A 57,671-nucleotide genomic window follows, 5' to 3' on the forward strand; every position below is an offset into this window, starting at 1 on the left:
ACCGGACCGCCGAAGTCGAAGTTGCCCTGGTAGCGGTCGAAGCTGCCGGCCTGGAACTGCACCTCGCCGAACGGCACGAAAACGGGACGCTTGCTCGTGATATCGAGGATACCGCCCGGCGAGCCAAGGCCGTACAGGCCCGAGGCCGGGCCACGCAGGATGGTTACCGCTTCGGCGCCATAAGGTTCACTCTTCGGATAGGCGAAGCCGCTGCCGATCACCCGTAGACCATCACGGTAGATGCCTTGATTCGTCAGAACATCGAAGCCGCGGATGAAGATCTGGTCGAAGCGCGGGTCGAAGCCGGACCGGGCGGAGATAGCGCCGGGAACGTAGTTGATTGCGTCGGTGAAAGTCTGGACGTTCCTGTCGTTGAGCTGTTCGCGGGTGACCACCGAAACCGACTGTGGGGCCTCGATCAGGGGCGTGTTGGTCTTCGTCGCGGCCGTAGAAACGCGAGCGGTATAGCCGGTGACCCCGGAGGGCCCGCCGCCACCTCCACTGGTGGCAGCCGTGCCACCATCGCCTGCGCTGAGATTGAGTCCGCCCGGACTAGGGACTGGATAGGAGTTGCCTGGCGCAGCTGCCACAACCGATAGTTCATTGAGTTGAACGGCTTCCTGTGCCGCCACTGGACTGGCGAGAGCGGTGGAAGCGAGGAGGATAGGGAGGAGCGAGAAGCGATTGGACATGAATCACGCAGGCACGCGCCATAAGCGGCGCAGTACCGACGTCATCGACGTTCACAACTAAGCGATCAAGCCAGAAAAGTGCTAAAAATCACACATTTACAGCAGTTCAAATCTGAAGTTTTTCTAATCAAGGGATTGCGGGACAGGGTGTGTTCTCCCGAGAGCGCATTATCGTTAGGGATCGAGCTGGGAATGACCCTCATCACGCAGGCAGCATTGCTCGATGCTTGGAGAAAAGGATACATTCGCTACTCCCGGTTTGAGCATCGAGCTACTGCATAGACGCGAACGAACGCACCACGTGCTAGCTCGCTAACGCGCTGATATGGCTTGGAAAACCAAGTTAGTCTGTGCACGTTTTGTCGGCGTCAGAGCACTAGGTACAGTTTGTGACATCAGGCAGGGGCAGCTGAGGGACCGCCTAATGGCTGCTTTTAGGAGAGGCGGATGGCTGCTCACGCGTCCGGGTTGGGTCGGAAGCAGCGTGTCAGCTTCGCTGCTCCAACTGCTCAAAATCGTTGGAGCTTTCGCCAACAGTGACGCATAGTCCGCAACCATGGGAGCCGACCTTCTCGACCGCCTTCTCGTCACGCTCGCGGTCCGGCTGCGCTCGTTCTCCATCTGCACCATACAGCGCGGATGGCGCTTGGGTTTCAGCCCGTTCGAGGCGATCACCGTCCACTACGTGCTGCGCGGGACCGGAAGCCTTCGGGTCGGGCAGGGACCCTGGCGGTGCTTCGCGCCGCACACCATCATCGTCGTGCCGGCCCGGCATTCGCACAGCCTCGGCGCCGCCGAGGACTGCGTCGGCGAGGTCCGCGCCGAGGATCACTGCGTCCTCCACGGTGACGGCCTCATCTCCTTTACGGCCGGCGACGGCAGCCCTGATGCGCTTTTCGTATGTGGCCAGATCGCCGACACCCACACCGGCGCGATGGGTCTGTTCGAGCTGTTCCGGGCCCCGATGGTTGAGACTTTCCCCGCGGATCCGGTCCTGCGCTATGCCTTCGACCTCATGCTTTCAGAGGTAACGAGCCCCGATCTCGCGACACAGGCGATGACGGAGGTGCTGATGAAGCAGTGCCTTATCATCCTCCTGCGCAGGCACCTTGCGGCGAGCGACTTCACGTCCCCCATCCTAGCAGCCCTGCAGAACCCAAAGCTCGCCCGCGCCGTCCTGGCGGTTCTCGAACAGCCGGGTGCGCCATACTCCGTCGACGGCTTAGCGGCCCTCGCCGGCATGGGCCGGACCAGCTTCGCGGAAGTGTTCGCTGCGACCTTTGGGCAAGGTCCGATGGAGTTCGTCCAGAGGGTCCGCCTGCGGATCGCCTCCCGTCTCCTCAGCGGCACCGACCTGCCGGTGAAAGTCATCGCCGCCACCGTCGGCTACGCGAGCCGGAGTGCGTTCAGCAAGGCGTTCGAGATCGAGTTCGGGACAGCGCCGAGCCAGTTCCGCCTGGTCGGTGGAATGGACGAAGGCGAGCCGGAGCGCATCGAGGGCGAGCCTCCGGACACCGAGCCGACCTGATCTCGTCAAGACGCCGATTGGCCTCCCCTCGGTGCTCCATCGTTCGGATCGCGTGCGCGAGCGTTCGACCGGACCGAGCCCTTGGAACCGTGGAGGTCGGGTGGCCTTGGCCATGTTCAATGGGTGAGGACGAAAGGCGACCGGTCCCCGGTTGTTCCAGCGCTCCCGCCCCGAGGAACGATCATGGTCGATGCGAGCGCCTTCTATCTTCGCTACAGCCCCGACGTCGAAACCGTCGCCGACGACGAGGCAGAGACGGCGCAGGGCCTGATGGAGACGATGCGCTCGGTCAGCGAGAAGACTTTGGCGGACGGCGGCCACGCGATCCGCAGCGTCCACGCCAAGAGCCACGGGTTCCTTGAGGGCGAGCTTGAGGTGGCCTCGGACCTTCCGCCCATGTTGGCCCAGGGCCTGTTCTCCAATCCCGCGACCTATCCCGTCATCATGCGCCTCTCGACCATTCCGGGCGACATTCTAGACGACAGCGTCTCGACGCCCCGCGGCCTCGCCGTGAAGATCATCGGCGTCGAGGGCGAGCGGCTGGAGGGTTCCGAAGGGGACGTTACCCAGGACCTCGTGCTGGTCAACGGACCCGCCTTCGGCGCGCCGACGCCGAAGGCATTCCTCGCCACCCTAAAGCTGCTCGCGGCTACGACCGACAAGGCGGAGGGCTTCAAAAAGGTCGTCTCGGGCGCGATGCGCGGCGTCCAGGAGATCATCGTCTCGACCACCGGTATGCCCAACGCCACCGTCGCGACGATGGGCGGCCAGCCCGAGACCCACATCCTCGGAGAGACCTTCTACAGCCAGGTGCCCGTTCGCTTCGGCGACTACGTCGCCAAGCTGTCCGTGGTACCGGTCGCGCCCGAACTGACGGCTTTGACCGACAAGCCCCTGGCGGAGGACGGAGGTCCCAACGCCATCCGGGAAGCCGTGATCGAGTTCTTCCGGGCGAATGGCGGGCTTTGGGAGGTCAGGGCGCAGCTCTGCACCAGCCTCGACACGATGCCTGTCGAGAACGCCGCGACGGTCTGGCCCGAGACCGAGAGCCTCTACCAGACCGTGGCGCGGATCCGGGTGAAGCCGCAGACGGCTTGGAGCGAGGCCCGGTCGAGCGCGGTCGACGACGGCCTGTCGTTCAGCCCCTGGCACGGGCTCGCCGCTCATCGCCCCCTCGGTGGCATCATGCGCTCGCGCAAGCAGGCCTACGAGATGGGCAAGCGCTTCCGTGCCGAGCGGAACGGTCACACCATCGCGGAGCCACGTGGGGCGATCAACCTACCGTAGAGTGCAATGGGATGTACGGCCTTGGTGCTTCGTACGGAAGCGGGTAGCTAATCGCCCGCTTCCGGGTATTTCGTCGAGGAACCCAAACGACTGGGTTGGGTCGGAAGCGGGAAGGCCGTTTTGGGTGGTTTCTGCTGGTCCGCTTTCGAGGGGAAAATCGAGAACTGGACGTTCTCTCGAACCACAACGATCAACGGCTCTGCGTCAAAGCCAGTCGTCCAACCCACCGGAGCATGATCTTCGACGGAGACATCCTTCAGCGACGTTCGTTTCGGTCCAGAGTGCGCAGTGGCAGGAACCGGTCGCTTTCAAAAGCATCCGGCGCGTGACACTGACGTCACATGAGCAGCTTGCACAAACTGATTGGGACGGTCGCCCGCCGACGCTCCTCGCCGGTCACCAACTACGGCATCACGCTGTTGTTCGTCGGCGCAATGACGTTCGTCCGGTTCCTGGCTCCAGCCTATGTCGCACCGTTTCTGCTGTACATCCCGGTCCTCCTGGTCGTGAGCTTGGCTTTCGGCTGGCGTACGGGGGCGCTAGCATTGTCGTTGTCCACCCTGATCGCCGCATGGTTTTACATGCGGGACGGGATGCTCAACGGCGTCGACGTCGCCCTGCTGTGTCAGTACGTAACGGTCGGCACGACCATGGTGTGGATCTGCCACGCCCTGCGCCGGTCTGTCGTGCAAAATGAAGCCACGCTGGAGCGGCTCAACGCTGCAAACCACATCCTTGTCGACAGAGAGGCGGCGTTGACAAGCGCCAATGCCGCGGCGGAAGCCGCCAAGGAAGCGGCTGAGTTGGCCAACACAGCCAAGAGCGATTTCTTGGCCAATATGAGCCATGAACTCCGCACCCCGCTTTCCGCCATCATCGGCTACAGCGAGATGATGGGGGAAGAAATTACGGACGGTTGCGAAGCGTCGGACCTCGTAGCTGATATTGGCAAGGTCGAGCGCAACGCCCGTCACCTGCTTGGACTCATCAACGACGTGCTGGACCTATCCAAGGTCGAGAGCGGCAAAATGGAGGTCTACACCGAAGATTTCGCGGTAGAGGATATGCTGCGTGACGTGGCAGGGTCCGTCGCAACGCTGGTCGGCAAGAAGGGCAACACCCTGGAGCTGCAGCTCGCGCCCGGGCTGGACTGGATGCATTCCGACTTAACCAAAACGCGACAAGTGCTTTTCAATTTTCTGAGCAACGCGGCCAAGTTCACGGAAAGTGGGACGATTACCCTTGCCGCTTCGCGCACGACCGACGCCTCTGCTGTCAACCAGCTTTCGTTCTCTGTTACGGATACTGGGATCGGGATGACGGCCGAGCAGGTATCCCGCCTGTTCCGCCGTTTCGAACAGGCTGATGCGTCCACGACGCGCAACTTCGGCGGGACCGGGCTCGGATTGTCGCTCACACGTGCCTTCGCCGACCTGCTCGCGGGGACCATCACGGTGTCCAGCGTCCCCGGCCAGGGCAGCACCTTCACGTTCACCGTGCCGGCGACCTTCGTTCCGCCCGTCGACGGGCAAGCCTCGCCCGATCCCGACATCATCGCCGACAACGAGGTGGGAGGCGATGTCATTCTAGTCATCGACGACGATATGGACCAACTCGCGCTCACGACGCGGTTCCTTCATCGCGAGGGTTTCCGGGTCCAGACGGCCACGAACGGCAGGAGCGGGCTCGACCTCGCCCGGAGGCTGCGGCCGCGGGCCATCCTGCTGGACGTGATGATGCCGGGGGTGGACGGATGGTCGGTGCTGAGCCAGATCAAAGCGGATGAGATGCTAGCTCCGATCCCGGTCGTCATGGTGACGTCCGTGGACCAGCGCAATCTCGCGGCCTCGCTCGGCGCCGCGGACTACATGCTGAAGCCGGTCGACTGGTCTCGGTTCGGTAAGATCGTGAACCAGTTCAGACTGGCGGAGACGGACCGACGCGGCACCGTGCTCCTGGTCGAAGACGAGGCCATGACCCGCATGGCGATGCGCTCGACCCTGGAGGAGGACGGCTGGTCAGTCGTGGAAGCCTCGAACGGCGAGGAAGGCTTGCAGCACGCTGTAGATGCGAAGCCGGACGTCGTGATCGTGGACCTGAACATGCCCATTATGGACGGCTTCGGCTTCTTGGAGGGTGTTCGAACCGTACCAGGCTGCGCGGACATCCCGGTGATTGTCCTGACGGGCCGAGAATTCTCGGCGGACGACCGGAGCAAGCTTCGCGGCGCGAGCCAAATCCTCAACCGCGGCGACCTTGCGTCGGCGAGTCTGGCTGAAAGGCTGAGGGGTCTTACCGCCTGAGATGGAGAGAACGGAACAGAAGCCCTGGCGTCGAACCTCTTTGATGTCTGCTTCGAGACACCAGGTCTGGGCGCCCGCACGACCGAGTTGGGTCGGGGGCAGAACGTCCGCTTCCGCGCAAAGCTCATTGCCCGCCCCCCAGCCCGTTGTAGACCTCCGGGGGCGAGCATCAGATTCAACTACGAGAACAGGGATTGCGCCTCCATGAGGTGATCCGGATGCATGGCCTGCTCCAGATCAAAGCCAGGGTATTGCTCGACGATCGCCCGGAGCAGCTGCGCCACATCCTCGTTCAGGAAGATCGTTTGCGCAGCCAGCTTGGCCGTGCTGCGTTTGGCGTTCTTGAGATCATCCACGCTGGCATCGGGAAAACCGATCGTGACGAGCCAGTGAGCGATCTCGCCGTACGTGCTGCGATGGCCTGTGGCGGGGTCAACCAGGCTCAGCCCCCACTCCCCTCGAACCAGTGCCCGCAGGAATTGCCGGTAGAGGTGTCCCAGAGGCCCGTCGCCGCGCAAACCCACCCCAGCCGCCCGCACGGGCGCCGCCATGGTGTGATAGGCCTGCCAGGCCAGAAAATCGGGCAGCATCTTCAGCAGCCTGCCCGGCACGTAACCCTGGTCCTCGGGCCTACCCTGACCGCGACTCCACGACTTGAAGCGAACGATCGCCTCTCGTGCCTCAGCTACATTGCGCCAGGGGACACTATCGAAGGCCAAGTGCAACCTGCCCTGTACGGCGCGCTCAACCGGCTTGATCGGCCGTCGCTTGAAATCATATTCTAGGTTGAGCCGAGTGTTTTTCGTCACAGTGATGAGATCACTCTCAGTGTGCCACTGCTCCTGCAGCGAGATCAGCGAGGTTTGAATGTGCAGCTGTCCGGGTTGCCGATCAAGGAAAAGCTTTCGAATGTAATCGTTATGCTGGTCCTGGGGCGCAGCGGGTTTCACGCCGGCCTTTGCCAGTACCGGCTTAAGTTTTCCAGGAAGAAACTCGCCTGTAAATTGCCCCCGAGTCCTCATAGAAATTACTTGACCCACGATGTGCTTCTCTACGAGAAGATCCCTGGGTCCCAGCGGGCTACCATCGTCATTCGGGAACAAGCGTTCTCTAATATCATAAAATATCTGGCAAAGAACGCCGTTAAGATGCAGTTCCTCGTGACTGGCATCGGTTAAAAATCCATCCGTAGTAGCGCTAACAACGGTCCGGTTCTCGGGCACGCCAGCCAGGATCTCCCCCAGCAGGGCTCGCACGAAGCCGCTCGCAAAGGCTGCAAACCATGGCGATGTGATCGCTGAGGGCGGCATCGTATCCATACGACCCAAGCGTGGATTGAAAGCTCGTTTGAGGTGAACACCTTGGGCAGTTTTCCCGTACAAGCTGTTGCCGATCTCCTTCCACAGGAGTTCGAGAGGTGAACCCTTACCTGCTTCACGTCGTCGCGTTTGAATCCGGCGCGTAAAGCTTTCGAAAATCGGGATGTTCGATGCCCAGGGGATGATCACCCCTAGAAGAATTTCAAGCTGCGCACCCTGATTCATGGCAGCAGCGATTTCCGGTGCTGTGCAGACGCTCACGCCCTCAAGCGGAAACAGCAGACCGCTGTCGGTTCGAACCGGCAAGCTTGGATGACGAGTACCAGGCGGAAATACGAAGCGGACCTGAGCGACCCCCATGACGTCCGGTTCATATTCCACAACACGTTGCGACATTTAGAGCGCCTAACAAAACCATCGTTCGATGAAGCGCCAGACGATGAGGGCGGCAGCCAGCGTCGAGAAGGCGAGATGGATGTCGGCTCGCCGCTCGTAGCGGATGGCGAGGCGACGGAACTGGGCGAACCACGCCAGGGTCCGCTCGACGACCCACCTGCGACGTCCCAGCCGCTGGCTGCTCTCGATCCCGCGCCGGGCGATGCGGGGCTGGATGCGGCGGCGGGTCAGCGCCTGACGGCAGCGGCGGTGGTCGTAGGCCTTGTCGGCGTGCAGCTTCGAGGGCCGCTCGCGCGGCGGTCCCCAGCATGAGCGGATCGGCGGGACGGCATCCACGACCGCCTCCAGCATTCGGCTGTCATGGACGTTCGCCCCCGTCAGCTTCAGGGCGAGGGGGATGCCCTTCGCATCGGTGACGATGTGGCGTTTCGTGCCCGGCTTGCCACGATCGGTTGGGTTCGGGCCCGTCGCCGGGCCCCCCTTTTGGCGGCGATCGAGGCGCTGTCGAGGGAAGCTCGACTGAAGTCGATGCCGTTCTGGCGACCGAGCCGGTTGAGAAGCGCATGCTGCAGACGGTCCCACACTCCGGCCTTCTGCCAATCCCGCAAGCGCCGCCAGCAGGTCATCCCCGAACCGCAGCCCATCTCCCGGGGCAGCAACTCCCAGGGCGTGCCCGAGCGCAGCACGAACAGGATCCCCGTCAGTGCCGCGCGGTCGGAGGTTCGAGGCCGACCGCCCTTCGGCTTGGCCCGTTCAGGCGGCAGCAGCGGTGCGATCTCGGCCCACAGGCCATCGGGAAGGAGCGGTCTCGCCATCTCCACCCAACGCGCCAAACCCGGTTTTGTTAGAGACTCTTAGGCGTTGGCATAGTCCAGCGGCTTCAACAGACACATCGCAGTAGTATAAGCGCCGGGAAGATCGAGATCGTAGAAGACACCAGTTTCAGTTGGTCCAAACGTGTAAGCCTCATTCCGACCACCGTGATAACCCAACGCCGCAAGCTCATCGAAGACCTGACGAGAGAAAATGGATTGCCGCTCGATCCTGGTACGGAGTTTTCCAGTGACGGCACTATAGACGGTCTGCTGGACAGTCTCGAAACTGAAGGCGTCTTCAAGCGTAAGACCGGTTCGCTGAATTTCCTGTCGGGCAATAGCGACGGCAAAACCTGCTAGGGAAGAAGGAAAACGTTTGAGCCCCATCTCTTCGGCTAGATTCTGAAGCTTGAGTCCATATTCCAGAGCGATACGAGCGTCTTGAAGCGCGTAATCTTCGAACTTCTCGCGGTTAGACGTGAGAAATAAGTCCATGCGGTCGATGCGATAACCATCAGGCAACTCAACCTTTTCTAAATCGACTAGTTTGCCTGCGGTGTCCAAGCTCCCTCGACCGGGTGTGAGAAGCACGGTGTCAACGAAGCGTACGGACACGCGTCGAGGAGTACGCCCTCGACCGCCGGCCCACAGGCTCATGGAGTTTCGACGGCCTTCACCACTCTTTCCCTTGGAAGGCTCGGCGTCTTCCGGCGTTAGGTCGAGATCATAGCGCACCGAAGCCGCCGTGTAGGTTCGCCCGATGCCATCGAACTCGCGCTTGCGAGGCCAGAAATTGTCGAACGCAGTGATGTCCGCGCGTAGAAAATGACAGAATACCGTGACTTGATCAGGCCAGTCCGGAAGCACGCCTTCTTTGATGGCCTTTCGAATGCCAAGTTCGAGAAGGCGCTCCAGAGTTATTCTATGCCGTCGCGTCTTGCCGCGGGTATAGCGAATCAGCTCGACCCTCCGGCCCCGAAAATCCAGCGCCAGCTGGTAGCTGAGGATCTGGTTGTAGGGCTTGCCCGTGACGGCATCGACCCGCGTGACCCATTCTGCATCAATCCCACAGGCGATGTGAATGGGCGGTGCGATGAAGGGTTTTGATGAAGCTCGGAGGCGCGACTTGAGCGATGAACGGCGACCACCTGGTGTACCGCCGCTTGTGTCCCCATCGGAAGTTTTACACCGAGCATTTTGCTTATTGATTTCAGTCATTTGACGGACCCGGAACACAAATTCCAAAGACACCGCGACAAAAAAGAAGGGGCCCATTTCGGGCCCCTTCCATAGTGCTGCGTTTTTAGTCGAGATCAGCGATGGCCCATGCTGGAACAACGACGGGTCGCCCAACGCTGTACTGAGATACAGCGCGATTGAGCTCCACTAGCACAAGCTCAGGCTTGTCAGCGTATTCCTCTCCGATCTCGGAAGGATCGATCACCGCGACAAGGCGATTGTCACCGTGGCCACTTACGTAGACCAGGCCATCTTGCCCTAGCTTCGTAGAGGCGATGGCAGACACCCTGAAGCCTGGCCCCTTGCCATTATTCACGGCCATAAACGGATCGATTCTAGTATTTCTAATCGTCATGTTTGGTCCTTGCCAAAGCATCGGTTACGAAAACCGACGGGCAACAGACGAGATGAATTGCACAACGCACTAAAGCGTCTAAGCAGTCCGCCTCGTGCAAATGCACGTCGGGCGCATTCGGGCTTTGACTGCAAGGAACATCGACTTGGGCTTAGACACAGCTTCGCCCCCGCCGATGCGCCGAAGCACATCAAATCGAAAACTATGCAGGACTAGGGTCCTGCTATAGATCATCGATTGCGGAGGCTCTACGACGGCACCTTACCCAAGTTGAACTTGAATAAATGCCCTCGATGCTGAGACACTGCTAACCCAAATGCACGCAAAGCCTAGGGCGAGCCCGAGGTGGGAGTCAACCCATCATTTAAATAAATTTGACCTCATGTACCTTAAGCTGCTTGTTTAGCGCAGCTCAAGCGCAGTCTTTATACAGACCATGCAGAATCAATAACTTAGGTCTGCTCGCGCTCAGATCATAATCCTTGTGTCGGGGGTTCAAATCCCTCCCTCGCTACCAACAATTCCTAAGCCCCGCCAAGCACTTAGCGGGGCTTTTTGTTTGCCTTGCTCTCTGCGGGTTTCGGTTTTAAATCCTAGAGCAGCGCTAGCGCATTCCAAATATTGTCGTGCGGGCGTAACGGTTTGCTGGGGGCTCTGGGAACACCCTAGCGCACTTCTAGCGCAGTCAGCCGCACCGCAGTAACCAGACAGGGCCGCATCTTGAGCACCCCTGGCAACGACCGAGCCGAGCGCTACCAGCTGTTTCAGCGCGCGGGCAGCACCCGATGGCAGGTGCGCTTCAGCATCCGGGGCCAGGGCCAGTTCAAGCGATCCCTCGACACGGACGACCTCCAGGAGGCAGAGCGCCGAGCTGACGCCATCTGGTACGAGGCCACCTACCGCGCCAAGCAGGGGCTCACGGCCAAGGCACACACGTTCGAAAGCGTGGCCGAGGCGTACATCGCCCAGATCCTGCGCGAGGTTGAGCGGGATGAACGGCGTGCCGATCAGGGCAAGAGCGAGCCCGCCGTGATTCGCCGGTACTTCGTGGGTTTCTTCGGTGCGAAGCCCGTGGATGCGATGAGCGAAGCGGATATGGAGCGCTACGCGGAGTGGCGGCGCACCTACTGGACCGAGGGGCCGGGCAAACTCATCACGCACATCGAGTACGAGCGTGACGGCCATCGCCTGCGCCGACCAGTACGGCGATCCGCGCCCTCCCTGAGTCGCCAGCGCGGTGAGACCGTGGTGCTGCGCGCACTGCTGCGCTGGGCCTCGCGCCAGGGTTATCTCAAGACCCCGCCGGAGATCACGATCAAAGCCCGACGCTCGCCTGACAACCGGCGGCCCAGCTTCGAGCCCCATGAGTTCGCCCGGCTGGAGGCGGTCAGTCTCAGCCGCCTGGTGGACCCCATCATGGATGGCACGGGTGTCGAGGTCCGAGCCAGCGACCGGCGCAGTTGGCGCATCAAACGGCTGGACGACCACACCCGGCGCGATCGCACCGTGCTGCATGCGTACGTGATGATCGGCGCGTTCTCAGGCCTGCGCCCCACAGAGATGTACAACCTCACTTGGGGCGACGTGCTGGGCTACCGCGCCGGCAGGGGCAAGAGCGCGGATCATCGGGACATCCGGCTGCAGGCACGGGGCAAGGGCAAGAGCGGCAAGGCCATTCCGCAGAAGGCGGCGATCCCGTGGTTTGACACCCTGTGGATGTTGTTTCAGCGCAGCATGGGTCGAGAGCCGGAAGACACGGACCCAGTGTTCGCGAGCGAGACGGGCAAACGAATCACCTCGGTCGCCAATGGCTTCACCGAGCTAGTGAAGGCAGCCGGTCTCGAGCGGGACCACAGGGGCATCAAGCGCACGCCCTACTCGCTGCGCCACTTCTACATCAGTGAGCAGCTGGCCAACGGCGCTGAAGTGCTCGACGTGGCCCGGAATTGCCGAACCTCGCTCGCCATGATCGACAAGCACTACGGTCAGGTGCGGCTGGAGCGTGTGGTGGACCGGCTGCGCCCAGAGTGGACACGTGCCTGAAGCGGGTCCGCAGTTGACCCTCAGCGGACCCTTGGAACGTCCGCTTGCAGGCTGTTGAGGTAGAGGCCAACGTCTGGGTCGGGTGGTTTTCAGCCTGTCCGCTTTCAAGCGATGGATGCGCCCAAACGGACGTTACGATCACGTGTAATCACGGTCATCATCTATTACTACTCAGATGCGAATAAGTTAGAAATACCAGCCTACTAAAATTTGGTATTTCCCCATTGAGATCTGTATTTGATCGAGTGATTGGGTCGCAACTGCGCCGCTTCCCAGGCCAGTGCTTGCTTGATGAAGGCGCGCAGGGCGAACACGGCAAGGAACATCAGGATCGCGTCCCAACTGCGCAACTCAATCGTTTTGAGCAAGGTCGCGGCCGTCTTAAACCCGAGGCCTGCTACGATGCCATCGGCCACGAACAGGCGTGCGCTCACGATACTGTGCCGGGTTCCGCGCCCGAGCGCGAGGTGCCAAAGGCCGCGCGTGCAGCCCGCAACGACGAGGAGACCACCGCCGAACTCGATCAGAGTAGCGAGGCTCAAGATCCAGGGATCAAGGCTGCTCACGGCGCCGTACCTTGATCCGATGTAGCTCTGGGCTCACCAGCCATAGCGCTTTGCGCTTCTGCTTTGTCGATCTCCTTTTGCAGGAAATAGTTCAGTAGCGTGCGGATCGCCGCGATGGCCGCAAGCTGGCCGATCTCCGACCAGGTCGGCGCCACGGCCGTGCGCAGGATGTCGGCACCGAGTTCGAACTCCAACGCTACGGCGAGCCAGCGTCCGAGCCTCAGGCGTACCTCTTCCTTGGCAGCCTGCGGATCAGAATGCCGCCCAATGCCCGGCAGGAACAGGAGCAGGGCGCCTATGGTCGCCTCAACGGTGGCGAGACCGATAATCAGCGCGGCAGCCGCCTCCGTGCCGGTAGCGAGCCAGAGCGTCAGTGCTTTGATGTACACTTCCAAGCGCTCCGCTCCTGATCAAGGTCCGGGTGCCAACGCGATGGCGAAGAGGCCTGCGATGCCGATCGCGTAGAGGATGAGGACGGCGAGCGAGTCGATGCCCATGCCCAACACGCGCCGCTGCGGGCGAAAGATCAGCCCGGCGATGTAGGCGCAGGTGAGGAGCACACCGAGGCCAGCGAGGTAGACATCGGTATCTTGCGCCTGCGGCAGCGCGGGGCGACCGGAGATCACCGTCGCTACGAGGAAGAGCACCGGCAGGAAGGCGTTGCCGCCAAAGATGTCGCTGATCGCGAGTTTGTCGTCGCCGAGCCGCATTGAAGCGAGGCCGGTCGAGAGTTCCGGCAGCGATGTTGCTGCCGCCAGCACGGTCGCGCCGAACAGGACGCCGCTCATCCCGATCCGGTCAGCGATGGCATCGCCACTGATCTCAAGGGCCACGCCACAGACCAGAGTGGCCAGGGCTGCGAGCATAAAGAGGGTTGCCGCGCGCACCGTCGTGACGCCCTTAACCCCAGCCTCCTGCGACTTACGTGTCCGGCTGTGGCCCTGCGGCCGGCTCTGCGCTTCCGCTGCCGAGTTGCCAGCGTGCCAGGGCAGGTCGCTGCGCGACCGCCCGATCAACCAGATGCCGAGCATCCAAACGAGTGCAATCGCGAGACCGCCCGGCGCCACATGCGCCACGATCAGGCTCTCGGGTAGGCGGCTGGCCATGATGGCCAGGATCAGCACTGCCACGACCAGGGTGCCTTCGAGCGCCAGCGAGAGGCTTGCGGCTCGGTAGGTCAGGGGTCGTCGGCCTCGCCCGCTGAACGCGTCGAGGGCCACGAGCACCAACGTTTGCACGCCGATGCCGCCGAGTAGGTTGCCGATAGCGATGCTTAGATTGCCGCGCCAGGCAGCACTTACCGTAATGGCGATCTCGGGCAGGTTGGTGGCGATGGCGAGCAGGATCAGTCCGCCAAGCGCCTCTCCGAGCCCAAGGCGGGTGGCGAGCACGTCTGTGGTGTCGAAGAGTTTGATGCCGGCATACCAGATGATGCTCGCCGCACCCGCAAAGAACGCAAGCAGCATCGGCAGCGACCAGGAAGAAAGCATCGTGGCGTCCTTGGTGTGGGTCACTCCGAGTCGCCCTTCAGGCCGCTCGTGTGCCTCGTGTCGTCACGACCCGGACGGGTTCGGCGCTGCGTCCAAAATTGCCTAATGCTGTCCGGTGGCTTTGGCCCGCTCATGCCGGGTGAGCCACGCATCAAACAGCATGTGCGGCAGGGTCAAGGCCGCGAGAAGCTGGAGCGTGACGCAGACCAGACGTACCGTTGGCTCACCGGGCGTAACGAACCAGAGTGCTGCCCCAATCAACACCGTGAGGATTGTAGTCGGCAGCGCCCTCCACCATGCGGAAGCTGGGCCTCGCACCCGGGGCGCGCGCGTGGGATGATCAATGAGCGCGGACGTGTGCGCTGGGGCATGCACCACGACAAAGTAGAGAGCGAAAGCTACGAGGGGCGGCAGCATGGCGAAGCCGATGCCCGCGGCGAAAGGGACGATCAGGGAGCGCACCTGCCCGAGGAAAAGAGTACGAGCCGCCCAAGCGATCACAATTGGCAGCCATAGCAGGCCCGCCCAAACCAACCAGTGCGGTGGGGTATTGAACAGCACGCCTGAGATGGCCGTCAGCACCTCAGCCGTAGCGGCGGGTTGCAAGAGGACCGGCAGGGCCACCGGCAGTCCCCCCAAGGCTAGAGCCGGTAGGCCGCCGCTGCCGGTCTCCTCGGTTCCGAAGTGCCATACGGACAGCAGCAGGAAGCCGCTCAGGGTGGCCTCAGGAGCGAGCCGCCACCCTACGAGCACGACGGCAACCAGGGCAAGATAGGGAACGGCAAACAGCGGGAACCACGCCCAACCCACGCGATGCTGCAGCAAGGTGCGGCCGATCTCGACGTCGAGCGCACCGTGCGGCACGCCGAGCACGATGATCAGGGCGACCGCGCAGACCCATTGCTTCTGCCACGGGAACGTAAGGCTCATGGCGAGAACGGGTAGTGCAAACAGCAGCGGTGCTACGGCGACGGGCGGAAGGAGACGCATCGTTCCGCCCATCGACGGCATCAAGCGGTTCTACGCATGGCGACGGCGTCTGGGCGATCCTCTGCCAGATCCCGCTCCGTGGCCTTGGTGTCCGACATCACCGACATGTAGCCGTAGATCACCTTGGCGATGACATCGAGGATCGCGATAACCAGCACGCTGACGGCATCGCTGACGATGTTGAGGCCGTCAGGCGCGACTGCGAGGATGACCGGGTAGACCAACCAAACGACGGACAAGATCGTGGCGTTGCGCTTGTAGGTTGCCTGCACGTCATCGCGCTCGAGGGCGTTGGCCTCCATCTGGGGCTTCCAGATCGCGTAGTACACGCCGAGGAAGGCGACGCAGGAGACGATGAACCACGTCCACTTGGTCCAGCCCAGCTCCGAGGCACCGAAGGCGAAGGCCGTGACGATCATCATCACGTCGGCCAGCACCGCGCCGACAATCGCGCCATGGCGCTTGGGCAGATGCCGCATGGCGGTGAAGCCCAGCGAGACGAGTAATAGGGGCGTCGTGAAGGTCCAATCGATGTAGCGGGCGAAGTAGAACACCCGCATCGAGGTGTTCGCCCCTGCAGCGACGGCTTCGTTGGTGGGCAGCATCACCAAGCCTTGGCCAGTTGCCATAGCGAGGTAGGAGCAGGCTGCAATGATCGGGACGATGCCGTGAAGAACGGTGTGGAGCCCCTCGGACGACGTACGGCGCTTGCCGGTCGCAAGGATGAGCAGACCACCAGCCAGCATAATCAAGGCGGTGGCCCATAGAATGGGATTTGAACTCATATCGCCCTCGCAGCGTGCGGCGTGTGCCGCACCATGCGCCGGGATTTATCCTACGACGAAGATAAAGATAGCCGGGTCTAATAAATAAAAACGATCGGGCGCGGAACTTGATCAATTAGCATAAAAGATCAAAATATTCCCGCAAAACCAATCAAAAGATAATACGGCCATAACGATTTATGATTTCATACCGATTGTTTGTTGTTCCCGTATCTGACCGCGCGCTCAAGCTCGAATGCCTGCCTAGCTTCATCACCTAATGAGGCGCCGACCGCTGCGAGCAATCTCACGCTGGGCTCCGCCTCGCGCGCGCCCTCTCGCGCGGTGGGGTTGCTCTCTGGTCAATTTTGGTCGAACAACACCGTCTGGCTCAACGTCCGCTCTCGGGCATCGCGTTGGGGATCTGGAACGACAGGGTCGGGTCGGATCCGGAACGTCCGCTTCCGGGTAGGCGGCCTAATTATGTTGTTCGTGCAGATCCAAGGCGGCAGCCACGATTTGCATCAGAAAAAGCGCAGTCCAAGATTAAAGTATCTCCACAGCCGCTCGCATCATCTCGTCGTTGACATCGATGTATCTTTGTGTGGTGGAGAGATGCCGATGCCCAGCGAGCATCATGATTGCCTTGGGTGAGATCCCAGCATGAGCCAACCGCGTGATGAACCAACGGCGACCACTGTGGCTCGAGCCACCATCCAGGCCGGCCTGATCGTACCAACCCCGCATCAGCTGACACAGCGTGTTCGCGCTGAAGGCCGTGCGCTTCTGAGTGACCAGCACGGGGAGCCTCAGGTCAGGAGCGACGGACAGGCTGGCACGGAACTGCTCGATCTCGCGACGCAGGCGCGCGTTCATGAACACCACACGCGCGTGACCACCTTTCGTCGCAGCCGCGCTCAGTCGGAGCTGCTCACGTACCCTCCCTTCGCCGTCGAGGAGATCGATCCATTGGAGCGACGCGATTTCGCCGACGCGTAGGCCCGCCAGGTAGCTGATCATCAGCACAGCTCGGTTCCGAGCGCCATGTCTCCCCTGTCCTACCACTGCTACCAGCCGCTTGAACTCCGCTTCCGTGGGCACGCACGCCTGCTTCATCAGAACCTCACACTTTGCGCTGTTTGCAGCAAAAGATGATGTTTCCAGACGCGCTTGAGGGCGAGTGCTTTGTGGATCTCAGCTAAATCAACGACTTAGCGCAGAACATCACAAAATGTAGCTTTTATGATGTTCAAGATTGAAGCTCGCGGTCGGTGATTTGCTCGCCCTCGGACTCGCGCGGCTGCACGCTCCTAGCCTCACACGCGAGGATGCCCATGCTGCCCCTGATCGACGCTGCAACGCGCGAGCTGCTCCTGACCAATGGACAAGATCGAGAGCGCGACCACTATCCGGTGCTCAAGCTGTTTAATCCCACGGGCCCGGCCACCTGGCTGATCTGCGCGATGGACCCCAATGGGGACACCCTGTACGGGCTGTGCGACCTCGGCTTCGGCGAGCCCGAGCTGGGTTACGTGAGCTTGGAGGAGCTCAAGGAGGTCAGTGCTGGCCTCGTGATCGGGCTGGAACGCGATCTCTCCTTCCGGGCCACGCTCCCCATCTCAGCCTACGTACGGGCGGCGCGAGCCGCGGGTCGGATCGTGGAGCTTGGCCGACCAACAACCAACATCTCGGGCAACCGACGTTGAACCCACCGAAGCGCGGTCGGTAGACGAGACGTTCGCCGCGTTCGGCGGTGCGTGGACCATGTCACGCCCTCAGAAGAACAAGCGGATTCTGGACGGCTCCGTATGCCTGGCCAATCCGGACCCTGTCATTCCAATTGCCTGACATGGTGCTCAGAAGCGGACGTTGAGCTTGACCGCTCTGGATGACTGAGATTGGCCGAAAGCGGCATAGCTGCTTCGGGGGAATTATGCGGAGAAGCTGACCTGGGCACGTCCAGACTGGTCTGTCCCCCCGGTCGTGCCGTCGCCAATCGCAGCCCTCGCCGTCCGTGTGAGGCCGCCGCCTCAGGACGCCGCGAGGAGACCCGCGAGGATGGCCGATCCGACAGTTATCCAGGTCACGTAGTCGCCAATCAAGCCGCTGTGAACTTGCTCTAGAAGCCGGGTCGGTCCCGATTGCGTGACGCGGATCGGCCTCGAAAGCCAGCGTGGCAGTCTATGGCGGCCGAGTGCGTAGGCCGCCAGCACAAGTGCCAGGGTAAGGCTGAGCCAGGGCAGCCAGCTGGGGCCAGCCCCCAAACTACCGCCCTGGTGCATGAAGGCCGGTGCCGCTTTGGTGGCGAGGCGCGCGACCCCAGCCTCCGGTGTGGCGATGTTCAGGACTAGCAGGATCAGACAGGGCGCCAACATCAGCCAGAGCGGGCGGTTGGCCTTCTCTCGCTCGGCCTCGCTCGGCGCCTGCGCTTCATCACCGGGATCCTGCCCAAGTCCGAGAAAGATCCGGCCGGCGGCGCGCAGGACCGCTGCACCGGTGAGCCCCGCCCCGACGACGGTCGCCGCGACTGCGAAGGGGTGGCCGCCGTCAAGGAGGGCGCCCTGGAGCACGCGGGTGCCTTGGTCGAGGAGGCCGAGTGGCAGGCCGCACAGCAGAAGGCCGCCGAGTGCCATCGCGATGCCGGCGGGCCCGATCCCTCGGCCGAGGCCGCGCAGGGCGATCTCGTCGATCCCGGCGCGAGTGGCGAGCAGGATGCCCGCCACCATGAACAGCGCGCCCTTCACCAGCCCGTGGCCGACGAGGTAGAGAAGCAGGCCGCCGGTGCCGCCCTGCGACAGCGCCCCGATGCCGAGCAGCATGATGCCGGCATGGCTGATCGTCGAGAAGGCGAGCAGGCGCTTCAGGTGGCGCTGGAGCACAGCCATCAAGCCGCCCACCAGCGCGGTCGCGCTGCCGGCGCCGATCATGAACAGCGAGACCGCCCCGCGGACCTGATCGGAGCCGGTGAACACCACCGCGGTCAGCTTGGCAAGCCCGAACAGCCCGAGCGAGACCATGGCGCCGGAGAAGATCACCGAGACCGGGCTCGGGGCCACCGCGTGGGCGTCCGCGAGCCAGAACTGAAACGGGACCACGGCGGCCTTGATCATCAGCGCGGTGGCGATCAGGCAGAAGGCGCCGGCAGTCACCGGATCGCGCCCTGCATGGGCGACCGCGCGGGCCAGTTCCTCGAAGTCGAGCGTGCCGGCACGGGCGTAGATCAGGCCGATGCCGCCGAGCATCAGGAAGCCCGCGAGGCTGTTGGTGACGGTGAAGTTCAGGGCGCCGGCCAGCGCCGATTCGTCGAGATGATAGGCGGTCAGCGCGAAGGCCGCGACGCTCATCACCTCGAACCACACGAACAGATTGAACAGGTCGCGGGTGAAGACGAATCCGACCATGGCCGCCAGGAACAGCAGCATCAGGATCTGAAAGTGGCCGTGGGTCTCCTCAAAGAAGCCCCAGGCGAAAACGAAGCTCGCGGCATACAGCGTCCCAATGAACGCCGCGACCCAGCCGCTCGCGGCATCGACCGAGAAGCCGATCCCGAGCGCCATGCCCGCCCGCGGCGTCCAGCCGCCGAACCAGTAGACCAGCGGCGCGTCCGCCGCCCGCACGGCGATCAGGCCGCAGAGGGCTGCGACCGCGAGCGCCGTCAGGCTCGCGAGGATGTCGGGCCAACGGCCGGGCAGGAGGTGAGCGGTCGCGAGCAGGGCCGCGCACATCGCCAGCGGCAGCGCCACCGGAAGGGGCGGCAGCACCGCGCTCGGGATCCAGCCGAGCGAGAACCAATCCGGCATCAGAGCTGCGCCTCCGCGCCGGGTTCCTGCTGCGCGCCGACGCGTCCGCCGCCGGCATTCTTCCGCATCGGTCGGAGCCGCTCCGGGTCGAGTGTGCCGCTACGCTTGTACACCTGCAGCGTCAGGACCAGCAGCAGAGCGGTCAACGTCGCGCCGACGACGATGTCGGTGAGCACGAGCGCCTGCATCACCGGGTCGACGGCGGGTGTGCCGGGCGGGTGGTCGTAGAAGATCGGAGCGATGGCGTCCCAGCGGTAGCCGATGCCGAGAAGCAGTACGTAGGTGGCCGATTGGCAGACCGAGAGGCAGCCGATCAGATGGATGTAGTTCCGGCTGGTGCTGATCCCGAACAGGCCGATGCCGAACAGCCATGCGGCAACCGCGTAGGGGAGCCAGCTCACGCGTCTTCTCCCTTCGGATCGTCCGATTGGTCGGGTTCCCGGGTCTCCTCCATGAATTCGAGGAAGAGCTGGGTGAAGCCACCCGTGACGGCCGCCGCCACGCCGAGATTTTCCACCAGCATCAGGCCGCCGGAAAAGAGGTCGCGAAACGTCCCCAACGGCAGCACGTTCTCCATGAATGCGCCCCCGACCAGCATCGGTGCGAGACCGCAGAGCACGAAGAGCAGCGCGCCACCGCCTTCCATGGCGTCGAGCCACCGGCTGCGGACGCTGTCGCGCCATCCGGAATAGCCTTCGCCGAGGTAGATCAGCAGGGTCGCCGATGCGAGGATCACGCCGCCCTGGAAGCCGCCGCCGGGGGTCACGGTGGCGTGTAGAACCACATAGAGCCCGAACAGGGCGGTGATCGGCCCAGCGATGCGGCAGGCCAGGACGACCACCTCGGCGCGGGGCAGAACCGGCCTGCCGGGGAGCCGAGCCGCGCGATCGGTGATCGCCTCGCCGCGGCTGCCGCGCAAGAGCACGACAGTTCCGGTGATGGCGGCCAGCAGCATGAACTCCTCACCCAGCGTGTCGAGCCCGCGGATGTCGAAGTTGATGGCGCTCACCATGTTGGCGACGTGGCGCTCGGCCGGCGCGATCGCGTTGATCCGCGCACCATAGGCAGCGATGTCGGCGCCGAAATCCGGCATCGCTCGGATCGCCGAGACGGCGCAAGGCACGAGGACGAGGCCGGCGACCCCGACACGGCCGACCTGTTCACCGAGATCTCGCGGGCGGTCGACAAGCAGCTGTGGTTCCTGGAGGCTCACGTGCAGGAGCCGACCGGCAACATGCGGGATGGGGATAAGGCGAGCTGAGCAGTTCCGTCTGTCGTCACTCAGCTCCGCGAAGCGGTTTCTAGACTGATCCGCGGAGCTAAGTTGATGTTAACGCCGATCGCACCTACGCGCCGTGCGGTGACCCTGACATGCCGAGGCGAGCGGCGATCACCCATTGGAAGAGGTGTGACAGGACGGGATGATGCCTCCATCTCGACCAGTCAGCGGCAAGCTTGACCTGTCAGCCACCTGGGCATTGCTGTTGAAAAACGCGATCAATCGCTATCGGGCGCCCGCGCCGGTCAGCTACCCGGATCTGGCGTTCCGGCTACTCATAGCCACCACCATGCAGTAGCCCCTTAATTGGCTCGGACTAAAATACCAGTTAGGTCAATCACGCCGGAGAACACCACGTCGAACGGCGACAGAGGTATCTCGCCGAATGCCACCAGCGTCCCATCAACATCGCGCGCTAGGGTCAGTGCATAACTGAGGTCGCTAACGCCTGGGTTACAACTCCGGCGATGTCGGTGTTGTCCTCGACCACCAGCACGCATACAGCTGTTTGACAACGACCTGATCTGATATCTAATCGTTCAGCATTGCGGCATAAGACGGGGCGAGGCATAGCGTTTAATGTAATAGATAAATTCCATGGCTTCTATTTGGAAAAACTGATGGATGTTATTTATAAAATATTATTTGCAAAAATTTTACATCAAACAATTGATCATCGCTTGACCGTCTGATGGGCTCGCTGCACTAAAGATAACACGGATTTATTAAAATACGGGTATCCGCGCATGTGTTTCTCTCCAGAAGTCGATTTTATCGCGAGCGGCGTAATCGGACTCTTCGGTGTAGCTACACTCGCGCACGTCCGGCAAGCTCGAGCCGTCTTGTTTGCAGCGACGCCGATTTTCTTCGCCCTACATCAATTTACGGAGGGATTCATCTGGCTTGGCCTTGAAGGCGAGATCCGGCAGGAGGCTCAGGGGCACCTCGTCTTCCTGTACATGCTCTATGCGCAAGGCATCCTGCCGCTCCTGATGCCGCTGGCGGTCCTGCTGATGGAGCCGCCCGGATGGCGCCGGTGGCTGATCGGGGCGCTCACATTGGTCGGGGCGGGTCTCACAGCTTTCGTGTTCAGAGGTCTCATCAGTTACCCGAGTACGGCCTGTATCGAGCAGCACTCGATCCACTACGATAATCCAGGCACGGCCCTCACCGGAGTGGCGGTGATTTATGTCTTGGCGACTTGCGGCGCGTTGATCTTGTCAAGCCACCGGGTGGTGCGCTGGTTTGGCTGGCTCAATTTTTTTGGCGTGGTCGCGACCGTCATCGTAAAGGGCTATGCGTTCACGTCGGTCTGGTGCCTCTACGCTGCCATCATGAGCACGATCATCTTCTGGCAGTTCCGCGCCCGTCGCATCAATATCCGCGAGCCTAACAATCCCCTTCGTGCGGCTGCCACAGCTTGAGCGTCCGTCTATGTCGTTCGGCGCCATTCATGCTGGCCCACAGAGGTGGGGCGACGTCAGATGCGGGCGCACTTTTCCAGAATGGCATGAACTCGCATCGTGCATGCCGTGCGAACGCGATGTGTCCTGAGGCGTTGATGGCCGGCGAATAAGCTTACTGCCAAGCTGCTCCTAAAGGACATTCGATGATCCGCGAGAGAAAAGACGACCGGCGCTCGACCGTGGTCATAACCGGAGCAAGCGCCGGGGTGGGCCGGGCGATCGCTCACGAGTTCGCCCGGCACCGCTGGAACGTGTCCGTCTTGGCACGCGGGGAGGCCGGGCTGAAAGGTACATTACGAGACATTGAGCGGGCCGGCGGCCGAGCGCAAGCCCATCAAGTCGACGTCGCGGACGCCGATGCCGTCATGCGGGCGGCGGACGAAACCGTGATGGAATTCGGCGGTATCGACGTTTGGATCAACGTCGCCATGGTGACGATCTACGCCCCCGTGCAGCAGACCTCGCCGGACGAGTACAAACGCGCGACCGATGTGACGTACCTTGGGCAAGTCCATGGCACGCTCGCGGCCCTCAGGCACATGCAGCGCCGCAATGCCGGCACCATCGTCTGCATCGGCTCGGCCCTGGCGTACCGCTCGATTCCCCTGCAATCGAGTTACTGCGCGGCCAAGGCGGCCGTGCGCGGCTTCCTCGACAGCCTGCGCAGCGAGCTGCTGCATGACGGCAGCCGCGTGAGGTTGACGATGGTGCAGCTCCCGGCGGTGAACACTCCACAATTCGACTGGGCGCGCACGCGTATGCCGCGGCGTTTGGAGCCGGTGCCGCCGATCTACCAGCCCGAGGCGATCGCGCGCCACGTCTACAGCGCCGCGCACACTGCGCCTCGCGAGCTCTGGATCGGCTTTCCGACCTGGAAAGCGATCATCGGCAACATGATCATTCCCGGATGGATCGACGGATATCTCGCGCGACACGGTTATCGCGGCGAGATGACCAGCCAAGCAGCGCTCGAAGGGCGGCCGGACAACCTGTACGATCCGGTCGATACCGACCCCGGTGCGCACGGCCGCTTCGACGATCGATCGCTCACCACCGTTCCGGCCGCCGACCCTCGCTGGCTGAAGCTCGGCATCGCTACCGCGCTCGGGATGGCGTTCCTCGGCGCCCTATCGATCGCGAGAACCTCGGAGACGCACCGCCGGCTCCGATAGATCGATCGGGTGGTATCTGGATCGGCTACATCATCCGCATGCGCAGGTTGAGCAGCACGACGAGGGTGCCACCCACCATCAGGCAGACGATTAGCGTGGAGAACAAGATCAGCTGCAGGTCGTCGCGGTGCGATCGCCGCAAGTCGATGTGCAGGAAACACCGGAAGTGCACGACCGCTTGGATCAACGCCAGGCCGAAAACGATCGTGAGGGCGGTCGTTCCCGTCGCCCAACCCCACGCTACGACGGCAAATGCAGTTCCGGTCAATAGCAGCGCCAGGACGTAGCCGACGCCGTAACTTACCAAATCACTGCGCTTGGAATGGCGTTCGTCATCTCCCGTGCAGGCTCCGGCTCCATCTTCGGGCTCCCGCTTGGCTGCGCCGGTCGACGCTCTCGCGACGCCGAACAGGGCCGCTGCGGCGATGGCCTTGAGCAGGACGACACCCTTGTACTGGCCCCGTGTCGTCATCCGAGCTTACCCTGCAGGTAGACGACCGAAAAGATCGCGATCCAGATGATGTCGAGGAAGTGCCAGAACAGGCCGAGCTTGAGCAAGTCGAGTTTGACCCGTGCGTCCGTCCCGTAGACCGCGATCTGAGCGAGCATCACCACGATCCAGATGCAACCCGCTGTGACGTGGAGTCCGTGCGTGGGGACGAGCGCGAAGAACGCCGAGAGGAAGCCGCTGCGATCCGGCGTAGCGCCGTCGCGGAACATCGTCGCGAAGTCGCTGACCTCGAAACCGAGGAAGGTCAGGCCGAGGACCAGGGTGACACACAGCCAGACGATGAGGCCGGCTCGCGTCCGATCGTACTTCATCGCGATCGCCGAGAGCCCGAAGGTCAAGCTGCTCGTCAGGAGGATCAGCGTCTCGACGAACGCGCTGCCGAGCTTGAACTCCGCCTGCGGTCCGGGCGCGCCGGCGGTGGCGGCGAGCTGCGTGCCGTAGATCGCGAACAGCAGCGCGAACAACACGGCGTCGCTCATCAGGAAGATCCAGAACCCATAAAGGCCGATCTCGGCCTCGCCGGGTTCGAGTTCGTCCGAGCTGCGAAGGTTCAGCCCGATGTGCTTCAGCTGCAGACCGCTCACGCCGCTACCTCCGGCGGGAAGGGTTCCGCGAGGCCGAGGTTGGCCGAGCTCTCCTCGAGCTGACGCGACACTGGTCGCGTCCTGGCTGCCAGGGCGAGCCAGCGGGCCTCCGTGGCCTTCACCTCGGCGGCCGGGATCGTCCGGTGGGTGTCGCGCACGAAGCTGCGGGCGATCACCGCGAGCCAGGCCGTGGCAAAGCCGAGGAGGCTCATCCAGCCGATGTGCCAGACGAGGCCGAAAGCGCAGACCGCGCCGGCACCGCCGATGAGGGGCCCGACCCAGCTGTTCTTTGGAATCTGGATGTCGTCGTAGGCGTCGGCGAGCTTGTACGCGTCTCCGCGCGCCTTGTGCCAGTAGAAGGCATCGAGGTGGTAGACCCGAGGAATGGTGGCGAAATTGTACTCCGGCGGTGGCGCGGGGATCGACCATTCGAGACCGCGCGCGTCCCAGGGGTCGCCAACGGGCACCCGGTTGTGTTCGCGGTCACGCACGCTGACCCAGAGCTGCACGAACAGCGTCGCCAGAGCGGCGAGCAGGATGAAAGCGCCGATCACCGCGACCAGAAGCCATGGCTGGTAGTCCGGGTCGAAGAGGGCCTGGGAGCGCCGCGCCATGCCGCCGAGCCCGAGCACGTAGAGCGGCATGAAGGCGAGATAGAAGCCCACCACCCAGCACACGAACGAGACCTTGCCCCAACCTTCCGAGAGCCGGAACCCGAACGCCTTCGGGAACCAGTACTGGTATCCGGCGATCATCCCGTAGAGCAGGCCGGGGATCAGCACGTTGTGGAAGTGGGCCACGAGGAACACGGTGTTGTGCACGACGAAATCGATCGGCGGTATTGCGAGCATGACGCCGGTTATGCCGCCGAGCACAAAGGTCATGATGAAGGCGACAGAAAACAGCATCGGCGGCGTGAAGCGGAGTTCGCCACGAAACATCGTCCAGATCCAGTCGTAGACCTTGACCCCGGTCGGTACGGCGATCGTCATGGTCGCGACCCCGAAGAAGGCGTTGACGTTGGCGCTCTGACCCATGGTGAAGAAGTGGTGCAGCCAGACCGTGAACGACAGCACACCGATGGCCATCGTGGCGATGACGAGCGACTTATAGCCGTAGAGCTCCTTCGATGAGAACGCCGAGATCACCTCGGAGTAGACTCCGAACGCGGGGAGGATGAGGATGTAGACCTCCGGATGGCCGAACAACCAGAAGAGGTTGACGTAGTTCATCATGTTGCCGCCGAGATCGTTCGTGAAGAAGTGGAAACCGAGATAACGATCGAGGGCGAGTAGGGCAGTCGCGAGCGTCAGCGGCGGCATCGCGAAGATCATCAGGATCGAGGTACAGAGCGCGGTCCAGCAGAACAGCGGCATACGCGTGAGGTGCATCCCCGGGCACCGCTTCTTGTAGATCGTCGCGGCAAAATTCAGCCCCGAGAAGGTCGTGCCCAGGGAGGACAGGGTGATCGCCCAAATCCAGTAGTCCGGGCCGACGCCGGGTTGGAACGCAGTTTCCGTGTAAGGGGGGTACCCGGACCAACCCCCGGTGGAGAACTCCCCGACCGCCAAGGAGATCATCACGAGGCCGGCGCCGCCGGCCGTCAGCATCAGGCTGATCGAGTTGAGCAGCGGGAAGGCGACGTCCCGAGCACCGATCTGCAGCGGTACGACGTAGTTGATCAGGCCCGTGAGAAACGGCATCGCCATGAAGAAGATCATGATGGTGCCGTGTGTGCTGAACAGCTGGGCGAAATGCTCGGGCGCGACGATGCCGGGTGCGTTGACGGCGAGCGATTGCTGCGTGCGCATCAGCACCGCCTCGATCAGCGCGCGGCTGAGCATGACCCCGGCGATCACGATGTACATGATGCCGATTTTCTTGTGATCGAGACTGGTCAGCCAATCGAGGAACAGCGGTCGCCACCACCGCTTCCAGGTCAGCAGCGTCACGAGCGCGACGGCGCCGATCACCACCATCGCACCGGCGGCGGCACCGATGATCTCACTGAGGTTCGGGTTCTCCCAGGCGCGGACGAAAGGAAAGGCCTTTGCGTCGAGCCGGCCGAAGAGCGCGTACTGGATCGCGGCGTCGGTCATCGGTGTTCCGGTCCATGGGCGGCGTGCATGCCGGGGTCATTCAAGGCGACGATCGACTGGAACAGGTTCGGGGCGACCGAGCCGAACTGGCTCGGCACAACCTGGACCGAGCGCGCCGACAGGGTCTGGAAGGCGGCCATGTCGAGAGTCTTGCCGCTCGCCCGGACCTGGGCAAGCCACGCTCGATAATCATCGTTCGTCTCGGACACGACGGGGAATTTCTGGTTCTGAAATCCCATGCCGTTGAACTGCATGTTCTCGCCGCGGTATGTGCCGGGCGCGTCTGCAGCCAAGTTCTGCTGCGTGGTCATGCCGGCCATCGCGTAGATCTGACCGGCGAGTTGCGGGATGAAGAACGACTGCATCACGGTGGCGCTGGTCAGGCTGAGGTGGACCGGGCGTCCGGCGGGAATGACGAGCTTGTTGACGCTTGCCACGCCGTCATCGGGGTAGATGAACAGCCACTTCCAATCGAGGGCGACCACCTGCACCTGGATCGGTGGATACGACGAGGCGAGTGGTCTGTACGGGTCGAGCCGGTGAGTGTCTCGCCATAGGAACACGGCGAGGACCGCCACGATGATCACCGGCGGGATCCAAATCAGCCCTTCGAGCGGCCAGTTGAAGCCCCATTGAGGGCGGTAGGCGCTCTTCGTGTTAGACAAACGGTAGTGCCAGGCGAAGATCGGGGTCAGCACCAAAACCGGGCCGACGACGAAGATTAGGATCATGCAGACGATCAGGAACAGGCTGCGTGTCTGATCGGCGACCGGGCCGGCTGCGCCGAGCATCCCGTGATCGAGGACGCCGCAGCCGCCAAGCGGCAACACCGCGGTCACGGTGAAAGACGACGCGAGGCGAAGAAGCGCCCGGGCCCGCCGACCTCCTCCGACGGGGCACAGCTTGGTGATGGCCGCCTCAGGCATCGCGCTGGTGTCCGCCCCGGGCCATCGCCTTGATGCGGTCGGCGGTGCGCAGGGCGACCGCCTGGATCGTGAGGGAGGGGTTCACGCCTCCCGTGGTCGGGAAGACCGAACCGTCGCACACCCACAGGTTGGGGATGTCCCAGGACCGGCAATCGCCGTCCACCACCGAGGTCCGGCGGTCATGGCCCATCCGGGCCGTGCCATACAGGTGGTTGGTGTCGTCGCCCTGTTCCCAGATGTTGCGGCCGCCGGCCGCCGCGAGCGCCTGGCCCATGAAGTTCAGCCCGTGGCGGTTCATGGCCCGGTCGTTGTCGCACCAGGAATAGGTGATGCGCGGGATCGGCAGCCCGTACTGGTCGGTCTCGTCCGTCAGGGTCACCCGATTGCGCTCCTGCGCAAGGTATTCCGAGACGATCTTGAGACCAGCGACATGGTTGTAGCGCTGCATCTCGGAAACCAACGCCTCGCCCCACAGGCCGTGCGATCCGGCCTGGGTGCTGCCCCACTGGGTCGGCAGCGGACCCTGGCTCATGTAGCAGTAGCCGCCGTGGAAATCCTTGCCCCGGTCCTCGTAGTTCCAGTGCTCGGTCACCGCGAGCGAGGGCGGACCCTTGTAGCTGCGGATCTCCTCCTCGAAATCGCCCCAGACGGCCTGATTGCCCTGAACCATCAGGTTCTTGCCAACCAGTCCCGAGGAGTTGGCGAGCCCGTCCGGGAACTCGGGGTTGGCCGACATCAGCAGCAGGCGCGGCGTCTCGATGGCGTAGCCCGCAACGACGACGTTCTTCGCCCGCTGGAACCGCCAGCGGCCCTCCCGGAAGTAGTGGACGCCAGTGGCGCGTCCGTTCTTCGTCTCGATTCGCCCGACCATGGCGAGATCACGGATCTCGGCGCCCGCGGCGAGGGCGCGCGGCAGGTAGGTCACGAGCACGCTCTGCTTGGCGTTCGTGGAGCAGCCGACGACGCAGAACCCGCGGTAGACGCACGGCGGGCTGTCGCCGCGCGGGGCCGAGACGGTGGCGAGCGGCGTCGGTGTCCAATCAATGCCCATCGCCTCCGCGCCGCGGGCGAGAACCTTGGCCGCCGCATTCATCTCATGGGCGCGATAGCGGTAGCGCGGACGCTTCGGCCCCCAGGGATAGGTCACGGGACCCGAGATCTTCAGGTCGTCCTCGACCTGATCGTAGTACGACCACATCTCGCGCCAATCGAGCGGCCAGTCCGCACCGTAGCCGAGCAGCGTGCGCGACTTGAACCATTCCGGTCGGAAGCGCAGCGCCACCATGGCATAGTGGACCGTCGAGCCGCCCACCGCCTTGCCGGAGTTGTTCGAGCCCATCTGCAACGGGTTGTCGCCATCGACGATGCGCTCGTCCGTCCAGTAAAGTTTCGACTGATGGCGCTCGTCCGAGGCGAAATCCTCCAGCGGGCGCCAGTACGGCCCCGCATCCATCGCCACGACGGAGAAGCCGTGCTCGGCCAAGCGCGCGGCCAGCGTCCCGCCGCCCGCACCGGTGCCGACGATGACGAAGTCGACCTCGTCCTCGTCGGCGTGCTGGCGCATCGGCACCCACTCGCCCATCCGCATCACGTTGGGCGCACGGCCGTTACGGGCGCGGGGGGCGTGCATCGGGTCGTCGCCCGGCGTGCCATCGCGCGGGTTGTCGGCGGCGTTGCCAGTTCCAGAAAGTCGCATGGTCCAACCTGTCCTCAGCGTCCGACGCGCCGGTTTTGCGTGATGGCCTCACCCGCATCTCCGGGCTTGGCCTCGGCGGCCTCCCACGGATCGCGGCGGTCGAAATCCATGCGCACGTAGCCCCGCGGGCTCGCGGGTCCGCCGAAGCCGATCTCGCTCCAGGCGGTGGGGTGGGCGTAGTAGGCCTTGACGGCATCGGCCAGGACGCGCCCGGAGAAGAACTTGGCCGTCGGCATGTCCCCCCAAGCCGGGTGCGCCAGCGTGCCGGCCTCGGCGGCCTTGAGCAGTTCGTCACGCGCCCAGGCGCCGAGTTCGTGGAAGCCGGCGCCGTAGGCGGCGCGCGCCTCAGCGTCGAGGGCCGCGAGGCCCCGTCTCCAGGCCTCGCCCTGGTCCGGAAGATCTGCATGGCGATAGCCGTCGTGCTCGCCGGTGGCGAGCTTGTGGTCGATCAGCGCCGCTACCGGGATCGGATCGGCACGATCCGCGGGTTGGGGCACGACGCGGTCGCAGACAGCCTTCAGGGTCGTCCACTCCTCATCGTCGAGGAAGCGATGCTTCTCGGGGCCGATGCCGAGGCGCTCGGCGAGCACGTCGCGGGTCTTGGCGTTCCAGGAGGGGCTATCGCGCTTGGTCAGCACGTCGTAGCCCGGATAGAGGTCGCGTCTCGGGTGCAAGGTCTTCGATCCTGAGCGTGGGTTGAGCCGGAGGCGCCGTTCAGGGCCGCCGATGTTCCAGCAGTTCCAGGGCGGCGAGGCCCCCGAGCGCAAGGCCGGAGAACGAAGGGGGAGCCGGCAGCGGCGGCCCGTCGATCATGTTCTGGCGCCAGTTGTCCCAGCCGCCCATCATCCGCGCGACGCCGTAGGCGTGGAACGCGACGCCGAGCACGCCCATCGCTGAGACCGCCCACATCCCAGCCTTCGCCGTTTTGTGCGGCCTGCCGGGCTCCGCAGCGGCGGCCGTGGCCAGTATCGCGGCCGCGAGCGGCGGCAGGGTCACGGGCACGAACATCGCCGGGTTCTGGAAGGCGCCGCGGAAATGGAGCAGGCCAGCCTCCAGGGTTGTGCCGACGAGCATGCCGGCGGTCGCCACAGCGAGGGCACCGCCGGCCGGCAGGCCGGCAAGTTCGGGCGCGTCCGGGTCGGCATCGCGCACCCTCTCGGCTGCTACGCCGAGGATGCCTGCCAGCGTCAGCGCCATGGGGGCACCAATCGGCGCGCCGTAGAACAGGTTCTGCCAGGAATAGCCGCCCTCGCGCTTGCCGACGTTCCAGGCGTGGAAGCCGAAGCCGACGAGGCCGGTGACGCCCGCCATCGCCTGCACGGCGTGCCGCACGTGCGAGCGTCCCGGATCGGTATCACCGGCCCCGTGTAGGGACGAGGCCAGCGTCACGGTCGAGGCGATGATCGGCGTGTACATCGCCCGGTTGAAGAACTGTCCGCGGTAGTGCTCCAGGCCGGAATCGAACAACACGGAGGCCGCGAGCATCGAGGAGGCGTGGTTCAGTCGCTGCGCCGCGCTCGCAGTGACCTCCGTGCCGCGCTCGCGGTAGCGGCGCGACCCCTTCACCCGGACCTGGCGACCTCCGTGCGGTGTCAGGCCGAGCCGTTTCGAACGACCCGCCGCGAACCAAGTCAGCACCCCGGCCCCGGCCGCGACGAGGGCCAGCGCCACGACCGGGTGGACCTCCGCCTCGAACCGCACGGGCGCCGTGCGCGGCCTCACGCCGGGAAGCCCGTTCCCACGGGCCTCCATCGATCCCGCCTCAGACAGCATAGGCTTCCGCATCCTGGTGCTTGAACGTCAGTCCGTTGCCCGGCCGGGAGAGATCCGGGGCGATGAAACCGTCGCGCGCCACCGGGGCGCCGTCGAACAGCATCCGCTCGATGCGGACGTGATCGTGGAACCATTCGAGGTGGCGGAAGCGGGGAACCGCGACCGCGACGGGTAGGTGAAGCGCCGGGGCGCAGTGGCCGGAAAGATCGATGTGCGCCGCCGCGCACAGCGAAGCGACGGCACGGAAACCGGTGTAGCCGCCGCAGCGGGTGACGTCGGCCTGCGCCACGTCGACCGCGCCGGCCGCGAGCAGGCCGTGCATGTCATCCAACGTATAGACATACTCGCCGGCCGCGATCTCCATGCCGACCGGTGCACGCGCACGGACCAACGCAAGGCCGGCGGGATCGTCGCTCGTCACCGGCTCCTCGAACCACGCCACGTCGAACGCCGCGGCGGCTTGCGCGAAGGCGCAGGCCCGCTTCGGGGTGAAGGCTCCATTCGCGTCGACGAACAGGGTGGCCTCGCCGATGGCCCGCCGTGCGACCGCCATCCGTGTGGGATCACGCCCCGGCTCGCTACCGACCTTCATCTTGACCGCGCGACAGCCGTCCCGCTCGACCCAGCCAGTGAGCTGCACGCTCAGTTGCCGGTCGTCGTACGAGGTGAAGCCGCCGCTGCCGTAGATCTCGGCCGCGTCGCGAGCGAGGCCGAACAGTCGCGCCAGAGGAAGGTCGAGGAGGCGCGCCTTCAGGTCCCACAGGGCCGTGTCGAGGGCCGAGATGGCACTCGCGGCGAGACCGCTGCGGCCGAGGTTGCGCACCGCGCAGCGAAGCGCCGCATTGAGCCGAGGGATATCGAAGGCGTCACCTCCTTCCAGGATCGACGCTAGCGTCGCGCCAATGAGGGCGGCGACGCTGGCGTCGGTGTAGCTGTAGCCGAGGCCGGTTCGTCCGGCGGCCTCGACGTGGACGACGACGATCGTCGTCTTCTCCCACGCGAAGGTACCATCGGCTTCAGGTGCGTCGGTCGGGAAGGTGAAGGCGCGAGCCCGCACCGCCGTGATGGTCGCTTGGTTTGCCATGGGCTGTGCGGGAAGGGCGGTCGCCGCCTCCGTCCTACTTCTTGCCGCCGGGCAGCACGCCCGCCAGAACCTGACGCGCGGTATCGACGAGGAGGTGGCGCTCCTTCGGGTCTCCCTTGCCGAGCATCGACATGAAGTTCTGCACCTGCTGGAAGGTGAAGAACGGCGGCAGCGGCGGCACCTCGGGGTCGGTCTTGACCTCCAGCACCACCGGCACCGGGCTCGCCAGCGCCTCGTCCCAGGCCGCGCCCATCTTCTCCGGATCGTCGACGTAGATGCCCTTCAGGCCGATCAGCTCGGCGAACTTGTGGTACGGCACGTTCGGGATGGTTTGGCTCGCCTCGAACTTCGGGTTGCCTTCCATCACCCGCTGCTCCCAAGTGACTTGGTTCAGGTCCTCGTTGTTGAACACGCAGCAGATCCAGGTCTTGTTCGACCAGCGATGCATGTACTTCGATACCGTGATCAACTCAGCCATGTTGTTCATCTGCATGGCGCCGTCGCCGACCAGCGCGATCACCGGACGGTCAGGATGGGCAACCTTGGCGGCGATGGCGTAGGGCACCGCCGCGCCCATCGAGGCGAGGCCGCCGGAAAGCGAGCACATCTGACCGCGGCGCATCTTCAGGTCGCGGGCGAACCAATTTGCGCAGGAACCGGAATCCGAGGTGATGATCGCCCGCTCGGGCATCCGCGGGGACAGTTCCCAGGTCACGCGCTGCGGGTTGACCGGGTTGGCCTTGGCCATCGCCCGATCCTCGGCCTCCTTCCACCAGGAGACCATCCCCTTCTCGATACCGGTGCGCCAGGACCCGCCCTCCTTCTTCTGCTCCAGCAGGGGCAGCAAGGCCCGCAGCGTCTCGGCGGACTCGCCGCAGAGGGGTACCTCCATCGGGTAGCGCAACGACAGCATCTCCGGTGAGATGTCGATCTGCACGCCTCGGGCCTGCCCCTCCGCGGGAAGGAACTCGGCCCAGGGAAATCCCGAGCCGATCATCAGGAGAGTGTCGCACTCCTCCATCATGTCGGAGGACGGCTTGGATCCGAGCAGACCGATGGTACCGGTCACGAAGGGTAGGTCGTCGGGCAGGGCCGCCTTGCCGAGCAGCGCCTTGGCGACGCCGGCCTGAAGCTTGTTGGCGACCGCGATGACCTCGTCGGTGGCATGCAGCGCGCCCGCACCGACCAGGATCGCGACCTTCTTGCCGGCGTTGAGCACGTCGGCGGCGCGGCGCAGGTCGGCATCGAAGGGCACGACCTTCGGGGCCGTGTAGCCAACGCCGGAGAAGGTGTTGCCGTGCTTTCGCACCGGAGCCTCGTAGGGGACGTCCTGCAGGTCGTTGGGCAGGATGATCGCCGAGACCTTCCGCTCCGCCTTGGCGATGCGCATGGCGCGGTCGACGATGTGGCGGACCTGCGCGGGCGAGGAAGCCTGCTGCACGTAGGCGGCGACGTCCTTGTAGACGCTGGTGAGGTCGAACTCCTGCTGGTAGTGCGCGCCGTTGACGTTACGGGCCTGCTGGCCGGCGATGGCCAGGAGCGGCACGTGGTCCATGTGCGCGTCGTACATGCCGGTGAGCAAGTGCGTCGCGCCGGGGCCGGAGGTGGCCATGCAGACACCGACCTCGCCGGTGAACTTGGCGTAGGCCGCCGCCATGAACGCGGCCATCTCCTCGTGGCGGACCTGGACGAACTCGAACGGCAGGTCGTTGCGCTGCATGGCGCCGAGCAAGCCGTTGATACCGTCGCCGGGGTAGCCGAAAATCGTCTTCACGCCCCATTCGGCGAGGCGCTTCCAGAAGAAGTCGGCAACGGAATCGGCCATGTCGGGTCCTTGAAAGATGTGCAGCGATAGCATCGCACAGACAGGTCATGTCGTTGCGACGTGGGAGATGCCACGCTGTGTTGCGCACCGGTTCCGGCTAACCAGATATATGCTAGTCGGTTCCTGGTCGCATTGCGCGCGATCTAACGATCCCGTGAAGTGGTGCTGGCTTGCCCCATGCCGAGGTCGAGAGCGTAGAGGTGTTGTTTCGAGGTGATGAACAGCCGCTGCTCCCCCGGCGCGAAGCAAAGGTTGGAGCACACCTGCGGTGTCGGGATCAGCCCGAGCCGGTGCCCCTCGGCGGAGAACACCTGAACCCCGGCTCCGGAACTCGTCCAGATCCAACCGCGGCTGTCGACCCGCAAGCCGTCGGGAATGCCAGGCTCGACCTCGGCAAAGACGCGACGGTTTGCGAGCGCTTGTCCTTCGATGACCTCAAATGCAAAGATTGTGTGCCGACCCCCATCGAGGGAACGAGAGGTGTCGGTTACGTAGAGGGTTGTCCCTCCGGGAGCAAAGGCGAGACCGTTGGGTTGTTCGAGGTCGGCCATGCGTGCCGCTTCCCCGGTTTTCGGATCGAAGCGATAGACGCTGCGATGATCGAGTTCGGCTTCGGCGAGTGTGCCCTGCTTCGGTAGGACGAGGCCGTAGGCGGGATCGGTGAACCACAGCGCACCGTCGTCGGCGCAGACGACATCGTCGGGCGAGTTGAAGCGTTTGCCCTGGTATGTGTCGACGACGACCTGGTAACGCCCGTCCGGCAGCGTCCGAGATAGGCGCCGAGTGCCGTGCTCGCAATGGATCAGCCCGCCGTCGCGGTCGATCGCGTGGCCGTTGATGAACGGCGTCGCGTCGACGACGACCTCGACGCAACCATCCTCGCGCCAGCCGAGGACGCGGCGACCCTCGACATCGGACCAAACCAGCATCTGCCGAGCTGGCCACCACACTGGGCCCTCGCTGAAGGTCGCCAGATCGTACAGAGACATGAGTCGGGCGCCGTGCGTCACGACCTCGGCGAAGCGGGGGTCGAGCGCCCGCGGTGCATCGACGTGCGCGACCGGATTCGGTGGGCCAGCATGGCGAACCACGTCAGGCATTCCATTCGTCTCCTCGGTGATGGCGGCCGACGCCCGCTCGGCGTGTTCTCAGCCCCTTCCCGGCAAGACGCACGACAGGATCGCGTTCGCTGGTCCACGGGATCGTGATAGATGCAATGGCACGCTCAGCCCCCGCCGCGATCGACGACCGGTCCGCAGAGGCCCAACGCCGTGTTTACGACGCCGAGATGTGTCAGGGCTTGGGGAAAGTTCCCGGCGAGACATCGGCCAGGTACGTCGTACTCCTCCGAGAGGAGGCCGACGTCGTTGGCTACGCCGAGCACGCGTTCGAGATAGGCCTCGGCCAATTCATTGCGCCCCTGGAGGCGCAGGCAATCGGCCATCCACAGCGAGCACGGCAGGAACGCTCCTTCGTCGCTGGCGTCCCCATTCGCACGCATGCGCCGGATCAGACCGTCCTGGTCGAGGTCCGTCCTGATCCGCTCGATCGTCGCCGCCATGCGCGGCTCCTTAGCCTCAAGGAAGCCGACGAGCGGCAGCAGTAGGAGACTCGCGTCGAGCTCATGGCTGCCGTAGCTTTGCGTAAAGCTGCCGAGGCCAGCGTTCCATCCCTCGCGGCAGGCTTCGGCGTGCACTCTGTCACGGCTCGCCGTGAGGATCGCATGCAAATCCTGAGGCATATCGCAGTGCCGTAGCGCCCGGTCGAAGCCAACCCAGCACATGGCCTTGGAATAGGTGTACCGCCTCGGATCCCCGCGTGATTCCCAGACCCCGGCACCACGATCCTGCCATATCCGAGCGAGGTGCTCGATGAGCCGCCGCTCGACGATACGCTGATGCTCCGTCGCCGCGATGCCGACGCGTCTCGCCAGGGCCAAGGTGTCCAAAACCTCGCCGTAGACATCGAGCTGCTTCTGGGTGGACGCGGCGTTACCGATGCGCACGGGGCGCGCCTCCCGGTAGCCTGGTAGCGCGTCCACGGTCCATTCGGACAAGTGCCTGGACCCATCGACGCGATACATGATCCGGAGCGCGTCGGGATTATCGGCGATGGCACGTAAGAGCCAATCGCGCCACGCCGTCGCCTCGGTCTTGAAGCCGGCATTGAGGAAGGCGCCGAGCGTGAACGTGGAGTCCCGCAACCAGGAATAACGGTAATCCCAGTTCATGCCACCGGCCGGCACCTCCGGCAGACTCGTGGTCGGTGCGGCGATCAACCCACCCGAGCGCGCGTGCGTCAGGGCTTTAAGCGTTAACAACGACCGCTTGACCGCGCCGGGCCAACGGGTACGCGCGGCATCGAACCCCGAAATCCAGCCTTCCCAATGTGCCTGTGTCGCCTTGAGCGCGGCGTCGACATCGAGACGCGGTGCCTCGCCGCACCAGGAAACCGTGCGTGCGAGGACGAACGTAACGCGTTCGCCCTCGCGCAGGGTGAACGTCCCTCTCGCTCCGCCATCCGATACACCGACGGGCACGCTCGTATGAAGGGTTAGACGATGTCGGCCGGCCACTGCCACAGCACCGCCGTCATGCGTCTCCCACCACGGCGCCAGCGCACCGTAATCGAAGCGAGGACATACCTCCCAGTCCACCTCAACGGTGCCGGACAATCCCTCGACGATGCGGACTACAGCCGAAATCGTCTCGCGGATGGGCATGAAGTCGGTGATCCGAACCGTTCCGCCGGCTGTCCTTATCTCGGTCTCGAGGATCATCGAGTCGCCGCGATATCGACGTGCGATGTCGATGACCGGCGCCTGAGGTGCGATCGACCAGCGGCCATTCTTTTCAGTTCCGAGAAGCGCACAAAAGCATGCGTCGTCGGAGAAATCCGGCCAGCACAGCCAATCGATCGAGCCATCCCGCGCGACGAGGGCAGCGGTCTCGCCATCGCCGATCAGGGCATAGCTCTCGATGGGTTTGCTCAAAGCTAATCTCCTCGACGCAGCAAGTACTGCGTGTCTCGCCCTGACGCGTCTTTCGGCCCGCACATCGTAGAATAACGAGTCTACTAGGCGAGCCGCCCCTTGATGTGGTCGGCGACCCGGAGTGCGTTAGCGATGATCGTCAACGTCGGATTGACCGCCCCGATCGACGGGAAAAAGCTCGCATCCGTGACATAGAGATTATCGAGCTCGTGCGCCTTGCAGTTCAGGTCGAGCACCGAACGCTTGGGGTCGGGGCCGAACCGGAGCGTTCCCGCCTGGTGGGCAGTGCCACTCAGAGGGATATTCTTACCGAGATAGAGCGAGCGCTCGAACAGGTAGGTGTAGGCACCCCCGGGCCGCAGCAAGTCGGAGAGCTTGCTTCGCAGGCGATCGTGCGCCTCGCGATTGTTTTCTTCGATATCGAGGATCACTTGGCCATCGCGATCGAGCATGACCCGGTTGTCGGGATGTGGCAGATCTTCGCTCTGCAGCCAGAAATCCATAGAGTGGCGCGCGACCATATCGAACGGGGCGTTCGGCAGGAAGCCGGTCCATTTGGGGAACTCCTCGCCGCGGATCTGCTCCGGATGCGTTTTGGCGCACATCTGGATCAGGCCCATCGGGTATTCCCAGTCCTTCGACGCGAAGTAAAAATCCGATACCGCGAGCGTTTTCTGGAAAACGGTGTCGTTCGCCTCCTTCGACAAAGCCATCAATACGGACATATTATGGCGCATGTAGTTGCGCCCGACCTGATCGGAGCCGTTGGCGAGGCCGTTCGGATGCGCTGCATTGGCCGAACGCAGGAGCAACAGGGCGGAAGAGAGCGCGCCACAGGCGACGACGACGATGTCGGCGCTGTAGCGCTCTTCCCGGCCCTCCCGGGTCACACAGACCCCAGTTACGGTGTGGCCGGCTGGATCGGTTTCCAGCCGTGAGACGTAGGCGTTGACCAGCAGCGTGACGTTGTCGTGCTTGGCCAGCGTCGGGTCGACGGTCATTACCTGGGCATCGGCCTTGCCGTTCAGGAGACAGGGAAAGCCGTCGAAGGCATCGCAGCGAATGCAGATGCTGGTCGGCGTCGGCTTTCCCCCACGTTCGTCGAGCTTGATCCCGAGCGGCAGGTGAAACGGGTGCAGGCCTTCCCCTGCCCAATCTTCCGAGAGCTTTTGGATGCGCGGTTCGTGGCTGACGGCCGGATGATCATAGGGTCCACTCGACCATGGCTCGGTTGGATCCTCACCGCGTGTGCCGTGGACGGCAAACAGGCGCTCCGCCTGTGCGTAATACGGCTCGAACTCGGCGTAGGAGACCGGCCAAGCCGGCGAGATCCCATCCACGTGTCGAACCTCGCCGAAGTCGCGCTCGCGCAGGCGGAACAAGGCGGCACCGTAGACCTTCGAGTTGCCTCCGACGTAATAATGCAACGCTGGGCTGAATGACCGTCCATCACCGCCGTACCACGTCTCACGCGCCTGGTAGGCCCCGTCCACGAAAACGGTCTTGGCCGACCAGTTATCCTGCGAGCGCGGAAGATAATCGCCACGTTCCAACAGCAGGATGCGCTTACCCGTATCGGCGAGCCGTGCCGTCAGTGAACCGCCGCCAGGCCCAGATCCGATGACGACGACGTCGTAGTGGTCCTGAGGCATCGATCAATCCGGTACTACGGCGTGTTGAGAAAGCCGTCCTCGCGTAACATCGTGCGGATAGAGGCGTTCCGTATCAAGCGCTCACGGGATCGTGCTGTGAAAGCTCAACCTATCTTCCGGTGCGATACGAAACCGGGGAAACTCCTGGATCGAAGTGACGTTGAGCACTGCAATCGTATCGCTATATCATTCTGCGCCGGAGCGACCTGTGCCCCTATCGAAGACCTTAGAATGACTTGGCTCGACCTGATTGCAGTCCCTCTCCTGGCCAAAATCTGTCTCGTCAGCATGTTTCCCCTGAGCGCCTACGACAAGATCGTCCACTGGGGCGAGGCGATGGATCAGGCAAAATCCGGACCCTTGCCGTTTCCAGCTTTGCTACTGATCCTGGGCATTGCCGTGGAGGCGATCACGCCAGCACTTATCGTGATCGGGCTATGCGACCGCGCGGCGGCATTCGTGCTCGCCGGGTTCTGCGTGATCACAGCACTGATGTATCACCAGTTCTGGAAGTTCCCGCGGTTCTGGTCGAGGAACGGCCAGGGTAGGACGCACCTCTGGGACTTCTTCAAGAATTTCGGTCTGGTCGGCGGTCTCTTGCTCGTAGTGATCGGTGGGAGCTACGCCCCTGTCTTGCATGTGGTAGCGCATCCTCTCTCGAACGGACCGACCAGCGCCCCCTCAATCCTCGACCGCCGCTGAAGGACTTGTGAGTATGTCTGATCAACGCGACCAGGGAACGCCACCGACACTGTCGTACTGGCACGTCTATACCGATGCCGTCGGCGTGAGCCGCCAAGCACGGTTCGAGATCTCCGCATTCAAGCTCGAGGGTGTGAACCACGAGACGGCGCCGCAGTGGAACGACAAGCAGGAGCCATCGAAGGCTGCAGTGACCTTCACGGTACTGCCGGTCGGTTGGGTCGGGCAGTGGCACGAGAACCCGAAGCCGCAGTGGATCGCGATCCTGTCTGGACGCTGGTTCGTCGAGACCATGGATGGCACACGGGTCGAGATGGGTCCGGGCGAGCTGATGATGGGCGAGGACCAGAACACCCGTGAGCAAGACGGCAAGAAGGGCCATCTCTCCGGAACGATCGGCGATGAGCCGTGCACGATGATCGTCACCGGCCTCGACGTCGCGCCGACCGTAAACCAGCCTGGGCGCTTCCGCTGATCCAGGACGAGGACGTGCCGATGTCGCAGGACAGAAACCTTTCACCCGGGCGCTTGCTCCGACGGCCTGGTAGCCCGGGCAAGATCGATGGCTTCACTGGCGTCGAGGTGCATGATCTCCGATTGGCGGCCGTGCTTTCTCCGGATGAAGAATGGGATGTGCTCTACACCTTTACGCTGCATGGCGAAGGCACGGTCTGGGACACACCGCGAGACCGCCTCATCTGGTCCGACGTTCCGAACCGGCGCCTCCTGGCGTGGTATCCTGACGGCCGGGTCGAGGTGGTCATCGACAACACGCAATTCATGAACGGAAACGCGCTCGGCGCCGATGGTTACCTAGTCCACAGTGAGCACGGACGGCGCTGCATCAGTCGCTCACGCGGGGACGGTCAGCCCGAGCCGATCGTAACGCACTACAATGGCAAGCGCTTGAACTCCCCCAACGACGTCGCCGTGGCGGCGGACGGGACGATCTGGTTCACCGATCCGACCTTCGGCATCCTGATGCCGAACCAAGGTAGCCTCGTCGATCCGGACCTCGATCATCGTAGCGTCTACCGCTTCGACCCGCGCGCTGGCTCGCTGCGCCGTATGGCCGACTTCGAACAGCCGAACGGCCTGTTTTTCTCCCCTGACGGCCGCAACCTGTATGTATCTGACACGGCACGCTCGCTCGGTGAGATCATTGGTGGTCATGAGCGTGACACCCATGAGATCCTGGTGTTCGATGTGGCTGCGGATGGCACCCTTTCGAACCAACGCCTGTTTTGCCGGCCAGACCACGGTTACCCGGATGGGTTCGCGGTCGACGAGCGCGGCTGGGTCTGGACTACCGCCGGAGATGGAATACACATCTACGCCCCGGACGGCTTCCGCCTCGGTTTTATCCCGACGCCCGATACGCCGTCGAACTGCGCGTTCGGCGGTCCGGCGCAGCGACGCCTGTTCGTGGCAGCTACATCCTATCTGCTCTCGATCGAATTGATAGCTTAATAATCTACAGAAATCGCAACCAAAAATAGTCAATACTTAGGTTCAAAGTACTAGATTCCGTAACATGCCCTTATGCGAATGGCCGGTCGCAGCCGGTAGCGTCCGCTTACGGGACGTCATCGAAGCGATTTGAATGACTGGAATGGTTGCAAAGCGGAACGACCGCTTTAATTCTAAATTCAACGCAGTCAGTCCCCAGTTCTCTATCCGGCACACGTCAGACGTTCGGCGCGCGGCTCGGTCAGTACGAACCCATGCTCATCTGAACCTCATTTTTGTAATAGCTGAGGCAAAAAATGTGATTTTAATTTCGATTATAGGGTGCATAAAAAACTTGCGTCAGCAATTCTAGCAACCCAGCGCCAAATCCCGGCAAAAATATATTCTGCTGTGTTTGCGGGTCATTAAATACAAAATGCTTTCGAGAATCGATAACACGCCAGTCAAAGCGGGTTTTTAGCTATGGATGCCAGATTAGCACAGCCTCGCCAAAAAGGCATGTTCTGACCCTTGCACTGCATCCCCGTGGTGGCGGAATCTGTGCACGATTAAGCATCGCGTCTATTAGTGATCGTAATTTTTTGTTTGTGTGTCATGCTTAGACGAAGTGACACTGCGAGCTCACCTATCGCATGATTGCTTGTGCAGCCTCGATGTAATCTCGAGGCAGTCGACTGCTGTTGCGCCGGTAAGAACTAGAAGGCCAATGATGATGGACAACCGTGATATGCGTATGATGTCTAAGCTTCATTTGACAGAAAAGGAAGCTGCGAGTTTCCTTGATTCATGGTTCGACGAAGAGAGCCAAGAACGATATGTATCTTTCGATATGCCTGCGCTAGAGAGGACGATTCTGGCTGCGACGACGTTAAAGCTTAATGGTATAAAAGCTCGCGATATGGGTCAGGACGAATGGCTGACATTAGCAGCTGGACTTGCATTTACGTGCTTGAGAGGCGGTGAGCCCGTTCTAAGGATGACCGGTCGCCACTTCAGATCGTATGAACCATTGAAAATTTTCCAATTGGGCCACAGCTGGCGTTACTTGAGCGGTAGGGGATTAAAATACTGGTATTTCGGACACGATCTTGCATTGCAAAGCTTTCGTGTGACAACCTATTATCACATCAATAAGAGGGGGCATCATTTGGGATGTTTTGACGCTTAGCTCAGCTCTTCTCTTATGGGTTTATACAATCTTCGGTTGAACGGCAGGGTCGCGGCTGTAACGTCCTGTGCATGAGAGCTGACGGAGCTCACATGCGAGGAGACAGTGATGAGTGTGTTGAAGACCCTCAAGCTGAGTGCGGCGGCTCCCACCGCATCGGCCAACGATCCACTGGGCCGTGCACGGGACAAGCTGCTGGCACAACTGGCTGACCAGCGGGACATGGTGAGCGCCTCGCTGGAAGGCCGCCTGTATGAGCCGCCCAAGATGCTGGCCCTGCGCAAGGATGCTTCGGGCCAGCGGGTACGGGTTGAGGTCAACCGCCGCGTGCGCCGGGGCTGGTTTCAGGACCCGGCGGGCACCGTGCACTTCATCATGCGCGTGGGCGGCAAGCCGCTGGAGCTGCAGCCGGGCAAGGCGGCGATCAGCATTGGCAACCTGGACAAGCTGCCGGGCACCCTGGAGGCGCTGATCACCGCCGTGCGCGCGGGGGAGCTGGATCCGCAGATCAAGGAGGCCGCCGCGGCCCGCGGGCTGATGATGGCGGAGCGCCGCAAGCCCCGGGCAGCTTGATCGCTGCGAGAGCGACGGTGAACGGCACGGCTGATCATGCCGCTCACTGCGCCGTCTGCTACGTGCGAAGAGGACCCCGTACATACCCTCAAAAACTGCGTTCTAGCGGTTTTTCTGAGCGTAATCTCAAGAGCTTAGGTAAGCCAATGTGGTCGCCAGCTACTTGCGCGCAGAACGTCAAGATCCAGCGACCGCCACGCAGCCAACGGCCTTCGCAGCCCTCCCCTGGCGACCAATCAGTGCGCGAGGCCCACCGGCTTGTCGAGCTCTACGCGGAACCGGATTGCCCGATCGAACAGCGGGGCTTTCCGGTATTGCCGTTCCCGCCGCCAGGAGGGGGAGCTTTCATCACCCACCAACCGGGTTTCGAACAGGCCCAACCATGTGAGCGGCCGCAACACCCGGCTCTCGAAAGCGAACCCTGCGTAATCCGCCGGGCCGTGGTCCAGCGCGGGGTCCCAAACCGTACAGCTGCGCATCAGGTCTTCGCGGGCGACCCAGCCCGGGGACGTGATGGAAAGGCACCACAGCACGATGCCGATGTGGTTCTGCGGCCAGGCCTCCATGGGCACGCGGTCGAAATAGCCAAGGTTGACGCGCCAGAACATCGTCTCGAACAGGCAGCGGAACAGCTCACCGGCTTGCTCCTCACGGCCAAGAGCTGCACCGGCTTTGGTAGCGAGCAGAAGCTTCTGCCGTTTGCGAAACAGCTTGGCAGTTTGCGCGACGAGCCGGGTGGCCTCCACCGGCATCACGTCGATCTCATTGAGCACCTTGTTCATCAGGAGCACCTGGGCCTTGTCATAGCTGGGCCAGGTCATGGCATCGAAGAGTGCGCGAACGTCGGCGCGGCTCAGCGCCCCCGTGGCGGTCAGCGTGAGGCCAGAGTGAGCCTGAGCCCGCTGGATCATCTGGCGGGTGGTACCAACCAATGGCGCGGCCATCGCGGCATCAGCCGTGGCATCAACGGTGATCACCTCCGGCATTCCTCCGGCCGACAGCTCCAGCAGGGCATGCAAGCTGGCGTGCGTGAGGAGGCTCCAAACCGGGGGATGGGTAAGCGTGGTCATCCGCGAATATGTGCCACCGCCCCGGCGGCGATGGCCAGGATTTTCAGCCCTGCTGCTGAACGCTCACCCGTGCGCTTGAAGGGCGCCCGTGCTGCGAGGGCGCTGAACCCGCGCCCCACCAGCGCTGGGGCTTCCTGGTCGCGGGATGACAGCAGTCGCTCCAGGGGAGGAGGAGGTGGCGTGCAGGGTAGCCTTGCCCATCTGATCCCCCAGGAAATGCGAGGAAGTTGATGATCCGCCTCTGGATCACAAGCACGGCCATCGGCACGCTTGCCGCCTGGTGCTTGGGCCTCGATCCATTCGCCCCCTACTTGTACGAGTTCATCATCCTCAGCGCGCTGGTGTTCGGCGCGGGCTTTCTCATCCTCGTGGCGGGTGTGCTTGGCAGCCCCATCCTCATGCTGTTGATCGTGGGCGCCCTCCCCTTGGCCATGGGTTACAGCGAGCGCATCCTGCAGCGGGAGATCAAACCCAGCGGTGCCTTCCACCGCTACGGCTCGGATGCACCCGTGGGTCTGCAGACCCGGATCGAAGGCTCACACCTGTATGGGCGGATCACCAATCGGCATGCCCGGGATTGGCTGCGCCTGGCCATGGTCCGATGCACGCCGGTGTTCGCGAACGGCACGCCCAGCCAGCGGGTGCAGGAGATCTCAGTCGGTGCTGGGGGATGGCTCGCCCCGGGTGAGGGGGTGGAGCAACCCTTGCTGAGCAGCTCTGGGATTCTCTGGGAGCCCGGCATGAGCATGCCTCTCACCACATGCAGGATCGGTTCCGCCGATTTCTACGCGGATCCCGAATTCAAACCCACATTCACCTACGCCAAGGACAGGGACAACCGCTACGTGTTCGAGGTCATCAACACGCGACGGGATGCCAATCTTAAACGGGTAGCTTTCTCCTGCTGGGTCCTGAACGCTGCGAGCGGCAGCCAGCCACACAAGCAGGATCTTCGGGTGATCCCTCTCTACGCGGACAGCACCAGCTACAGCGTGCTCCCGCAGCAACATGTTACTCTCTACAACACAGAGCTATTTGCGGGACGCAGTATTATGAGTTGTGCGATCAGGGAAGCCTCTTGGAGCCACTGAGGTCTAAGACTTATCAAACATAAGGGCTTGCACTGGTGGACGCAACGCATTCGAAGGTTCGTGGTTTTCGACAACACCATCAAACAGCGTAGCCCAATCAATTGTCAACCAACACACATTTTGCAAAATCATCGGCGCGCCACATGACTCCCGTACTGCCAATCCAGGACAATTTAATCTGCACGAACACGTCGTTGTTGATCTGTACTAACTTGGGGTCAGTTTGATTGTTGAGAAACTTGCACATGGTTTGTGTGGAACAGTTTCCAAAGCTTGTGCGAACAATTTCCAACTGCAGATCACCTCAAGCAGCCAGTCGTAAAACTCAGGCTCCTTGGGACCCGTCACAGCAAGGATTTGAGCATTGTCGGCCTGAAATGGCCAATTGTGTTCGGCAAATTGCGGGCTCAAAAATCTAAAACACGTATCCACAGCGACATCCTAAAACGGCTCATAATGTCATACTTGAAGAACAGCTAGTTAGTATTATGTATGTAAAAGTACTGACTACTACAACGCACGAACCACAAATCTCAATCTCTCAAACCCACCTCTCTTACACATCAACCACTCCACATACTCACGTATGTCCTCTTTATTCCACCAACTACGAACAAATCCCATACCCCCAATTGCATCACTATTTTCCTGGCTCTCGCCTTTGAAATCCCGTTCAATGCGGAATTTCAATGCGTACCGGATCACCCCTTTGATGTTCCTCACCACGCTCTGGTCGCGATCAAACGGCTTCAAGCTCACCTGATAGGGAGCGCCGTGTCCACGGGCTCTCAACGCATCAGCGAATTCCTGAGCGGTCACTTCACCCAACCCCACAATCCCGTGGAGATGCGGTCGCCACACCGTGCTCTCAAGGCGTTTCGCGAACAGCGGCCAACCCAACCCCTGCATGGCGATCCGCTTGTTCCGGCCAAATCCCTCCAGATCTCCGTACGAATCACGGTCCATCTCCCACCACCCCGTCAACTGAACATCGTTCCACCGCGGGTCGTGTCGGCGCTGGTAGGCAATCATGTTCTGAATTCGCCGCTTGGTCGCCTGGATGCCCGGGTCCACCGTGCCGAGGTCCAGCGTGGGCTCCAGAAGCAGCGTTAGGAACGCCAGCTGCTCATTGGGAACCCCGGCAAACGCCTGCCCCAGTGCACGGCCCGTCTCCTTGCCTCGACGACGCATGAAACAGCGTGGGCACAGCGGTATCCCGCACACCCGCATGTTGTTGCGGTTTTCGTCCATTTCTCCGCAACACGACATCCTCTCGTACAGCGGGTGCATCATCCCGATAGCCGATAGCACCTGCTCCCGCTGCGCCTGCATGCCCGGACTCAGCCAACGGATCTGACGCCGCTCCCATGGCTCGGACACTCGGATCAGCGCGGCACGAAATTCTCTCATCCTCTGATACGACATCAGGTGCTCCTCAGTTTCGCCTGAGGTATTTAGCCATGATCGATCTGGTCATTCACAGGGCGAAACCCGCCAACACTGTTGGCGGAAACACATGACCCGTCAGTCTTGCACGTGACGGGTCATACGCCGGTACAGATCAATTAATCGGACCACTAGTTATCGAAATCTGAAGCTTGACATTTGCCACGAAGAAATACTTGCGATCCGTCGCAAACCCTCGGAAGGTTCGCTTGGGGGCAGCTTGGAAGAAGACGCTCAACGTCCGGGTCGGGTGGTTTTCTGCCTTTCCGCTTCGGGGCGGCGAGTGCATGGAGGCGGACATCCCGGCGGGGACCGATCACGACCCTTTGCACAAGGTCGGAAGGTCCGCTTGCAGGCTACTCGGTATGGCATTCCCCGATGGCAGGGGCGGGTGAGAATGCGCGGCATCCTGACCGCCGGTGTGAAAATCTGAAACTTAAAATCAGCGGATGTCGTACCGCCTACAGACGACCCAAGAACGTTCGTGCCGAAGGCTCTGCTTAGGTACACTCTACCGCTTGGCCGAAAGGCAAATAACCATCAATTGACGAGATTTTATATATCGGAACAATGCCGGAAAATTTTTGTTGTGACGAGGGTTGAATATGGCATTCAGCACTACAGGAGATCTTGCATGAAGAAGTTCACATTCGCCCTCACCGCACTGACCGCCCTTGGCGGCATCGCATTCGTGACCGGTTCGGCCTCCGCCGCCCCGATGTCCGTCAACGGCCTCCAGTCCGAGAGCGGCGTCACCCAGGTCCGCATGATGCAGGGCGACCGGATGATGATGAAGAAGCGCATGATGCGGAAGCAAATGATGAAGCGCCGCATGATGAAGAAGCGGATGATGAACCGCGGTATGTGATTTCAAGCGCCTGACAGTCCCGGAGGTCCCGATGAAGGGATCTCCGCCCTGCAGGCCACGATTTCAAGGAAGACCGCTTGGCCCGAACCTATCTCACCCGATCAGCGCCAGAGACTGATTAGGTCGAGCGTCGCCGATGGATGTTCCGGCATCCCGTCGTCATCCGCATCACGCACTGGGTGAACGCGGTCTACCTCCTGGTCCTGCTGATGAGCGGCCTGCAAATCTTCAACGCCCACCCGGCCCTTTACTGGGACAGCGTCTCGACCTTCGACACGCCGCTGATGGCGATGTCCTCGACCGAGGCCGACCCGCCCAAGGGCGTGACGACGGTGTTCGTCACGGCTTCGACACGACGAGCTGGCTCGGCTCCCCGATCCCCGTGAGGAAGAACATGACCTACCTTCGATACGCACCCGACGTCGAGAAGCCCGATCCGGACGAGCAGAAGACGATTGATGGCATCATCAACGGCATGACGCAGCAATCGGAGACCGTCGAGGCACGCGAGCACCATGCCGTGCGTGCCAGCCATGCGAAGAGCTCTGCGTGCGTCACCGGCGAGTTGATGATTGCCGCCGGCCTGCCGCCCGAACTGGCCCAAGGGCTGTTCGCCACGCCCGGCACTCACCCCGTGGCGGTTCGCTTCGCTCAGGGGCCGGGCGAGACCCTGGGCGACCGGGTCTCGACCCACCGCGGCATGTCCATCAAGGTGTTCGACGTGCCCGGCGAGAAGCTGCCCGGCCACGCCGTCGACACCCAGGACTTCGTACTCGCGACGGGCACCACGTTTCCCTCGGGTACAGCGGCCGGCTTCCTGCGGGACGGCACCGTCATCGGGAAGTCCACGGGGTTGCCGGAAGGGGTGAAGAGCGCGGTCTCGTCGACGATGCGCAACCTCAATCGCGCGCTGCACGCCTTCGGGACGGAGAGCGCGCTGGCCGACTTCTTCGGCCATCCCTACAGCCACCCCCTCGCCGACAGCTACTTCAGCCAGGCGCCGGTCCGCTACGGCGATTACGTGGCCAAGCTCGGGGTCGTTCCGGCGACGGACAGCCAGCGTGCCCTATCCGAGTGGCGGCTCGATCCGCATCAGGACGAGGACGGCTTCCGCCATGCCACGGTCGCCTTCTTCCGCGACCACGAGGTGGTGTTCGAGTTGAGGGCCCAGATCTGGGCCGACGCCGAGAGCCAACCCATCGAGGATGCCTCGGTCGACTGGCCGGTCTCCATCAGCCCCTACCGTACGGTCGCGACGCTGCGGCTGCCCCGCCAGGATGCCTACAGCGCGGCCCGCGTGCGCTACTTCGACGAGGTGATGACCTTCCGTCCTGCCCATAGTCTCACGGCTCACCGGCCGCTTGGTTCCGTGATGCGCGCACGGCTTCGGGTCTACCAGGCGCTGAGCGATTTCCGCCACAGCAAGAATGGCGTGGCGTCCGAGGATACCGCGAGCATTGATCACGTTCCGGCCTAGGCGCGACATGACCGGCATCGGACAGCCAGGGGGGGCGACATGCTGATTGATGTCGCCCGGTCGCACGCCTGTGAGTTCGAGGGCCCCTCCGTCTCCGATTGAACCGACGATGCGGTGGTGTGCAACACGCACATCGACCGCGGCGGCGCCATCCTGACGTAGACGGTCGTGATCGAAGCTCTCAGGTTCCAGATCAGGGAGCCGATCGCAAAGAACTGAAGACGATGGTGAGAAGTTCCCGGGGGCTGGATGGCTCCGTGCCGTCAAGTCTCCGTCCGTCGACCGTTTGGAGCCGGCGTGATCGCACGGACCGCGCACGACGATGCTGGCTCGGCAAGCGCCAACCCGGCCATGGGTTCATGCTCTGATCACCTGTGCAGGTTCACCGAATGCCGCGGCGGGTCACTCGACCTCGATGCGTCCGATATGAGCGGCCCGCGGACCTGACTGGCATTCTCGGCCTGACGAAATCTGCCACGGACCAGTGTTCGTATTGCAGGGCGAAAATTGAAGGACAATGCCGTCATGTCCCTACATTTCGAACGCCTCGGCACCGGCCGGCCGCTACTGATGGTCCACGGGCTGGGGGCCAATCTCCGCACCTGGGATCCGCTCTTGAGCGCATTGCGCGCCTCGCGCGAACTGATCTTGGTCGACCTGCCGGGACATGGCAAATCGGCCCCGCTCGCGGGCCGGCAGACGGTGGAGGCTTATGCAGACGCCTTAGCCGGCTTTGTGCAGTCCCATGGCCTGACGACGGCGGACCTTGTCGGCAGTTCGGTGGGGGCCGGCTGGTGCTGGAGCTGGCGCGGCGGGGCATCGGTCGGCACTGCGTGGCGCTCGATCCCGGCGGTTTCTGGCGCGGGTGGGAAACGCGCTGGTTACACTGGACGCTCGCGGCATCGATACGCCTGGTGCGGCTGCTGCGGCCCTTCCATCCCGGCCTGTCGCGCCATGCCGTCACCCGTACGGTGTTGCTGGCCCAACTGTCGGCCCGTCCGTGGGTGCTACGACCGCAGCTTGTCGAAGAGGAGCTGCGGAGCCTGGCGGCCACACCGGTGTTCGATGCGATGCTGCGCGAGCTGGCACGCGGACCGTTGCAGCAGGGCTCGGCAAAGACGCCTAGCCGGGTCACCATCGGCTGGGGCCGCCAGGACCACCTGCTGCTGCCACGCCAGGCTGCACGCGCCCAGGTAGCCTTCCCGTCGGCCCGGCTGCACTGGTTCGAACGCTGCAGCCACTTCCCGCATTGGGATCAGCCTGCCGAGACGGCGCGCGTGATCCTTGAAACGGTCGGGGAGGATGCGCCTTGAAAGGGCTTCTTGCACCCCAGAGCCTGCGGTCATCCCCGGATCGTCAAGCATATCGGCCGAACTTGCCGCATCCGCTCGGGATCCGGTCCATGATCCGCTCTTTAATCGCCGCGGAAATGAAGCAGCGCTTCAAAGCCAACCTAGAGCGCGGCATTCCGAGGCTGCGCTGATCGCGCTGACCTGCTCTGGTTGCGCTTCACATGGCCCATCCCGCGAACGACCGCTTTAATTAGCCTTGCCGTTTCCAGGCTCGACAACGGACCATCTGAACTCGCGCTCCGGGCATTCCCCATGTGTCCCAAAGGGGATCGGCTACCGAACGTTTCCGCCCACGACCGACTCGGTAATTCGGAAGGTCTGCTTTCGGGCAAACTGTACGATCCCGAGCGACCGGGTCCGACGGAAAGCTGCCTGACAGATGTGAAATGAGCAGTTGAAAATACAGACATCGCTGGCGAGCAAGCGCTTCAAGCCGTGTGGATTGTGTGGCGGGCATGTCCTGGCCATCACACAGGTGGGTTTTCGGGTGTTTCTTGAGCGACCGCCGAAACCGCGTGTCGGCGCCCCAGTTCCAGTCGGCGCCCGTAGATACCTGCCGCCTGCAGAAGGCCGAGACGGATCTTGAGGCCGACCCGGGCGCTTACTGCGTTGGATACCGCAGTCGATCGCATCAACCGAACGACGAGGGCGGCCAGAGTTGCCAGACAGACTCTGAGCTCAAGACGGCGAACACGAGGTGAGGAATGATGTCAGGGAACCGGCGACTTTTCGAGGAAGGGTTAAACCTTCTCCACGGAGCGCATCGGCAGGGGGCGGCGCAGGCGACGCGCAACAACAAGACGGCGACGCTGCCGAAGCTGAAACAGATGCTGGAGGCCGGATCGAAACAGAACATCGTTCAGCTAGAGCGGTTGGACGAGGTTTTCGACTCGATCGGCGTCAGGCCCGACCCCAGAAACGATCCCGCCATGCAGGGCATCTGCGATCTCAACGAAGCGGAAATAGCCAAGCATGGGGATGCCGCCGACCGCGACCTCATCAACATCGAGTACGGTCAAGTCGCGGCGCATTTCTACATCGCCCGGTATGGCACGCTGCGGAGGGCCGCACACGCGCTCGGACATGCCAAAGCCGTCAAGCTCTTGGATCGCACGCTCGTCGAGACCCGCGCGATTGATCGCGCCTTCACGCAGCTTTACGATCACCTGCTGTCACGCCGCACTTCGTCACGCTACCCGGGCGAGACTGCGCTAGCGACCACGGCGGCCATGCACCCCGGCCTCACGGTCGGGTTGGCGCTTGGCGGTGTCTTGGCCGCGGCCGCGCTCGTGAAAGCGGGGCGATCCAAGCGACGCTGAAGGACGGGTGGACGAGGCGCGGCTCCCACGGCGGGCCTGCCGGCAACCAAGGTCCGCCCCAGCGTGCGCGTCGCCGTCCCCTCCAGTGCCTGGCCTCGACCGTGACGGTGGGCCTAAGCATCGCGGCCACCCTCGCGGCCCTGGCCGTCGCCTTGATCGGTGACACGCACCTGCTGCCGACCGGGTTCACCCCTAGCCGCGCAAGGTCGAACGTCCGCTTTATGGCCGCCGATCAACTTCCGTTCGCCACCCCGAGCCGAAGTTGCCGGAGGCCTGACGAACGGCTGCTTTGGAGAAATGCCGATGGCGGTCCGGGCGGCTGGGTTGGGTCGGGGGCGGAACGTCCGCTTCAGCGCAAAGTTCAGTGCCCGTACTCAGCCCGTTGCAGACCTCAAAGGAGCGCGAGCAACAGACTCAACTACGAGAATAGCGATTGCGCCTCCGCTAGGTGATCCGGATGCATGGCCTGGTCCAGATTGAAAATGGGATATTGTTCTAGAATAGCCCTGAGGAGCCGTGCCACATCCTCGTTCAAGTAGACCGTTTGCGGAGCCAGCTTGGCCGTGCTGCGCTTGGCGTTCTTGAGATCATCCACACAGGCATCGGGAAAGCCAATCGTAACGAGCCAGTGAGAGATCTCCCCGTACGTGCTGCGAAGGCCCGTGGTGGGGTCAACCAGGCTCAGCCCCCATTCCCCTCGAACCAGAGCCCTCAGGAACTGTCGATAGAGGTGTCCCAGAGGGCCATCGCCACGCAACCCCACGCCAGCCGCACGCACGGGCACTGACATGGTGTGGTAAGCCTGCCAGGCCAAAAAATCAGGCAGCGTCTTCAGCAACCTGCCCGGCACATATGCCTCGTCCTCGGGCCTACCCTGACCGCGACTCCACGACTTGAAGCGAACGATGGCTTCTCGTGCCTCCTCAACGTTGCGCCATGGCACGCTGTCAAAAGCCAAGTGCATTCGGCCCTGTACGGCACGCTCAACCGGCTTCACAGGTCGTCGCTTGAAATCGTACTCCAGACTCAACCGAGGGTTCTTTGTCACCCCAACGAGATCGCTCTCAGTATGCCACTGCTCCTGCAGAGAGATCAGTGACGTTTGAATGTGCTGCTGTCCGGGAGTTCGATTCAGGAACAGTCGCAACATGTAGTCGTTATGCTGGTCACGTGGCGCATTGGGTTTCACGCCGGCCTTGGCCAGAACCGGCTTAGGTTTTCCAGGAAGAAACTCACATGTAACCTGGCCCCGGGTCCTCATGGATATCACCTGACCCACAACGTGTTTTTCTACGAGGATATCCTTGGGTCCCAGCGGACTGCCATTGTCATTCGGGAACAGACGCTCGCGTACATCTCGAAAAATCCTATAAAGTGCACCGTCAAGACGCAGTTCCTCAAGAGGTGCATCTGTTAGGAACCCATCCGTAGTCGCGCTGACAACGGTCCGGTCCTTGGGCACCCCGGCCAGGATCTCACCCAGCAGGGCTCGCACGAAACCGCTCACAAAGGCCGCAAACCACGGCGAAGTGATCACCGAGGGCGGCATCGTATCCATTCGCCCCAAACGCGGATCGAAAGCTCGTTTAGGGTGCACTCCCTGTGCTGTTTTCCCGTACAGACTGTTGCCGATCTCCTTCAGTAGGAGACCCCTCATCGAGTCGTTCCCAGCCTCACGTCGTTGGGTTTGAATGCGATGCGTGAAGCTTTCGAAAATCGGGATGTTCGAGGCCCATGGGATGATCACCCCAAGAAGGATATCCAGCTGGGCTCCCTGATTCTTGGCAGCAGAGATTTCCGGTGCCGTGCAAACGCTCACGCCCTCTAGCGGAAACAGCAGTCCGCTGTCGTTTCGAACCGGCAGGCTTGGATGCCGAGTACCTGGCGGAAACGCGAACCGCACCTGCGCTACCCCCATCACGTCGGGTTCGTAATCTACGAGGCGTTGCGACATGTAGGCGTTGGCATAATCCAGCGGTTTCAACAGACACATCGCGGTAGTGTAAGCGCCAGGAAGATCTAAATCGTAGAACATACCGGTTTCAGTTGGTCCGAATGTGTATGCCTCATTCCGACCGCCGTGATATCCTAACGCTGCAAGTTCGTCGAAGACCTGGCGAGAGAAATGGGACTGTCGCTCGACCCTGGTGCGTAGTTTACCAGTCACAGCACTGTAGACGGTTTGCTTGACAGTTTCAAAACTGAAGGCTTGTTCCATTGAAAGGCCGGTTCCCTGTATTTCCTGTCGAGCAATCGCGACAGCAAAGCCTGCCAGAGAAGAAGGCAAACGCTTGAGCCCCATCTCGTCAGCGATCCACTGAAGCTCCAGACCGTAGTTCAGCGCGATCCGGGCATCCTGAAGTGCGTAGGCTTCGAACTCTTTACGGTCACCCGCGAGCAACTCATCCATTCGATCGATGCGATAACCATCAGGCAACACACCTTTTTTCGAACCGATTAGCTTGGCTGCGGTGTCCAAGCTCCCTCGACCTGGTGTGAGAAGCATCGTGTCGACGAAGCGCACGGACACGCGTCGAGGAGCACGCCCTCGACCACCTGCCCATAGGCTCATGGAGCTTCGACGACCTTCACCGCTCTTTCGCTTGGAAGGCTCAGCGTCTTCCGGCGCTAGGTCGAGATCATAGCGCACCGAAGCCGCCGTGAAGGTTCGCCCGAAGCCATCGAACTCTCGCTTGCGTGGCCAGAAGTTGTCGAACGCAGTGATGTCCGCGCGCAGGAAGTGGCAAAACACCGTAATCCGGTTGGGCCAGTCCGGAAGCACGCCTTCCTTGATCGCTTTCCGGATACCCAGCTCCAGCAAACGCTCCAGTGTCAGTCTGTGCCGTCGCGTTTTACCGTTGGTGTAGCGGATCAGTTCAATTCGCTGACCATTGTGATCGAGCACCAGCTGGTAGCTGAGGATCTGGTTGTAGGGCTTACCACTGACGGCATCGACCCGGGTGACCCATTCCGCATCAATCCCGCAGGCGATGTGAATGGGTGGCGCGATGAAGGGTTTCGATGAAGCCCGGAGGCGCGTCTTGAGGGATGAGCGACCGCCGGGTGGTGTAGCAGTGTCTATGTCCCCAACGGAAGTTTTACGCCGAGCAGTTTTCTCTTTGATTTCAGTCATTTGCTTGATCCCGAACACTAACTTCGAGCGCATCACGGCAAAAAAGAAGGGGCCCAGTTTGGGCCCCTTCCATAGTGCTGGCGGCTTAGTCGAAGTCAGCGATGGCCCAGGCCGGCACAACAACCGGTCGCCCGGCGCCGTACTGGGATACAGCACGGTTGAGCTCGAACAGTACAAGCTCGGGCTTGTCAGCATATTCGCCTCCAATATCGGAGGGATCAATCACTGCGACAAGTCGATTGTCGCCGTGACCGCCAACGTAGACAAGACCATCCTGTCCCTGCTTCGTAGATGCGATGGCTGAGATCTTGAAACCAGGCCCTGCGCCGTTGTTGACGGCCAGAAACGGGTCGTTTTTCGTATTCTTAGTTGTCATCTTTTGTCCTTTACCAAATCGACGGCTGCAAGAACCAACGGGCAAAAGACGAGAGGAAGCACGTCGAGATAAAGTACACCCAAGTGGTCCGCCTCGTGCAAATGCACGTCAGGCGCATTCAGGTTTTAACGGCAAGGAACATCGACTTGGGATCAGACACAGCTTCGCCCCCGCCGACGTGCCAATGCACGTCAAAATCGAAAAACCATCCAAGACCTGAGTCCTGCGACGGTCAATCGATTGCGGGGGCTCTATGACGGAGATATACCTAAGCTGTACTTAGATAAGCGCCGTCACTTCAGAGACACTGCAACCCAAATGCATAATGAAGGTAGACCAAGTGCAAACGGAGAGTCAACTCACTTGCAGCCAAAAAATTCAGTCATGAATCGTTGAATGTCGAATTAGCGCACCGCTAGCGCAGCTTCACTGTCGAGCCTTTGCTATCAAGCACTTAGCTGCGCACCAGCTCAGATCATAATCCTTGAGTCGGCGGTTCAAATCCGTCCCTCGCTACCAAATCTTTGCAACCCCGCTAATCGCTTAGCGGGGTTTTTCGTGTGCGGGGCCCCGCCCTCGGCCCCCTGACGGGGCCAGGGTGGTGGGCCGCCTACCGGGCGAGGGTGGTGCGAGGGATCGCGCGGCCTGGCACCCCGTTGCGGGGCGGCCTCGGCATCTGGGTCGCGGGGCCGACTTCTCAGGAAGCCTTCGTCAGGCCGGCCGGAGCTGCCGCAGCCGCGCGAAGCCGATCAGCTTGCGCGCGTCCTCGTCCCAGAGGGCGAGGCCGAGGCAGCGCAGGCTGTCGCGCAGGGTCAGCCGGCCGACCTGTCCGAGCATCTCGTGGCCGTCGAGGCATTCCTGCAGCCGGTAATTGGGGATGCGGCTGTTCAGGTGATGGACGTGATGCAGGCCGACATTGCCGGTGAACCATTGCAGCACCCGCGGCAGGACATAGTAGGAGCTGCCGCCGAGCGCGGCCCGGTGGAAGTCCCAGGTCTCGCCATCCTCCCACACGGTCTCCTCGTACTGATGCTGGACGTAGAACAGCCAGCCGCCGATCCAGGCCGCCACGCTGACCGTCGGCAGGGCCACCCAGAGCACCGGCCCGATCCCGCCGGCCGCGAAGGCGAGCGCCCCCAGGAGGGCGGCCAGGGCCAGGTCGAGGGCGAGCACGTCCCGCCACGCCGTCCGCCACGGCAGGCCCACGCCGAAGGGCATCCGCTGCAGCACGAGGAAGTTGAGCGGGGATCCGAGGACGATCAGGACGAGGGGGTTGCGGTAGAGGCGGTAGCGCAGCCGGCCCCAGGGTGAGAGGGCGAGGTACTCCCGCACGGTGAGGGTGTGGACATCCCCCGTACCCCGGCGGCTCAGGTCCCCCGTCGAGGCGTGGTGGAGGGCATGCGCCCGCTTCCAGCTGTCGTAGGGCGTCACCGTCAGCAGGCTGAGGGCGCGGCCGAGCCGGTCGTTGGCGGCGCGCGAGGGCAGGAACGAGCCGTGCCCGCAATCGTGCTGGATGATGAAGAGCCTGACCAGAAGGCCACCGGCCGGCACGACGAGGGGCAGGACGAGCACGCCGTGGCCGCTCACGGAACCCCACAGCATCAGGCCGCAGAGCGCCAGATACGGAAGCACGGTGTTCGCCAACTGCCGAAGGGCGAGCCGGGGGACGGGATCGCGGAAGGTGGCGCAGTGGCGCACGACCTCGCGGGTGAGCGCCGCCACCTCCATCCGGGCGGACCCGTCTTCGCCCCGACAGGTCGAGACCGGGTGTGATGCGTCATGTGTCACGGTTGGCTGGCAATCCTGTTGGGCGGTCGTGATCGAGGGCGGCCCGCACGGGGACGCAGCCGCGGCACCTCGGCGATGGTCGGCTGCGGCACTTCGCACGCAGACTGGAATGAAGGGTGGAACGATTGCCCGGCGAAACTCGAAATCCGGCGAGAATAGCCTTCTAACGCGTTCATTGCCGGTATGTTCATCGGGAATGACTATAGCATATGATAGAATTGCGGCCAAATATTCAGAACTGATCTCGTTGGCCACCGCGGCGGTTGGTCGCCTGACTCTCAGCCGGATCCGGCCGGGGGGACTGCCACCGGCCGGGTACGGGCGAGCCCGGCGACGGGTGATCCGATGCGGGCGATGTCGGCGGCGTCCGAAGCGAACTGCGCCGCATCGCGGCGGCCTGTCCGGCTCCGTTTTCAAATAAGGACATCATGTAGCATGCACATCCGAGCCGACGACGCGTTGTCGATACAGATGGAATAGTGATTCCTGATCGGTAGGACATAATGACGAAAACGATCATGACGACCGCGGCGGTGCTGAGTGCGCTGGTGATACTTCCGGCGACGGCCGATGCCCGCGGCGGCTTCGGCGGCGGCGGGTTCCACGGCGGCGGCTTCGGTGGAGGCGGCTTCGGTGGAGGCGGCTTCCGGGGCGGTGGGTTCGGCGGTGGCGGGTTCCGGGGCGGTGTCGCCGGGCGCGGCTTCGGTGGCGGCGGCCTTGCGGGCGGCGGCATCGGCGGACGGGGTGGCTTCGGCGGTGGCGGGTTCCGCAGCGCGGGCTTTGCCGGCAACCGGGGGTTCGGTGCTCGGAGCTACGGCTATGGTCGCGGCTACGGCCGGGGTTACGGCAGGGGCTACGGCTACGGCGGCCTCGGTCTGGGGCTGGGCGTCGGGCTCGGCTTGGCCGGCGCCGGCTTGGGCTATGGCTTAGGCGGCTACGACGATGGCTACTACGGCGGTGGCTACGGCGGGTACGGTGGCGGCTACGCCCCGGCCGGCTACGGTGGTTACGGTGCCGGCTACGGCGGGTATGGGGGTGGCTACGCCCCCGCCGGCTACGGGCAGGGTTACGGTGACGTCGAGACGGAGGTCGCCCCGTCGGGTGGCTCGGTCGGCTACTGCGTCCAGCGTTTCCGGTCGTATGACCGCCGGAGCGGCACGTATCTTGGCAACGACGGGCGGCGCCATTCCTG

47 protein-coding genes and 3 pseudogenes (1 of these 50 running past the window's edge) are annotated in these 57,671 nt (G+C 62.8%); 20 read left to right on the plus strand and 30 right to left on the minus strand.

What is annotated here, in order from left to right:
• The coding region (locus MKK53_RS21790) for a TonB-dependent siderophore receptor (RefSeq protein WP_243930864.1) at nt 1-692 on the minus strand (692 nt) is incomplete at its 3' end.
• A gap of 556 nt (nt 693-1,248) precedes the next feature.
• Here MKK53_RS21790 and MKK53_RS21795 point away from each other — a divergent pair.
• The 3 genes from MKK53_RS21795 to MKK53_RS21805 all read left to right on the plus strand — a co-directional run bounded on the left by MKK53_RS21795 (nt 1,249) and on the right by MKK53_RS21805 (nt 5,810).
• On the plus strand, nt 1,249-2,220 hold the full coding sequence (locus MKK53_RS21795) for a helix-turn-helix domain-containing protein (RefSeq protein ID WP_243930865.1): 972 nt from the start codon (nt 1,249-1,251) through the stop codon (nt 2,218-2,220).
• A 183-nt stretch (nt 2,221-2,403) separates the two neighbouring features.
• Entirely contained in the window at nt 2,404-3,507 is a 1,104-nt protein-coding gene (locus MKK53_RS21800; protein ID WP_243930866.1) for a catalase family protein, read from the plus strand.
• A gap of 341 nt (nt 3,508-3,848) precedes the next feature.
• A complete protein-coding gene (locus MKK53_RS21805) occupies nt 3,849-5,810 on the plus strand; it encodes a response regulator (RefSeq protein WP_243930867.1) in 1,962 nt (653 codons plus the stop codon).
• Nucleotides 5,811-5,989: 179 nt separating this feature from the next.
• Here MKK53_RS21805 and MKK53_RS21810 read toward each other — a convergent pair whose 3' ends face one another.
• The 3 genes from MKK53_RS21810 to MKK53_RS21820 all read right to left on the minus strand — a co-directional run bounded on the left by MKK53_RS21810 (nt 5,990) and on the right by MKK53_RS21820 (nt 9,615).
• The gene (locus MKK53_RS21810; RefSeq protein WP_243930868.1) at nt 5,990-7,525 is read right to left on the minus strand and encodes a hypothetical protein; all 1,536 of its coding nucleotides are present in this window, start codon (nt 7,523-7,525) and stop codon (nt 5,990-5,992) included.
• Between the two features lie 9 nt (nt 7,526-7,534).
• Nucleotides 7,535-8,340 (minus strand): IS5 family transposase gene (locus MKK53_RS21815; RefSeq protein ID WP_243930869.1). Its coding sequence is split into 2 segments (ribosomal slippage): nt 7,535-8,010 and nt 8,010-8,340, totalling 807 coding nucleotides; the frame shifts between segments, so codons are not numbered across the junction.
• Between the two features lie 39 nt (nt 8,341-8,379).
• Nucleotides 8,380-9,615, minus strand: coding sequence for a hypothetical protein (locus MKK53_RS21820; RefSeq protein ID WP_243930870.1), 1,236 nt, complete (start codon nt 9,613-9,615; stop codon nt 8,380-8,382).
• Between the two features lie 1,039 nt (nt 9,616-10,654).
• Here MKK53_RS21820 and MKK53_RS21825 point away from each other — a divergent pair.
• Complete coding sequence (locus MKK53_RS21825) at nt 10,655-11,977, plus strand: tyrosine-type recombinase/integrase (protein ID WP_243930871.1); 1,323 nt, start codon at nt 10,655-10,657, stop codon at nt 11,975-11,977.
• Between the two features lie 203 nt (nt 11,978-12,180).
• Here MKK53_RS21825 and MKK53_RS21830 read toward each other — a convergent pair whose 3' ends face one another.
• From MKK53_RS21830 to MKK53_RS21855, 6 genes are all read right to left on the minus strand, one after another.
• Complete coding sequence (locus MKK53_RS21830) at nt 12,181-12,543, minus strand: DUF1622 domain-containing protein (protein WP_243930872.1); 363 nt, start codon at nt 12,541-12,543, stop codon at nt 12,181-12,183.
• Nucleotides 12,540-12,932 (minus strand): DUF1622 domain-containing protein, encoded by a 393-nt coding sequence (locus tag MKK53_RS21835; protein WP_243930925.1) that lies wholly within the window; start codon nt 12,930-12,932, stop codon nt 12,540-12,542. Before MKK53_RS21835 ends, MKK53_RS21830 begins: the two co-directional genes overlap by 4 nt.
• Before the next feature lie 21 nt (nt 12,933-12,953).
• A complete protein-coding gene (locus MKK53_RS21840; RefSeq protein WP_243930873.1) occupies nt 12,954-14,057 on the minus strand; it encodes a sodium:calcium antiporter in 1,104 nt (367 codons plus the stop codon).
• Between the two features lie 78 nt (nt 14,058-14,135).
• A complete protein-coding gene (locus tag MKK53_RS21845) occupies nt 14,136-15,035 on the minus strand; it encodes a Brp/Blh family beta-carotene 15,15'-dioxygenase (protein WP_243930874.1) in 900 nt (299 codons plus the stop codon).
• 8 nt (nt 15,036-15,043) lie between these two features.
• Nucleotides 15,044-15,808, minus strand: a complete 765-nt coding sequence (locus MKK53_RS21850) for a bacteriorhodopsin (protein WP_243930875.1) — start codon at nt 15,806-15,808, stop codon at nt 15,044-15,046.
• A gap of 525 nt (nt 15,809-16,333) precedes the next feature.
• Nucleotides 16,334-16,903 carry a tyrosine-type recombinase/integrase gene (locus MKK53_RS21855; RefSeq protein WP_243930876.1) on the minus strand — a complete coding sequence of 190 codons (570 nt, stop codon included), beginning with the start codon at nt 16,901-16,903 and terminating at the stop codon, nt 16,334-16,336.
• A 218-nt stretch (nt 16,904-17,121) separates the two neighbouring features.
• Here MKK53_RS21855 and MKK53_RS21860 point away from each other — a divergent pair, with 218 nt between their 5' ends.
• Entirely contained in the window at nt 17,122-17,493 is a 372-nt protein-coding gene (locus MKK53_RS21860; protein WP_243930877.1) for a DUF2958 domain-containing protein, read from the plus strand.
• 324 nt (nt 17,494-17,817) lie between these two features.
• Here MKK53_RS21860 and MKK53_RS21865 read toward each other — a convergent pair whose 3' ends face one another.
• The 3 genes from MKK53_RS21865 to MKK53_RS21875 are packed head-to-tail and all read right to left on the minus strand — an operon-like array spanning nt 17,818 to nt 20,710.
• Nucleotides 17,818-19,530 carry a complex I subunit 5 family protein gene (locus tag MKK53_RS21865; RefSeq protein WP_243930878.1) on the minus strand — a complete coding sequence of 571 codons (1,713 nt, stop codon included), beginning with the start codon at nt 19,528-19,530 and terminating at the stop codon, nt 17,818-17,820.
• A 56-nt stretch (nt 19,531-19,586) separates the two neighbouring features.
• Entirely contained in the window at nt 19,587-19,988 is a 402-nt protein-coding gene (locus MKK53_RS21870; RefSeq protein WP_243930879.1) for a sodium:proton antiporter, read from the minus strand.
• Nucleotides 19,985-20,710, minus strand: a complete 726-nt coding sequence (locus MKK53_RS21875) for an MnhB domain-containing protein (protein WP_243930880.1) — start codon at nt 20,708-20,710, stop codon at nt 19,985-19,987. Before MKK53_RS21875 ends, MKK53_RS21870 begins: the two co-directional genes overlap by 4 nt.
• A 3-nt stretch (nt 20,711-20,713) precedes the next feature.
• Between MKK53_RS21875 and MKK53_RS21880 the strand changes: the two are divergent.
• The 3 genes and pseudogenes from MKK53_RS21880 to MKK53_RS21890 all read left to right on the plus strand — a co-directional run.
• Nucleotides 20,714-20,848: pseudogene (locus MKK53_RS21880) on the plus strand (DNA starvation/stationary phase protection protein Dps); the annotation flags it as partial.
• Between the two features lie 764 nt (nt 20,849-21,612).
• The gene (locus MKK53_RS21885) at nt 21,613-22,290 is read left to right on the plus strand and encodes a DUF6629 family protein (protein WP_313901574.1); all 678 of its coding nucleotides are present in this window, start codon (nt 21,613-21,615) and stop codon (nt 22,288-22,290) included.
• A gap of 185 nt (nt 22,291-22,475) precedes the next feature.
• Nucleotides 22,476-23,504 carry an SDR family oxidoreductase gene (locus tag MKK53_RS21890; protein ID WP_243930882.1) on the plus strand — a complete coding sequence of 343 codons (1,029 nt, stop codon included), beginning with the start codon at nt 22,476-22,478 and terminating at the stop codon, nt 23,502-23,504.
• Between the two features lie 25 nt (nt 23,505-23,529).
• On the opposite strand, the gene MKK53_RS21895 is transcribed toward MKK53_RS21890, so the two are convergent.
• From MKK53_RS21895 to MKK53_RS21950, 12 genes are all read right to left on the minus strand, one after another.
• On the minus strand, nt 23,530-23,976 hold the full coding sequence (locus MKK53_RS21895) for a cytochrome o ubiquinol/quinol oxidase subunit IV (protein WP_243930883.1): 447 nt from the start codon (nt 23,974-23,976) through the stop codon (nt 23,530-23,532).
• Nucleotides 23,973-24,599 carry a cytochrome c oxidase subunit 3 gene (locus tag MKK53_RS21900; protein WP_243930884.1) on the minus strand — a complete coding sequence of 209 codons (627 nt, stop codon included), beginning with the start codon at nt 24,597-24,599 and terminating at the stop codon, nt 23,973-23,975. Before MKK53_RS21900 ends, MKK53_RS21895 begins: the two co-directional genes overlap by 4 nt.
• Complete coding sequence (locus tag MKK53_RS21905) at nt 24,596-26,698, minus strand: cbb3-type cytochrome c oxidase subunit I (RefSeq protein WP_243930885.1); 2,103 nt, start codon at nt 26,696-26,698, stop codon at nt 24,596-24,598. Before MKK53_RS21905 ends, MKK53_RS21900 begins: the two co-directional genes overlap by 4 nt.
• Nucleotides 26,695-27,624, minus strand: coding sequence for a COX aromatic rich motif-containing protein (locus MKK53_RS21910; protein ID WP_243930886.1), 930 nt, complete (start codon nt 27,622-27,624; stop codon nt 26,695-26,697). Before MKK53_RS21910 ends, MKK53_RS21905 begins: the two co-directional genes overlap by 4 nt.
• Nucleotides 27,617-29,320, minus strand: coding sequence for a GMC family oxidoreductase (locus tag MKK53_RS21915; protein ID WP_243930887.1), 1,704 nt, complete (start codon nt 29,318-29,320; stop codon nt 27,617-27,619). Before MKK53_RS21915 ends, MKK53_RS21910 begins: the two co-directional genes overlap by 8 nt.
• Nucleotides 29,321-29,334: 14 nt before the next feature.
• Complete coding sequence (locus MKK53_RS21920) at nt 29,335-29,994, minus strand: gluconate 2-dehydrogenase subunit 3 family protein (RefSeq protein WP_243930888.1); 660 nt, start codon at nt 29,992-29,994, stop codon at nt 29,335-29,337.
• Nucleotides 29,995-30,034: 40 nt separating this feature from the next.
• Nucleotides 30,035-31,042 (minus strand): hypothetical protein, encoded by a 1,008-nt coding sequence (locus tag MKK53_RS21925; RefSeq protein ID WP_243930889.1) that lies wholly within the window; start codon nt 31,040-31,042, stop codon nt 30,035-30,037.
• 40 nt (nt 31,043-31,082) lie between these two features.
• Nucleotides 31,083-32,177, minus strand: a complete 1,095-nt coding sequence (locus tag MKK53_RS21930; protein ID WP_243930890.1) for an enolase C-terminal domain-like protein — start codon at nt 32,175-32,177, stop codon at nt 31,083-31,085.
• A 34-nt stretch (nt 32,178-32,211) separates the two neighbouring features.
• On the minus strand, nt 32,212-34,002 hold the full coding sequence (locus MKK53_RS21935; protein WP_243930891.1) for a thiamine pyrophosphate-requiring protein: 1,791 nt from the start codon (nt 34,000-34,002) through the stop codon (nt 32,212-32,214).
• Nucleotides 34,003-34,145: 143 nt separating this feature from the next.
• Nucleotides 34,146-35,102, minus strand: coding sequence for an SMP-30/gluconolactonase/LRE family protein (locus MKK53_RS21940; RefSeq protein ID WP_243930892.1), 957 nt, complete (start codon nt 35,100-35,102; stop codon nt 34,146-34,148).
• A 125-nt stretch (nt 35,103-35,227) separates the two neighbouring features.
• Nucleotides 35,228-36,994 carry a glycoside hydrolase family 15 protein gene (locus MKK53_RS21945; protein ID WP_243930893.1) on the minus strand — a complete coding sequence of 589 codons (1,767 nt, stop codon included), beginning with the start codon at nt 36,992-36,994 and terminating at the stop codon, nt 35,228-35,230.
• Nucleotides 36,995-37,077: 83 nt separating this feature from the next.
• Entirely contained in the window at nt 37,078-38,646 is a 1,569-nt protein-coding gene (locus MKK53_RS21950; RefSeq protein ID WP_243930894.1) for a GMC oxidoreductase, read from the minus strand.
• Nucleotides 38,647-38,877: 231 nt separating this feature from the next.
• On the opposite strand from MKK53_RS21950, the gene MKK53_RS21955 reads away from it, so the two are divergent.
• The 5 genes from MKK53_RS21955 (at nt 38,878) to MKK53_RS21975 (ending at nt 42,559) form a co-directional block, all read left to right on the plus strand.
• A complete protein-coding gene (locus MKK53_RS21955) occupies nt 38,878-39,348 on the plus strand; it encodes a DoxX family protein (RefSeq protein WP_243930895.1) in 471 nt (156 codons plus the stop codon).
• Nucleotides 39,349-39,361: 13 nt separating this feature from the next.
• Nucleotides 39,362-39,823 (plus strand): cupin domain-containing protein, encoded by a 462-nt coding sequence (locus tag MKK53_RS21960; protein ID WP_243930896.1) that lies wholly within the window; start codon nt 39,362-39,364, stop codon nt 39,821-39,823.
• 20 nt (nt 39,824-39,843) lie between these two features.
• Nucleotides 39,844-40,818, plus strand: a complete 975-nt coding sequence (locus MKK53_RS21965; protein ID WP_243930897.1) for an SMP-30/gluconolactonase/LRE family protein — start codon at nt 39,844-39,846, stop codon at nt 40,816-40,818.
• Nucleotides 40,819-41,524: 706 nt separating this feature from the next.
• The gene (locus MKK53_RS21970) at nt 41,525-41,986 is read left to right on the plus strand and encodes a hypothetical protein (RefSeq protein WP_243930898.1); all 462 of its coding nucleotides are present in this window, start codon (nt 41,525-41,527) and stop codon (nt 41,984-41,986) included.
• A 108-nt stretch (nt 41,987-42,094) separates the two neighbouring features.
• Nucleotides 42,095-42,559, plus strand: coding sequence for a DUF6641 family protein (locus tag MKK53_RS21975; RefSeq protein ID WP_243930899.1), 465 nt, complete (start codon nt 42,095-42,097; stop codon nt 42,557-42,559).
• A gap of 236 nt (nt 42,560-42,795) precedes the next feature.
• On the opposite strand, the gene MKK53_RS21980 is transcribed toward MKK53_RS21975, so the two are convergent.
• Entirely contained in the window at nt 42,796-43,629 is an 834-nt protein-coding gene (locus MKK53_RS21980) for a hypothetical protein (RefSeq protein ID WP_243930900.1), read from the minus strand.
• A gap of 227 nt (nt 43,630-43,856) precedes the next feature.
• Here MKK53_RS21980 and MKK53_RS21985 point away from each other — a divergent pair, with 227 nt between their 5' ends.
• Nucleotides 43,857-44,720, plus strand: a complete 864-nt coding sequence (locus MKK53_RS21985) for a hypothetical protein (protein ID WP_243930901.1) — start codon at nt 43,857-43,859, stop codon at nt 44,718-44,720.
• A 510-nt stretch (nt 44,721-45,230) separates the two neighbouring features.
• Here MKK53_RS21985 and MKK53_RS21990 read toward each other — a convergent pair.
• Nucleotides 45,231-46,145 carry a hypothetical protein gene (locus tag MKK53_RS21990; protein ID WP_243930902.1) on the minus strand — a complete coding sequence of 305 codons (915 nt, stop codon included), beginning with the start codon at nt 46,143-46,145 and terminating at the stop codon, nt 45,231-45,233.
• 655 nt (nt 46,146-46,800) lie between these two features.
• Here MKK53_RS21990 and MKK53_RS21995 point away from each other — a divergent pair.
• The 5 genes and pseudogenes from MKK53_RS21995 to MKK53_RS22015 all read left to right on the plus strand — a co-directional run bounded on the left by MKK53_RS21995 (nt 46,801) and on the right by MKK53_RS22015 (nt 51,182).
• Entirely contained in the window at nt 46,801-47,034 is a 234-nt protein-coding gene (locus MKK53_RS21995) for a hypothetical protein (RefSeq protein WP_243930903.1), read from the plus strand.
• 140 nt (nt 47,035-47,174) lie between these two features.
• Nucleotides 47,175-47,404, plus strand: a pseudogene (locus tag MKK53_RS22000) (hypothetical protein); the annotation flags it as partial.
• Between the two features lie 24 nt (nt 47,405-47,428).
• Nucleotides 47,429-48,511, plus strand: a complete 1,083-nt coding sequence (locus tag MKK53_RS22005) for a catalase family protein (protein WP_243930904.1) — start codon at nt 47,429-47,431, stop codon at nt 48,509-48,511.
• 570 nt (nt 48,512-49,081) lie between these two features.
• Nucleotides 49,082-49,824 (plus strand): annotated as a pseudogene (locus tag MKK53_RS22010) (alpha/beta fold hydrolase).
• 743 nt (nt 49,825-50,567) lie between these two features.
• Nucleotides 50,568-51,182: a DUF892 family protein gene (locus MKK53_RS22015; protein ID WP_243930905.1), complete on the plus strand. Its 615-nt coding sequence runs from the start codon at nt 50,568-50,570 to the stop codon at nt 51,180-51,182.
• 418 nt (nt 51,183-51,600) lie between these two features.
• Here the strand turns inward: MKK53_RS22015 and MKK53_RS22020 are convergent, their stop codons facing one another.
• The 3 genes from MKK53_RS22020 to MKK53_RS22030 form a co-directional block, all read right to left on the minus strand.
• The gene (locus tag MKK53_RS22020; protein ID WP_243930906.1) at nt 51,601-54,315 is read right to left on the minus strand and encodes a DNA polymerase; all 2,715 of its coding nucleotides are present in this window, start codon (nt 54,313-54,315) and stop codon (nt 51,601-51,603) included.
• Between the two features lie 85 nt (nt 54,316-54,400).
• Nucleotides 54,401-54,691: a hypothetical protein gene (locus tag MKK53_RS22025; protein WP_243930907.1), complete on the minus strand. Its 291-nt coding sequence runs from the start codon at nt 54,689-54,691 to the stop codon at nt 54,401-54,403.
• A 711-nt stretch (nt 54,692-55,402) separates the two neighbouring features.
• A complete protein-coding gene (locus MKK53_RS22030) occupies nt 55,403-56,419 on the minus strand; it encodes a fatty acid desaturase (RefSeq protein WP_279599210.1) in 1,017 nt (338 codons plus the stop codon).
• Between the two features lie 578 nt (nt 56,420-56,997).
• Between MKK53_RS22030 and MKK53_RS22035 the strand changes: the two genes are divergently transcribed.
• On the plus strand, nt 56,998-57,671 hold the 5' portion of the coding sequence (locus tag MKK53_RS22035) for a BA14K family protein (protein ID WP_243930909.1). It continues 7 nt past the right edge of the window; only the first 674 of its 681 coding nucleotides appear in the window; the start codon lies at nt 56,998-57,000; the stop codon falls past the right edge of the window.

It is taken from the genome of Methylobacterium sp. J-076 (genome assembly GCF_022829405.1).
Taxonomy (GTDB): domain Bacteria; phylum Pseudomonadota; class Alphaproteobacteria; order Rhizobiales; family Beijerinckiaceae; genus Methylobacterium.

Excerpts from the sequence above, each read along its gene's own strand:
- MKK53_RS22005 (WP_243930904.1), top strand. The coding sequence starts at position 47,429 with ATGACCTACCTTCGATACGCACCCGACGTCGAGAAGCCCGATCCGGAC.
- MKK53_RS21850 (WP_243930875.1), bottom strand. The coding sequence starts at position 15,808 with ATGAGTTCAAATCCCATTCTATGGGCCACCGCCTTGATTATGCTGGCT.
- MKK53_RS21980 (WP_243930900.1), bottom strand. The coding sequence starts at position 43,629 with ATGACCACGCTTACCCATCCCCCGGTTTGGAGCCTCCTCACGCACGCC.
- MKK53_RS21905 (WP_243930885.1), bottom strand. The coding sequence starts at position 26,698 with ATGACCGACGCCGCGATCCAGTACGCGCTCTTCGGCCGGCTCGACGCA.
- MKK53_RS21950 (WP_243930894.1), bottom strand. The coding sequence starts at position 38,646 with ATGCCTCAGGACCACTACGACGTCGTCGTCATCGGATCTGGGCCTGGC.
- MKK53_RS21820 (WP_243930870.1), bottom strand. The coding sequence starts at position 9,615 with ATGGGCCCCTTCTTTTTTGTCGCGGTGTCTTTGGAATTTGTGTTCCGG.
- MKK53_RS21890 (WP_243930882.1), top strand. The coding sequence starts at position 22,476 with ATGATCCGCGAGAGAAAAGACGACCGGCGCTCGACCGTGGTCATAACC.
- MKK53_RS21960 (WP_243930896.1), top strand. The coding sequence starts at position 39,362 with ATGTCTGATCAACGCGACCAGGGAACGCCACCGACACTGTCGTACTGG.
- MKK53_RS21935 (WP_243930891.1), bottom strand. The coding sequence starts at position 34,002 with ATGGCCGATTCCGTTGCCGACTTCTTCTGGAAGCGCCTCGCCGAATGG.
- MKK53_RS21940 (WP_243930892.1), bottom strand. The coding sequence starts at position 35,102 with ATGCCTGACGTGGTTCGCCATGCTGGCCCACCGAATCCGGTCGCGCAC.
- MKK53_RS22015 (WP_243930905.1), top strand. The coding sequence starts at position 50,568 with ATGATGTCAGGGAACCGGCGACTTTTCGAGGAAGGGTTAAACCTTCTC.
- MKK53_RS21915 (WP_243930887.1), bottom strand. The coding sequence starts at position 29,320 with ATGCGACTTTCTGGAACTGGCAACGCCGCCGACAACCCGCGCGATGGC.
- MKK53_RS21860 (WP_243930877.1), top strand. The coding sequence starts at position 17,122 with ATGCTGCCCCTGATCGACGCTGCAACGCGCGAGCTGCTCCTGACCAAT.
- MKK53_RS21855 (WP_243930876.1), bottom strand. The coding sequence starts at position 16,903 with ATGAAGCAGGCGTGCGTGCCCACGGAAGCGGAGTTCAAGCGGCTGGTA.
- MKK53_RS22030 (WP_279599210.1), bottom strand. The coding sequence starts at position 56,419 with ATGGAGGTGGCGGCGCTCACCCGCGAGGTCGTGCGCCACTGCGCCACC.
- MKK53_RS21990 (WP_243930902.1), bottom strand. The coding sequence starts at position 46,145 with ATGTCGTATCAGAGGATGAGAGAATTTCGTGCCGCGCTGATCCGAGTG.
- MKK53_RS21895 (WP_243930883.1), bottom strand. The coding sequence starts at position 23,976 with ATGACGACACGGGGCCAGTACAAGGGTGTCGTCCTGCTCAAGGCCATC.
- MKK53_RS21965 (WP_243930897.1), top strand. The coding sequence starts at position 39,844 with ATGTCGCAGGACAGAAACCTTTCACCCGGGCGCTTGCTCCGACGGCCT.
- MKK53_RS21910 (WP_243930886.1), bottom strand. The coding sequence starts at position 27,624 with ATGCCTGAGGCGGCCATCACCAAGCTGTGCCCCGTCGGAGGAGGTCGG.
- MKK53_RS21970 (WP_243930898.1), top strand. The coding sequence starts at position 41,525 with ATGATGATGGACAACCGTGATATGCGTATGATGTCTAAGCTTCATTTG.
- MKK53_RS21995 (WP_243930903.1), top strand. The coding sequence starts at position 46,801 with ATGAAGAAGTTCACATTCGCCCTCACCGCACTGACCGCCCTTGGCGGC.
- MKK53_RS22025 (WP_243930907.1), bottom strand. The coding sequence starts at position 54,691 with ATGACAACTAAGAATACGAAAAACGACCCGTTTCTGGCCGTCAACAAC.
- MKK53_RS21805 (WP_243930867.1), top strand. The coding sequence starts at position 3,849 with ATGAGCAGCTTGCACAAACTGATTGGGACGGTCGCCCGCCGACGCTCC.
- MKK53_RS21885 (WP_313901574.1), top strand. The coding sequence starts at position 21,613 with ATGTGTTTCTCTCCAGAAGTCGATTTTATCGCGAGCGGCGTAATCGGA.
- MKK53_RS21975 (WP_243930899.1), top strand. The coding sequence starts at position 42,095 with ATGAGTGTGTTGAAGACCCTCAAGCTGAGTGCGGCGGCTCCCACCGCA.
- MKK53_RS21795 (WP_243930865.1), top strand. The coding sequence starts at position 1,249 with ATGGGAGCCGACCTTCTCGACCGCCTTCTCGTCACGCTCGCGGTCCGG.
- MKK53_RS22020 (WP_243930906.1), bottom strand. The coding sequence starts at position 54,315 with ATGACTGAAATCAAAGAGAAAACTGCTCGGCGTAAAACTTCCGTTGGG.
- MKK53_RS21800 (WP_243930866.1), top strand. The coding sequence starts at position 2,404 with ATGGTCGATGCGAGCGCCTTCTATCTTCGCTACAGCCCCGACGTCGAA.
- MKK53_RS21810 (WP_243930868.1), bottom strand. The coding sequence starts at position 7,525 with ATGTCGCAACGTGTTGTGGAATATGAACCGGACGTCATGGGGGTCGCT.
- MKK53_RS21845 (WP_243930874.1), bottom strand. The coding sequence starts at position 15,035 with ATGGGCGGAACGATGCGTCTCCTTCCGCCCGTCGCCGTAGCACCGCTG.
- MKK53_RS21955 (WP_243930895.1), top strand. The coding sequence starts at position 38,878 with ATGACTTGGCTCGACCTGATTGCAGTCCCTCTCCTGGCCAAAATCTGT.
- MKK53_RS21930 (WP_243930890.1), bottom strand. The coding sequence starts at position 32,177 with ATGGCAAACCAAGCGACCATCACGGCGGTGCGGGCTCGCGCCTTCACC.